Raw genomic sequence first — 57671 nt, forward strand, 5'->3', positions numbered from 1 at the left:
TCGCTTTCGCACAGATAAAACCCTTGTTGCTGTCGCTTCGCTTTCGCACAGATAAAACATTTGTTGCTGTCGCTTCGCTTTCGCACAGATAAAACCCTTGTTGCTGTCGCTTCGCTTTCGCACAAAGCAAAGCTTCCTCTGGGGGCGTCCGATGAGCCGCTTGGGCAAACACGATGTTGGTCACGAAGGCGTTATCACAGGACGTGATGGTTTTAAGCCTTCGTTCCCCTATGTCCTCGCTCAAGGGTCTGATGCTGATCCCCAAGTAGTCGCCAAGTCTTCACTTCAATCAACTTAAATACATGGCATATGTTTTAACAAATGTCATCCACAACTTTTGGTGATGAGCCAAAATAATGTAAGTAATAAAGCTTTTACGGATTTTAACTTCTGACAAAAAATCGCTCCATTTCTATCAGCGAATCTCAAGCATATCAATTATGCCTCGGCAAATTGCGTTCGGAGGCTTTAACTTCTTGCTTGGACTCTCTAATAAGAATGGAGCGAGCATATAATTTTATCCTTAAAAATTGGAAGTGGCTTTAGCTTTCTTCATTAGCAGGAGCTTCTTCATAACTGGTGTATTGGTCTTTCCCAGCATTTTTCGATTGATACAACGCCTTATCTGCACGCTCAAATAAGCTTCTTTCTGACTCATCTGGATGAATGCAAATAGCACCGCCCATACTGACTGAAAGTACAGACCATCTATCAATAGAAACTTTATCCTCATACTTCAAGTGATGAATTTTCTCCAAAATAGAATTTGCTAATCTTCCCATACATTCATCCTTCGTATCATATAAAACAATTGCAAATTCATCTCCACCAAATCTTACAACAAAGCCATTCTTCCCCACTTCTTGTTTTAAAGTTCTCGCTGTTTCAATCAGAATTTTATCACCTTCAACATGTCCAAACCGATCATTTACTTGTTTAAAATTATCTAAATCTAACAGCAATAAACCCGGTTGATTCGTCTTCCTATGTCTTAATAATTTATCCATTTTACTAATATAGGTAGCACGATTATAAACATTTGTTAAAGGATCATATGTTGCAAGATGAATCGTTTTGGAAAGGAGTTTGTTGATGACTAATAGCATGATGAAAGAAGTTACTAAGGCAATACAAAGCAATACTCGAAACTGCTTTGTATTTTTAGTTAGTGCTCTCATTTCTGTGAAATTACCATATTTCACATATACAACTCTTTTCGAGGATTCTCCCCGAACCGCTTCAGCTTCGTATGGTATAAAACGGTACTTTTCAATATAACCATTATTAAACCCCTTTTGATATTCCGTTGGCTTCATCGTTTTTTTGGCTAGCTCAAAATGCTCTTGAAACATTTTCGATTGATCTTTTACAGTTATTTCATGAGATTTAGAATCATCAAAGAAAACCCCACCCGCATTTATCGTTTGTACTTCTAACAAATCTGCATATTTATCTATTAGATAGTCAGCAGTCTTTCCGAAGTTAAAAGTTTGGAATACAGGATCATCAAGTAAGTCTATACCTACCTCGAATAAATATTTCTTGTCAGGTGTTGCTAAATAGCCAAATTTTCGATATCCCCCAGTAGTTGTTGAAATATCAATACCATCAGTGTAGAATTCTCCGCTTGCTCGACGTTTGTCTAGTAAAGTAGAAAAACGGTGGCAACATTGAGAAAAAGCTAAACCTTTATCTTTTTCAAAAGTTGTATAAATTACGGTATTTGATTGGTCGAGTATGTACACATCCATTCCATTTTCGCTTTTTATTTTCTGTAAATCCCACTTCGCTATATGTGGGTTTTCTTTATAATAAGTAATTAGTTTTCGTAGTACTTCTTCCATTTTGTCAGAGAGATTTTGATCAAAATAAAAATGTGCATTATCTACAGCCTGCATATCTTTAAGAATATGGTTTTCAATTAATGTTCTATTCATGACTTCTTGTTTCTTCATATCCTCAGTAAGTATTTGCCTATTAACGTAAAAAATCACACCCACTAGTATTAATGCAAAGGCAATTAAAGATATTAATAATTTAATTCTTAGGTTTTTCATTAACTTGTCCTCTACTTATTTTCACCATCATATTTTCTGAAACATTTAGAGATTTATTAGTACCATAGACTAAATAGCTTTTCACACAAAAGTTATATCAATTATACAGTTACTGGTATAAGTATGTATATAAAAAATGCCTCGATACTAATCTATATTAGCATCGAGGAATTCTTTAATCCCTAATTTGTAAGCAAGCTAGTTCTTCAGCCGTTAATTCTCGATATTCACCTAATTCTAGACTGTCATCTAGCTTTAGGCTGCCCATCGATAGGCGTTTTAAATACATTACACGTTTACCAACTGACTCAAACATACGCTTCACCTGATGAAACTTACCTTCTTGAATCGTTAACTCAATTTCTGATTGCTGAGCAGATTTTAAAATGATAAGCTCTCCTGGTTTTGTTACATAACCATCGTCTAGCTCAACACCTTGAGCAAATTTCTCGCAGTCTTCCTCTGTCACAATTCCTTCTATTTGTGCATAGTAAACCTTCGGCACATGTTTTTTAGGAGACAATAAATTATGGGCTAATATGCCATCATTTGTTATCAACAATAATCCCTCTGTATCTTTATCTAATCGACCTACAGGGAAAGGCTGGAAATGTTGATGTAAAGGATCTAACAAATCGATGACAGTTTCATCTCGTAAATCCTCAGTTGCAGAAATAACACCAGGAGGTTTATTCATCATAAAGTATACAAATTCTGTATAGTTCACACGTTCACCAAAAACGGAGACATCCTGCTTGTCAGGATCAACATGTAATGCTGCATCCTTCGCATATGCGCCATCTACTGTCACCGCTTTTTGCTTTAGAAGCTGCTTAACTTCCTTGCGTGACCCGTAACCCATATTCGACAGTAATTTATCTAAACGCATTAGTACCCCCTATTTAAACCCCAGTTTGTTTGTAATTCTTGTCAATCGTTCACCGAGAAGCTTTTGTGCTAAGCCTAGGCGTAAAGACAAATAGCCATATACTGCTACACCTACTCCAGCACAAATAACAGAATAAACTAATGCAGAGAATTTACCACTTACCGGTCCCATTAATAACACTAAAAGTTTATGAACGAGTAATACACTTACCGCCATTGCCGCTGTCAAAAGAGAAATGAGCGTGACACGACGAATAACCATTTCTGATTTGTAGTTCAGAGTTTTTCGTAACACAAGCATATTAATAATAATTGAAACACTATAGCCAATAGCTGTAGCAAGGAGTGCGCCATCTGCCTCCATCCAACGAATTAACGGAATGTTAATCGCTAGCTTGACTAAAATTCCAGTTAACAAGCTTAAGACAATCCACTTTTGGAAGTCGATGCCCTGTAAAAGAGCTGCTGTCACTTGGAATAATGCAAATAAAATAGCAACAGGTGCATAATGGGCTAAAATCATAGCACCCATCTCGCTTTCAGTATAGAGCATAAAGTAAATTTCATTCGATAACAATGAAATTCCAACTACCGCAGGCAATGTAATAAAAATTAATATTTGATATGTTTTATCCATTGCATGTCGAAGCGATAAATATTCACCTTGCGTAAAGTACTTTGTAATCGTCGGTACTAGTGCCGACGAAAAACCTGTAGCTAACATTACTGGGATAATGACAACCTTTTGTGTTGTAAAGTTGATCATTGATAAATACTTATCCGTTACTTCCGCTAAGCCTATAGATATCATAGCTCCATTAAATGTCAGCATATCTACTAATTGGAACAACGGATTGGCTACGCCTACAAATACCATTGGAATTGAATACGTAATTACTTCTTTATATATGTTGGACATTGGTAGCTGTGTAGACGTCACACTTTGACTGCGCAGTAAATCAAATTCAGGTTGATACTTCTTCCAATAATAATAAAGTACTAGCAACCCACCAATTGCCCCAATAAATGCAGCAAATACTGCAAAGGAAACAGCTGTTTCTGGTTTCCCTTTGAAAACTACCACAACTAAGAAAGAACCACCCAATAATACAACAATACGAACAATTTGCTCCACTAACTGAGAAACCGCTGTAGGCTCCATTTTGTCATAGCCTTGGAAAAATCCACGCCAGAGGCTCATAAATGGCACGACAATTAACGCAAAACTAACCCAGCGAATAACTGAAGCAATTTGCTCTACCGTAAATGCCTGATCATCACTTTTAATAACAAGCCCCGCTATTGGCGTAGCTAGCACAAAAAGAAAAATAAACGCCGCAAACCCCGTACACATCATTATAAGTATGCCTGATTTCATAAGTTTGCGGCCTGATTGATAATCACCCATTGCATTGTATTTAGAAACAAACTTGGATACAGCAATTGGCGCACCTGAGATGGCTACTGCTAGCATTATCGAATAGGGAATATATGCATATTGATAGAGGGCAACATTTTCCTCACCCACAATCGCATAAAAAGGAAAAATATAAATTAATCCGAGCACCTTCGATAAAAACATTCCCATTGTTAATATCGCGGTACCTTTCATTAAATTGGACATCGTACCCATCCATTCATCGTAAAATCAATATTTTCATTACCGTAACACTTATAAAATATTTGCTACATGCAGAGCAGTCTTTTTTCAAAGCATTAGAGGTTTAACCTGCTTCTAGAGCAGTTCTTTCTGCTACCTGAGAAGTTTCACTGGGTACCCAAGCGGTTTCTTCCGCTACCCGAGCACTTTTACAGGGTTGTTTCAAACGTTCTTTACTGTTCAAATCTTAATACTACGCCAATAAAAAATTCAGCAAAACAACTAGAAAGCACATCATCGCAAAATATTAAATAAGTAAACCAATTGTAATCTTAACATATTTATAGGTATACAGACGCACAAATACATTAAAAAGTTCTAGAAGCTCTATAAAAAAAATAGTGGTTGTGCCCTTCCCATAGAAAGTAGAAGGCTCAAAATAATCGGTGGAGATTAAGAAAATCCCCACCGATTAATGCTACTTCTCTATTACATATCTACGAAAAATTGTTTATACCATACTAAGAACACATAGGCTGTCCAAATATAACGTCCACGATTTGCTTTTTCTTCATAGTGCTCATCTAGGTAGCCTACTAATTGTTTTGTATCAAAGAATTCATTGGCAAAGTCAGTTGTAAACATTTCTTTTACCATCTTATAATACTTTTCTTCACGCAGCCAGTGGCGAATTGGCACTGGGAAGCCAAGCTTTGGCCGTTTTGCCCATTCTTCAGGTAATTCCTGATGTGCAGCTTGACGAAGAACATATTTCGTATCAATGTCATTTACGCGATATTTTGATGGAATGTTTTTCGCTAATTCCATCACTTCTTTATCTAAAAATGGTACACGTAATTCAATAGAATGAGCCATACTCATTTTATCTGCTTTTAATAAAATATCACCTGGCATCCAAAGATTTAAATCAAGATACTGCATTTTAGTAACATCATCATCACCTGGAACCTCATCGTAAATACGTTTTGTAATCGATTTAACAGATGGACCATTTTTATAGTCTGGTTTCAAGACATTTAATGCATCTTCTTCGTCCCATACAACCGCTTCCCCAATGAAGCGTTCTTCTACTGTTTGACCACCTTTAACGAGGAAGTTCGAATATTGATTTTTAGGTAACGCCTCTGCTATACCACGTAACGCTTTACGAATACCAAATGGGATTTTCTCATATTTTTGCATTTTACCAGAGTTTTGGTACCATGAGTAGCCACCAAAAATTTCATCCGCACCTTCACCTGAAAGTACTACTGTTACATCCTTCGATGCTAACTCAGAAAGGAAATAAAGCGGTACAGAAGATGGGTTTGATTGTGGCTCGTCCATATGCCACTGAATTTTTGGTAATGCTTCAAAACACTCATCTGCCGAAATATATTTACGTTCATTTTGAATATTTAATGTATCCGATAAATCTTTTGCTAAATTTGTTTCATTAAACATATCCTCGTAGTCAGAGAAACCAACAGAGAAGGATTTATCAGGGCGTAATAATGAAGTAATATAACTTGAATCAATACCACCTGATAAGAAAGAACCAACCTTTACATCACTTATTTGATGCGCGTCTACTGATTCACTTACAGTCGTACGAATGTCTTCTACATATTTTTCAATTGGAGCTTCTTTTGCATGGAATTTTTTATCCCAATACTGCACAATTTGCTTTTGTCCATTTTGAATAAGCATATAGTGTGCTGGTTGTAATTTGTACACACCTTTAAAGAACGTTTCGTCCATTGAAGAATATTGGAACGTCAGATACGGACGTAGCGCATTTTTATTTAATTCTTTAATAAATGCTGGGTGTGGTAAAAATGATTTAATTTCTGAACCGAAAATAAACGTACCATCTGTTGTGTTTTCTGTATAATACAGTGGCTTAATACCGAAGCCATCACGAGCGATGAATTGTAAATCATTCTTTTTATCCCAAATACAGAATGCGAACATCCCGCGAAGCTTTTTGACAAATTCTACTCCGTATTCAACATAACCATAAATAATAACTTCACTATCGGAGTGTGTTTTAAAGTTGTGACCTTTTTCAACCAAATCAGCACGTAGCTCTTGGAAGTTGAAAATCTCTCCATTAAATACGAGAACGATATTACCATCTGCACTGTACAACGGCTGATTTGCCACGTCTGATAAGTCGATAATACTTAATCGACGGAATCCTAACGTTACTTTATCATCACTGTGAATCCCACCGCTGTCTGGTCCACGGTGAATAATTGTATTCATCATATTTTCGATCGTTTGATGATGATCGATCACATTTGTTCCATTAATATAGCCTATAAATCCGCACATTCTATTTTTCACCTCATAATTTAGTGCTTAACCTTTACCATAATAGCATGAAAAGACATTCATTTCATACAGACAATATAGATAAAGCAAAACTTTCATCAGTGAGGTTATTCTACACTGATTATTCGTTCACCACGAGCACTTTATCTCTCGAAAATACCTCAATTTTCCTTCAAAACTTTACACGCTTAAGCTCCTCACCATAATGTGGAGTTGATTTCCGTTCCGACTGGGCGCTTTGTAGCTGCCGCTTCGCTTTCGCGCAGAGCAAAGCTTCCTTGGGGCGTCCGATGAGCCGCTTAGGCCAACACGATGTTGGTCACGAAGGCGTTATCACAGGATGTGATGGTTTTAGCCTTCGTTCCTCTATTGCTGATCCCCAAGGAGTCGCCCAGTCTCCACTCCAATCAACTGATATACATAGCAAAAGTTTTATCACATGTCATTCCCAACGTTATGGTGACAAGCTACTTAAAGTAGAAGATAAGGAATTATAAAATACTTTTGTTTTATTTTCAATGTGAAAGAAGCCCCTCTATATAGACTTCATGTATAATAGGAAAGATTCCTAATTTGAAAAGAAAGTGAGTTTAAATATATGTACGATGTTATCGTTATCGGTGGTGGCCCATCCGGTTTAATGGCTGCTATCGCTGCTGGAGAGCATAAAAAGAAAGTATTATTACTAGAAAAAGGGACGAAGCTTGGCAAAAAATTGGCCATTTCAGGCGGTGGTCGCTGTAATGTCACAAATCGTTTACCTGTTGAAGAAATAGTTAAGCACATACCCGGGAACGGTCGTTTTCTTTACAGCCCATTCACGGTTTACAATAACGAAGATATTATCACATTTTTTGAAGGACTTGGCGTGGCATTAAAAGAGGAAGATCATGGGCGTATGTTCCCTGTATCTAATCGCGCGCAAGATGTTGTAGATGCACTTATTCGCCAGCTTCAGAGGCTACATGTTGAAGTGCGCTTAAACACACCTGTTAATAAACTTCTAATGGATGAGGAAAAAATTCTTGGGGTACGCCTTACAGATGGCACAGAAATTCGTAGTGAGGCAATAGTCGTTGCAGTTGGCGGAAAAGCTGTTCCACAAACAGGCTCAACAGGAGATGGTTATCCATGGGCAGAGCGTGCTGGCCATACAATTACAACTCTTTTCCCTACTGAGGTTCCTGTTCTATCAAAAGAGGATTTTATTCAAGCTCGTGAGTTACAGGGGCTTGCCCTAAGAGATGTCGCTGTCTCTGTTCTAAACAAAAAGGGCAAGGTGCTCGTCACACATCAAATGGACATGCTCTTTACTCATTTCGGATTAAGCGGTCCTGCTGTTTTACGCTGTAGTCAATTTGTAGTGAAAGAATTAATGAAAACAGGTTACGAGCCTGTGACAATGCGTATTCAAACACTTGTAGATTATAATGAAGAAACGTGTCTGCAATATTTAAACAGACTCATTAAAGAAGATCCAAAAAAAGCGGTGAAAAATGTTTGGAAAGGAATTGCACCTGAAAGCTGGCTTCTATTTTTATGTGAACGTGCAGACATCGATGTACAACTGACAGGTACTGAATTATCACAGGAAAAAATCCGCAATTTAGCTAAACTACTCGTCAACTTCACAATGACAGTTAGTGGTACGCAATCCCTTGAAAAAGCATTCGTCACTGGAGGTGGCGTCTCTATTAAAGAGATTGAACCGAAGACAATGGCTTCAAAGAAAAAAGCTGGTTTATTTTTCTGCGGAGAAATCCTTGATATTCATGGCTACACAGGAGGCTATAATATAACATCTGCACTCGTTACAGGACGTATTGCAGGGATGAATGCAGCACTTTAATATACCCTGTATCTCAGACTTCTATCAGCGATTTTCAGCAGCTTATCAGCGATTCAAGTTACTTCTCATCATAATAAAAAGCGTGTCCCGAAATGGACACGCTTTTTTAGCTATCTTTAGACATATATACTTCCTCAAATGGTTGAATGATGACAAATCCTTCACCTGAAAACGCCATTTGAATGGATTCGCCACTACCACGACCGATAAATGTTCGGAAGCTAATATCTGTTTTAAACTCTGGTGCCAGATTACCTGACCATGCTACTGTGGCATGAGGATCTGTATAGACCGTTTCACCAGGCTTCACTAACAATGTTAACGGTTCGAAATGAGTTGTGATAGCTACCTTCCCTCTTCCTTGTAAGGTTACATTAAACAACCCACCTGACATCACGCCTGCCATTTTACGCATTAAATGAATATCCCAATCAATACTTGGCTCAAAGGCAAGTAAATCATTGCCGTTTACACAAATACTTTCGTCCTTTAAATCGAAGACCGTTATTTTTTTCCCTTGATCGGCTAAATAAAGTCGCCCCTTACCTTTCGCTTTCATAAGTTGTGTACCTTCGCCGGTTAATGCTTTTTTAAACATTTTACCGAGGCCATGTTCCAACACACGCTCACGCTCAAACTTAATATCTCCTATGTAAGAAATCATCGCGCCCATTTTCGACCAAACCTCGCCATTTAGGTTGACCTCCAATACACGTTCAGTTTCTAACTCGAAATATTCATTTTCATTGTCGTCTTGCTGTGTTTTATTAACAAATTCATTTAAAGAAAACTTCCCCATTTCACATAGCCTCCTTGTTTATTTTATATACGTTTCAACTTTTAAAAAGATTCAATCAATACTGTTTACTTTTTTATTAGATGACTCCTCTATCCCTTAATATAATTAAACAAGCTTTATTGAGGAACATAAGGGGTGACAAAAAAACAGTTTGATCGCCCTCTTGAAAATGAACCCCTCAATCGCTTTCCGTTACAAAATTTCTCTTTTGGTAGCGAAATCACTTTATTTCCCGTAATGATATTGACATCAGACACCGACTGTTATACATTAAACAGAGATTAATCAAGTGTTATATAACAACAGCTACAAAAAATGACCATACAAGCGTCATGTGCGAAATGACACTCATATGGCCGATACCTTCAAGTGCGAATTGAAAGTATAATTTATTGTGTAGCGGAGACGTCTCCAACCTTTTGAGAAGCTTCTTTTAATGCTGTTCGTTTACGTACATCTGCACGTAATGTTAATGAAATAATTAATGAAGCAGCTATTAATCCTGTAAACACATAGAATACTGGAATATAACTTCCATAAGAATTTTTAATTGTGCTCACTAAAAGCGGTCCAAAAATACCACCTAATGACCAAGTTGTTAATAAATAACCATGAATAACTCCAAGTTGTTTCGTACCGAATAAATCACTTGCAAATGCAGGTAGATTCGAGAAACCTCCACCATAGCAACTAACAACTAAGAAAATAAGTGCTTGGAAAATAATAACGTTTGTTGTATGCGGTAAGACGATAAATGTAACTAGCTGTGCGATAAAGAAAATTACAAAGACGTTCGAACGACCAATATAGTCAGACACAGCAGCCCATACTAAACGACCACCACCATTAAATAATCCCATTATTCCTACCATTGCTGCGGCTCCCGCAACTGATAATCCTACAATTTCTTGAGCCATTGGAGATGCAACAGAAATCATCATAATACCTGCTGTTACGTTTACTAAATGCATCGACCAAAGCATCCAGAAATGCTTAGTTTTTACAGCTTCACGTGCTGACATGACAGCTAAATCTTTTTTCACTACGTCTTTACCATTATCTGCAGCAGCCTTCATATTCGCTGGCATATAACCAGGTTTAGGCGGTGCTATATATGAAGCCCCTAAAATCATTAACGTGAAATAACTTGCCCCTAAAATAAAGTACGTTGTAGAAATACCTACAGCCTCCATTAAGTTAGCTGCGACCGGCGCTGTAATAAGTGCCCCTGAACCAAATCCAAGTACAGCCATACCTGTTGCTAAACCGCGGCGATCCGGGAACCATTTTACTAATGTCGATACAGGTGCAATATAACCAATACCCATACCCAATCCACTTAGTAAACCATATGTTAACCAGTACAATGTTACGGAATCCATTGAAATTGCTACACCTGCACCAGCTTGTCCTGCCCCAAATAGAACAGCTGCTATCATTGCAGATTTACGTGGCCCCATTTTTTCTACTAAGTTACCGAATAATGCTGCTGAAAAACCAGCAAGCCCCATCATTATTGTGAAGGCAACCGTTACGTTTGTTTCACTCCATCCCATCTCTGTAACAATCGGTAGCTTGTATACACTGTATGCATATGCTCCACCGATCGAAAGATGAATAGCGATTGCGGATAATGCAATTAACCATCTATTTTTATTCATAATTTCTCTTTTCTCCCCTCTTTTGCTACCTGTGAAAGTTTTATGAACGTCCCTGAAAACAATTTAACACTTAGAATTATTCAAATGCAAGATGTTTTTTCAAAAAATATTATTTCTCCAAAAAGTATTTTATTTTTTACCCTAGTAATTTTATAACGAAAACCTTACAGCCTCTAAGTAAATAGATGTTTATTAAACGAAAACCCCAACATTTTTCAGCTAATATTATTTTTCTACTCTATTATCAAGTTACACATAAATTATTTTGATATAATTAATTTTGTGCATATTTTCACATGCAATCTATGTATATTGCATTTTTTCTAACTCTCATTAATCCTGCACATTTCTTTAATAGGACACAAAAAGATAATCAATATGTAGAAATTTTTAGAATAAAAGAGAATTTTAAAGCTTAAATAAACGAATTTCCTCCTCGTAAAAGGATGCTAAAAAACATTATTAAATGATTCATTTAACTTTTAATGGATATCCAATTAAATAAACCCAATACACATTTTGTATATTTCAAAATGAATCATCACTACCCATCCATTTTTATTATTCAAATATATATTTTTTTATTTAAAATGAATCCTGCACATTCTTTTTAACAGTGGATAGTCCTACTTTTTTAAATTATAGATTACTAAACCAATCAGTTATAACAAAAACATTTGCTATGGCACACAAGTAAAAACAGTAATATTTTACCAACATTGTAATCGGAATAAAATTTCGAAATAGGATCATTTATGTAAAAAATAACTAGTTCTTTATATGATTTTAATTTTATTATTTGTTGTTTTTATACCTCAATTATCACTTTGGTTGCTATTATTCAATTAAAGTCCGTCAATTTTAGACGATTATATGTATCAAAAAGAGATGCTCTAAAATAATTCGAGCATCTCTTTTCGTTCGTTTCCTCTTTTATAGAAAATAAATAAAAAATACAATAATTATTGGCAATAGTGCAAGAAATGAAGCAATCGATATATAATGCCTTTTTTCCTCACGCCCATAATAATAGTCAATCACAATAGAATCTACAGTGAAGACTGCTAGAAATGCGCATACTCCAGCTGTATATAAAAACCATCCATATATATTAAATACAATAAAAATCGCCCCTTTTATAAACATAGCAATATACGTTGAACGTTGATGGCCTGTATTTATATATTTCGGCTCCTTTGGAATGTTAAACTTTTTTCGAATTGCTTTTTCTAAAAGCCACTCTAAAAAGAGAACAATGAGTAAAAAAGTAAACATCTCACCGAAACTAAAATCCTTCCCATCTTTTTGCATAAGGGCAATAAATGCTGATGCAATAACGTCGTCTTTCACCTTGTAAAAGATATTTGTATGTCGATCGCTAAAAGCTAGCTGTTCATCGTTTAAGAACATTTTTAGCTGCACAGCCTGCCCATTATCAAACTCCACCCATACATCACTAAATGCATAATAATCTGTGTCCTTCTTCGATATAACCGCCTTCTTTAGTACATCGGCAATGAGCGTTGTTTCCGGATCTGTTTTATAAGCTTGTTGTCCAAAAATCCAGCCAGTTCTTCCTGCCTTAAAGGTATCTTCCTGCCAATTCTGCGCAATGGTAAATTGTTCAATATTTTCATGTTGGGCTAGTTCAACAATGCTAGCATGTTTAGCTATGTCTACTTGTTTCCATGGCCCAACTACAATTAAAAAGAGGATCGTCACGACAGCTCCAATGATAATCGTCGGATATCGCCATCTACTAGGTTGTTTATTTTGCTGAGAAACATTTTGCAAAATTCGCTCCTGCAATTGTTGTGAAAAACGCGGGGCTTCTCCAAGCTCTTTATCCAGTTTATCCTTAAAAGATGTCATCTTCTAGCACCTCCCAATGACTCGAGTCCAGTTTTTCCTGCAATATTTGCCTAGCTCTGCGAAGTCTTGTCTTCACTGTATTTTCTGTACATGCAAGAACCTCTGCTATCTCTCGAACCTTTAATTCTTGATAATAATAAAGAATAATTACTTCTCGATAGGTGATTGGAAGCTCAAACAAAGATGCTGTTAAAATTCTCCGCTCATCCTCCTCAAGCAAATTTGTTTCAGGCGTCCGCTTACTGGCTCCTATGTGCAATTTTTCAAATAAAATATGACGCTTATTTTTCCAGCTCCGTAAATAGTCATGGCTTTTATGTACTGTTATTTTTACTAAATATGTTTTTAGTGAGGATCGTTGTTCAAAGCGCTCTTGTTGCTGGTAATAAGCAAAAAATACATCTTGAACGATTTCTTCAGCAATTGCCCAGTCTTTAACATATAAATAAGCTACTCGAAGACAATATTCACCATGTTCATTCATAATATTTGCTAAATGCTCACTCAAACAAACACCTCCTATTCCCATTCACACTATAGTCGTATCGAAATCTCAGTTGGTTTCAGTAGAAAACAATTTTTTCATAGTAAACGGGGCTAATATTAAAAGATACAAATGTTTCAGCACTAAAACGTGTGGTTAATTCCCGTTCTCGTTCCGGCTGGGGACGTTCGATAAAATGTAAAAAGACAGAATCAAAATTTGATTCTGCCTTTTATCATATATTAATGAAATGATCCAACCATCAAAAGTGCTTCCATTAAGACTCACCTGTTCTGTAACAAGTAATCTTAACTTTTATAGAAGCATATTAAAGTTGTTTCCCTCATTTATTTAACGACGATGTTAACAAGCTTGCCTGGAATGACAATAATCTTCACTAAGTTTTTGCCTTCCATATACTCTTGTACTTTACCATCTGCAAGTGCTACTTTTTCGATTTCCTCTTTTGAAGCATCTTTTGCTACGATGATTTTTGCACGTACTTTGCCGGCAACTTGAACAGCGACTTCCACTTCATCATCAACAAGTTTAGACTCATCATATGTTGGCCATTGCGCATATGAAAGTGTTTCGGCATGACCTAAAATCTGCCATAACTCTTCAGCAACGTGTGGAACCATTGGAGCTAGCATCTTCACAAAACCTTCAGCGTAAGCTGTTGGAATAACATCGGCTTTGTAGCAATCATTGATGAATACCATCATTTGTGAAATAGCTGTATTGAAGCGAATACCTTCGTAATCCTCTGTCACTTTTTTCACAGTTTGATGATATGATTTTTCAAGTGTTTTGTCATCAGAAGCTTGAATTTTCGCAGCGATTGTACCATCTTCATTGACAAATAGACGCCAAATACGATCTAAGAAGCGACGTGCCCCGTCCAAGCCATTTGTTGACCATGCAACAGATGCTTCTAGTGGACCCATGAACATTTCATATAGACGTAAAGTATCCGCACCGTGTGAAGAAATGATTTCATCAGGGTTAACGACATTGCCTTTTGATTTAGACATTTTTTCATTACCTTCACCAAGAATCATCCCTTGGTTAAATAATTTGTGGAATGGCTCTTTCGTGTGTACAACACCTAAATCGTATAATACTTTGTGCCAGAAGCGAGCGTATAGTAAGTGTAATACGGCATGCTCTGCCCCACCGATATAAATATCAACTGGTAACCAGCGTTTCAGTAACTCAGGGTCCGCAACTGCTTCTTTATTAGTTGGGTCAATATAACGTATGAAGTACCAGCTAGAACCTGCCCACTGTGGCATCGTGTTCGTTTCGCGACGACCTTTTTTGCCTGTTTCAGGATCAACAACATTTACCCATTCAGCAATGTTCGCTAACGGAGATTCACCCGTACCTGAAGGACGAATATTATCTGTTTTTGGTAGCACTAATGGTAATTCTGATTCCGGTACTGGCGTCGTTGTACCATCTTCCCAATGAATCATAGGAATTGGCTCTCCCCAGTAACGTTGACGAGAGAATAACCAGTCGCGAAGACGGTAAGAGATTTTCTTCTCCCCTACTCCTTTTTCCTCAAGCCATTGAATTGCCTTAGCAATACCGTCCTCTTTGTTTAAGCCATCAAGGAAGTCAGAGTTAATGTGCTTACCATCTCCTGTAAATGCTTCTTTACTAATGTCTCCACCTTCAAGAACAGGAATAATTTCTAAACCAAATTCTGTTGCAAATTCATAGTCACGCTCATCATGTGCCGGAACCGCCATGATTGCACCTGTACCATATGATACTAACACGTAGTCTGCAATCCAAATCGGCATTTTCTTACCGTTAATTGGATTCACTGCATAGGCACCTGTGAATACGCCTGTTTTTTCTTTCGCTAGATCTGTACGCTCTAGATCAGATTTCATTTTTACTTTATCTAAATAAGCTTCAACAGCTTGACGTTGTTCAGCAGTTGTAATTTGCTCCACTAATTGATGCTCAGGTGCAAGAACACAGTATGTAGCACCAAATAACGTATCAGGACGAGTTGTAAACACTGTGAAGTTTTCATCTGTTCCATCTATACTAAATGTTACTTCTGCACCTTCCGAACGACCAATCCAGTTACGCTGCATATCCTTAATAGACTCTGGCCAATCAACTTCCTCTAAGTCGTCGATTAAACGATCAGCAAAGGCAGTAATTTTAAGCATCCATTGTTTCATCGGACGACGTTCTACAGGGTGACCACCACGCTCTGATTTTCCATCAATTACTTCTTCGTTTGCAAGTACTGTTCCTAGTGCCGGACACCAGTTTACAGCTACTTCATCTATATAAGCCAAACCTTTTTTATAAAGTTGGATAAAGATCCATTGTGTCCACTTATAATATTCTGGATCTGTTGTGTTAATTTCACGATCCCAATCATAGCTAAAGCCTAGCTCTTGGATTTGACGCTTGAATGTCGCAATATTTTTCGCTGTAAATTCTGCTGGGTCATTTCCTGTATCAAGTGCGTATTGTTCTGCTGGTAAACCGAATGCGTCCCAGCCCATAGGATGTAGGACGTTATAGCCTTGCATGCGCTTGAAGCGTGAAAGGATGTCTGTCGCTGTGTAGCCCTCTGGATGTCCTACATGAAGACCTGCACCAGATGGGTACGGGAACATATCTAATGCATAAAATTTTGGTTTTTCAGTTTCATTTTCAGTTTTGAAAGTTTTGTTATCTGCCCAATATTGCTGCCACTTTTTTTCAATTTGTTGATGATTAAAACTCATTATTTTTCCTCCTTTGAATGCGTCATACTTTTCTTGAAGAATTGACAAAATATTTAAAAAATAAAAAAACTCGCCCCTTTCTTTGTCAGAAAGGGACGAGAGAATTCGTATCTCCCGCGGTACCACCCACATTAGTGATCACACTCGGCTTTAGCTTCCTTAACGCGGAAGGAACGGCACGAGCTGTTTCACTCGGGCAGACTCAGAAGGCGAGTTCAATTTGCTTTCCTACTAGCTCCCACCAACCGCTAGCTCTCTAAAAAGAAACACAAATTTACTATTCCTCATCATTGTCTTACATGTATTGCATTTATTCTAATGGAAAGTACTGAAAAGCACAAGACTTTGTTTACATACTACCCATTATTGAACAATTCAAACCCTATTTGTTAGACTGTATCTATTTTAAACTACGAGAAAGCTCCGTAAAAATAACCCCTAGCGCATAAGCACCAGCATCCGGATAACCTAGACTTCTTTCACCAACTGTACCAGCGCGACCCATTCGAGCAACAATTTCTTTTGTATATTCTGCTCCTTTAACAGCTGCCTCTGCCCCTTTTTCAAAGGCAGTTTTAAAATCCGCACCAGCTGCAGCGCTTTCTGTCCAAACATTTACACAAGGTACAAGCGCATCTACAAGCGTTTTATCGCCTACCTCTGCCCCTCTTCCGAAAGAGCGCTCACCGATAGACTGTATGCCTTTAAGCGCAACTTGTAACATTTCAGCAAACTCTCCGACCGTTAATTCCATTTTTCCTTCTACAGCTTTACCCGCAGCTCGGAAAGCCCCTCCCCAAATGGGTCCAGAAGCTCCTCCGCAATGCTCCATAATTACCATAGAACTCGCATCAAGGAAAGTCCCAATATTTAAATGTTCCTGACCTAGAATCGAGCTCCATTCTCGTTTTAATTGCTTAAATCCTTTTGCGACGCTCATTCCGAAATCGCCATCTCCTGCATGTGTATCTAATTCGCAGAAAGGTACTTCGTTCTTGATAATAATTTCACTCATTTTATCTACGAGATAAATTATATTATTTAATGTGATTACCTCACTCTTGATAATAGCGTGTTCTTCCACTGTTTCCGTCTCAAAGACAACTTGTTTCTCTTCCAAGTTGTCATTAATATCTACGTACTCTACATTATCAACCGGTCCCTCTACCTTAAATGCAGGTGTATTACATTCTTTCGATAGTAATGTTTTCAGCTCATTATCTAGTTTCATTACTGTTAGAGAAATCCCAGCCATATCAATACTTGTCATGTAATTGCCGACAAACGTTCTATTGATTCGTATATTTCTTTTACTCAACTCTCTAGTCACTGCATTGTTAAACAGATAAAGTTCTTGAAGCGGTGTACCGCCAAAACCATTTACTAGAACAGCAATTTCAGCATCTTTATCTAATCTTAAATCTTTCACAAGGTCATTTGTCATACGAAAAGCTAATTCATCTGCGGCCATAACTTTTTCACGTTTTCTCCCTGGCTCTCCATGAATACCGACGCCATATTCCATCTCATCTTCATCCAATTTGAAAGTCGGTGATCCACTAGCTGGAACCGTACAGGAAGTTAGTGCTAGACCAATTGTTCGAACATTTGCCGCTGCTTTTTCCGCAGCAGCTTTGACTTGCATCAAATCCAAACCTTCTTCTGCTGCAGCACCAGCGATTTTATGCACTAACACAACCCCAGCAACGCCGCGTCTTCCTACTGTATAAAGACTATCCTCTACTGCAATATCATCATTTACGCGGACGTACTCTACTTGAATGCCATCCTCAGTAGCTAAGTGGGCACCATTTTTAAAGTTCATAATATCTCCGCTGTAATTTTTAATAATAAGCAGTGTACCTTTTTTGCTAGCTGTTGCTTTAATTGCTTGATATACCTGTATTTGCGAAGGAGAAGCAAAGACGTCACCGCATACTGCAGCATCCAGCATTCCTTTCCCTACTAACCCCGCATGTGCCGGTTCATGCCCACTACCGCCACCGCTAATTAAAGTTACCTTATTTTCATTCATTTCTTTTTTCTTAATTATTTTATATTTTTTTAACAACTCAAGTTCCGGATGAGCCATAACCATCCCATTGCACATTTCCATAACGAGTGTTTCAGGTTGATTCATAATTTTCTTCATTTTTATTCCTCCCCTGTAAGCTTGGTTACATTCTTCGCAGCCTATTCATATTCATACTTCTATAATTATTCATAGAAGATTTCTACTATGATATGATTTCTATTATTTGAAAGCATATTCTTATTAATTATAGCAAAATGAAAGCGCTTTATCTCGAAAGGACAAAATGAACGATTTGTCTAAAGACACTCGGCCTTTTTTGTTGTAGAGATGATTATCATAATCTCTCATACAGTTCATCCCCCATCTAACTTCTACATTTTCGTAGAATTCCGAGGTGAGAGACTTTACCTGTTGCTTCACTTTCGGTGAGAATAAACTACTGCCCGTTAGGTTGGGATAAAGTGAAACTTTAAGCAGTGGGGATTTTCTCCATCCCCACTGCTTATTAGTCTTCACCAATCGGGCGTTACGGGCAGTTTTTCTTCAGATAACTACTGCCCGTTAACGCGGGATAAAGTGAAACTTTAAGCAGTGGGGATTTTCTCCATCCCCACTGCTTATTAGTCTTCACCAATCGGGCGTTTACGGGCAGTTTTTCTTCAGATAACTACTGCCCGTTAACGCGGGATAAAGTGAAACTTTAAGCAGTGGGGATTTTCTCCATCCCCACTGCTTATTAGTCTTCACCAATCGGGCGTTTACGGGCAGTTTTTCTTCAGATAACTACTGCCCGTTAACGCGGGATAATTCCTGACATTCACGGAAAGCAAAGTGCTTACATCCAATACATTTATTTGTATCTAAATAACTTAAAGACTTATTAATCGCTTCTCCTGTACGCTGATAGAAATTCTCTTCACCAATTTCAGCATATAAACCATTTTTTTGTAGCGCTAATTTCAATTCATCTTGCACACCTGTAACTAAAATAGTGCCACCCTGAGCTTTAAAATTCCGGATGACATTACCAAAATATGTCTCACCTGTCGTATCCAAAAAGGGCACTTTGCTCATGCGTAATATCAAAACTTTTTGTTGTTGTTGAATGGAACTTACAATTGCCTCCTCAAAAGTTTGAGCTGCGCCAAAGAAAAGAGGACCCTCAATTGTATAAATACTAATTTGTGGACAGTCACGTTTCTGGTGGACAACATGTGATTGTACCTTCCCACTCTCTTTCGAATGATCCGGTAATACTTTTGTTACTACAAGCTTTTCGCTCATACGCTTCGCAAATAATACGACTGCTAACACAAGTCCAACCTCTACAGCTAATGTTAAGCTTGTAAAAACAGTCAGTAAAAACGTAATCATTAAAACGAGGGAATCTCCTGATTTTAATTTAATGATATGCGCAAAATGCTTTTGCTCACTCATATTCCAAGCCACGACCATTAAAACTGGAGCCATACTTGCTAACGGAATATGTGAAGCAAAGGGCGCTAGTAATAATAAAGTAACTAATACAAATACACCGTGAATAATACCTGATATTGGTGATACTGCACCTGTTTTAATATTTGTCGCAGTACGCGCAATAGCCCCTGTTGCAGGGATCCCCCCAAAGAAAGGAGTGACGATATTAGCAATTCCTTGACCAACAAATTCGCGATTACTATTATGTTTTGTATTTGTCATTCCATCCGCTACTACTGCAGATAGAAGTGATTCAATTCCGCCTAGCATAGCAATCACAAAGGCTGGTCCAATAAGTAGCTGAATTCGCTCCCATGTGATATCTGGAATCGCAAAATTCGGTAATGTATTTGGAATTTGACCATAGGCCGTTGCGATTGTGGCAACTTGTCCAGAAAAAAAGAACGTTGCAACTAATGTAGAAACAACAATGCCTGCTAACGCCCCTGGAACTTTGGGTAAAACTTTCGGTGTTATTAAAATAATGATCAGACTAATGATTGCCGTTAAAACACTATAAAAGTTTGTTGTACCAATATGCATAACAATTTCTTTTACATTGTCAATAAAATACTCATGTCTTTTAATATTAGTCAAACCTAAGAAATTAGCAATTTGGCCTGTAAAAATAATAACTGCAATTCCTGCTGTAAAACCTATTGTCACGGGACGTGGGATAAATTTTATTAATGAGCCAAGTTTAAATATCCCCATTAAGCACAAAATAACCCCTGCCATTAATCCAGCGATAAGTAAGTTTTCATAGCCATATGAAATGACTACCCCTAGCAGAATTGGCACAAACGCACCTGTAGGTCCTCCGATTTGAAACTTCGAACCACCCAAAAGAGAAATTAGTATTCCAGCAATAAAAGCTGTATATATTCCATACTCAGGCTTAACACCTGACGCAATGGCAAAGGACATTGCCAGTGGTATTGCTACAATCCCGACAATAGTCCCTGAGATTAAATCTTTCTTCAAATGATGAACAGAATATCCTTCATATCGTCCTGTAAACAGTGACTTCATCTATAAATCTTCCCTTCAAAATAATAAGCAAGGTAAATGTTTCATAAGAACACAGTCTACAAAATTTACATATCTTCTTCATTATTTTCGTTAATAGTCATTTCTTCTAATCTTGAAATTGTATTTATCAAGTGATTGTTGAAAATATCTTTTGTTACACCTAGTAATTCTCCAATCATCGGATCGCTTAAAGAATAGTAAACTTTTTTCCCCTCTTTCGTCCCATGCACAATATTTTTGCCTCGTAATACACTTAATTGCTGAGAAACAGCTGAGCCCTCTTTTTCTAAGCAGCTTTGAATTTCATTGACATTTTTCTTACCGTCTACTAGTAATTCCAATATTCTAATTCGTAATGGATGTGCTAAAGCTTTAAAAAAATCTGCCTTAAATTGCTGCAAGCTCTCTTCCACATAAATCCCTCCACGGAACTTCATTTTCATATATTCAAATATTTGAATATGTATGATTGATTGTACGCTACTATAAGCAAACTTTCAATATCAAACATTAAAAAACGAGCAAAAAACGTGTTTCCCACACAGTTTTTGCTCGTTTTCGGAAATTCTTTGTTAAATTTAACCTATTAATCTATCACTGTTTTATTCTTTCGTAAAGGATAATCATAGATAAGGCATGGAATAATCGCAAACAATACTATAATTACTAGGATTAATACGAGTACAATCATGCCAAACTGATCGACCATAATACCACCAAATAGAGGGCCAATCATACGACCAGTTGTTGCCGCACTATTAATAATCCCTTGATAAAAGCCCTGACGCCCTTTTGGTGCAAGCTGATTGGCGATGGTAGGTAAAGCAGGCGTATAAAACATTTCACCAAAAGTTAGCACTACCATTGCTGCTCCAAACATTTTAAAATCACTTGCAAATGCAATGATTCCAAAGGATATTGCGATAAGGATAACGCCTAATACTAATTGACGCTTTAATTTATTTTCCCAACGTTTCACTAGCGGCGCAATTAGCGGTTGCCCTAAAACGATAAGCAGACCATTAATAGTCCAAAGTAAGCTGTACTGTTTCAATCCTAATCCTAGATCTTGCGTATAGGAAGAAATAGTCGCACTCCATTGTGAATAAGCGAGCCAGCATAGTACAGAGGAAGAACTTATAATTAATAATGCATAAAACGGCGCTTTATTTATAATTCGCTTACTTTCACCCACGACATTCATCGGTGCAATGCTCCCCGCTTCTAATCGTTTAAAAGTAAAAAACGCTATAAAAAAGAACAAAATATACATAGCTAAGTTGACCTTAAAGACGTAGTCAAATTTATAATCAGCAACAACGCCGGCAAGTGCAGGACCAATTGCTACTCCTAAATTTTGAGCTAAATAAATTGCGTTAAAGGCCTTTCGTCCACCCTCAGGCCACGCAGTTCCAGCTAAAGCAAACATTCCTGGGAATACAATACCTCCACTAAAGCCGAGTATCGTTAAAATCCACACATAATGTGGCCAGCCGTGCCAAATCGTTAAAGCTATTAATGAGGCAATCGTTAACAGAATGCCTAGCATTGTTGATTTATAGCCACCTATTCTATCAAATAAATAACCACCTAAGAGATTTCCTATTACGCCAGCAGCAGAATTCAGCATCAACACAAAGCCAGCCATCGCAAGGGACTTCCCTAAATAATCGTGCATATAAATGGCATTTAAAGGCCATAAAAATGAATTGCCCGTCGTGTTCACAAGCATTCCGATAATTAAAAACCAAACGCTTTTTGGCATAAAATATCCTCCATTATTTCGCTACTCTAAATAGTTAGTTTATGTTGAAAAATACAAAAGTACAAGAAAAATAAATTTACTCTTTTCACATAGGATTTAGAATATTTACTGTGTAGTTTTTTCGGCCATCCTCATATGATTTACTCCTGTCGATGTACTTTTCGTTTGGCTTCCCTCATCAATCGCTCAGGTCATTCACATAATATTAAATTCTTCCCTCATGACGGAAGCACTAGCACGTGATAAAATATAGTGTTAGAGGAGTGAAATAAATGACAGAAACAAACTTTCCTTTTCCTTCAGATGGAAAAAGGTATTATACATGGAATCGCTATTTACGTGAGCAATTTGGTCATAAAGTTTTTAAAGTAGCACTAGACGCGGGCTTTGACTGCCCAAATCGTGATGGTACGGTTGCCTTCGGAGGTTGTACGTTTTGTAGTGCAGCAGGTTCAGGTGATTTTGCGGGCAACAAAGTTGATCCTATCGAGGTGCAATTTGCTGAAATACGTGACAAAATGCATCAAAAATGGAAGGACGGCAAATATATGGCTTACTTCCAAGCATATACAAATACACATGCACCACTTCCTGTATTAAAGGAAAAATTTGAAGCAGCATTGGCTCAAGAGGGTGTTGTTGGATTATCCATTGCAACACGCCCAGACTGTCTACCAGATGATGTAGTCGAATATTTAGCTGAATTAAACGAGCGTACTTATTTGTGGATTGAACTTGGGCTTCAAACTGTGCATGAAAAAACTGCAAATCTTATCAACCGTGCCCACGACTATGCAACATATGTGGAAGGTGTTGAAAAGCTACGAAAGCATGGTATTCGTGTATGCTCTCACATTATTAATGGCCTTCCTCTTGAAGACTATGACATGATGATGGAAACTGCTCGTGAAGTCGCAAAACTTGACGTACAAGGCATTAAAATTCATTTACTCCACCTTTTAAAAGGTACTCCAATGGTTAAGCAATATGAAAAGGGCATGTTAGAATTTTTAGATCAGGACATTTACACAAAACTAGTGGCAGATCAACTTGAAATTCTACCACCAGATATGGTTATTCACCGTATTACAGGTGATGGACCAATTGATTTAATGATTGGCCCAATGTGGAGTGTTAATAAATGGGAAGTATTAAATGGTATTGATGCAGAGCTAGAACGCCGTGGAAGCTGGCAAGGGAAATTTTATCAAGCTGAGGTTGCCAAATGAAGCTACAACGCGTTTTACAATATGCACAACAGCTGATAAAAGATACAGTTGAAGAGGGCGATACTGTAGTAGACGCCACAGCAGGAAACGGCCACGACACATTATTTTTAGCACAACTTGTCGGCGATGAAGGTCAAGTATACGCCTTTGATGTTCAAAAGAGCGCTGTTGATGCAACTCTCCACCGCCTTTTAGACAATGGCTTAGAGCATCGTGCACTTGTTTTAAATAGAGGGCATGAAGAAGTAGCCAACTATGTCCACAAGCCTGTAGCTGCTGCAATCTTTAATCTCGGTTATTTGCCTGGTAGTAATCACGACATCATTACACAGCCAAATACTACGATACAAGCAATTGGAGATTTGCTAAAGATGCTAAAAATCGGTGGTCTTATTGTCCTTGTCATTTATCATGGTCATCCGGGTGGTAAGGAAGAACGAGATGCTGTAATAGATTATGTCAGTCAACTTCCCCAAAAATATGTACATGTATTAAAATACGAGTTTCTAAATCAACAAAATGATCCTCCCTTTGTGATTGCTTTGGAGAAAATGAAAGATTACTCGTTAAGTTAGTTAGAACGTTTCAATATGAGGCATGATTCCGATAAAGCATTGGAATCATGCTTTTTTAACTTCTTTCAGCAATTTTTTTCTGTAGCGAAAGCAAAGCGTCAGCTACAATTATGCCGAAGCATAATTGATTTTAGAAAAGAAAATATCCCCCGATGGCGCGGGGGATAGGGAGGAGTACTTAATTTTTACTTTCATGTCAAATTACCTTAATTAACTTAGTTAGATTTTAAAAGTGTTTGTCGTTTCATTGCATCCACATATCGCTGATTGACTTTATCCCAATCGATAGTATTCCACCAATTCGTAACAAATTCAGGTCGACGATTTTGATATTTCAAATAATACGCATGCTCCCATACATCAATAATGAGTAGAGGAATTTTCCCCTCTTTTAAAGGCGTTTCTTGGTTAGCTGTACTCATAATGGTTAATTGTTCGCCATCCAGCACTAGCCATCCATACCCACTTCCAAAGCGGGTAATCGCTGCATTAGATAGCTGATCCTGAAAATTATCAAACGTTTTAAAATAATAATCAATCGCCTTTCCAATATCAGCATTTGCCTCACCACCGCCATTGGGACTCATCAAATCCCAAAATAAACTATGGCAATAGTGTCCTCCACCATTATTTTGTACAGCTGTTTGAATATCTGCTGGTAGCACATCAAGATTGCTTAATAAATCTTCCAACGACTGATTTTGTAAATCCTTTTGACCTTCTAAGGCCGCATTTAAATTATTTACATACGTAGCGTGATGCTTAGAATGATGAATCTCTAACGTTCTAGCATCAATATAGGGCTCCAACTGATCATAATCATATGATAGTTTCGGTAAATGGAACACAGTCAATTTTTCACCTCCTCCCCAAAAAAAGTTTCTCAAAGGAAAGATAATTTCCTTAAGACAAAATATACCTTCTTTTTCTATTGCCGTCAATAGAAATTTTTTATAAAACAAAAAAGCTATCTAATAGAATGTTAAATTCTATTAGATAGCTTTCTCTTTATTGTCTATTTATTTTTACGTTTTTCATTATAATCTATCCAGAAATCTGCACCTTTAATTCCTAGTTTACGAGGATCAAAAACAGGATCTTTTCCTTCTTTTTTCTGTTTCTCATAGTCCTTTAATGCTACTATAGCAGGCTTCATAATAATTAAAATCGCTAAAACGTTAATCCAAACCATTAGACCTAATCCAACATCCCCCATCGCCCAAGCAAGATCGGATGTGCGGACTGTACCGTAAAACGCAGAAATTAAAATTGCAAATTTAGCCAGCCATATGACGACTTTCTCTGTAGCTCCTGAGAATAAATAAGCCACATTTGTTTCGGCTATGTAGTAGTATGCCATAATTGTCGTAAAAGCAAAGAAGAATAAGGCAATCGCTACGAATGGTCCACCAAAACCTGGTAGTGAAGAGTCTACTGCATATTGTGTGTATGCTGCGCCTTCTTTAATACTTTTCGCAAATGTGATTTGTTCTTCTCCAGTTAATCCGCCTTTATTGAAATCGCCAACATAAACAAATGAATCAGTACCCGCTTTTTCATCGTGTACATTATACATACCAGTAAATAAAATCATAAATGCTGTAGCTGTACAGATTAATAAAGTATCAATATACACAGAAGCTGCTTGAACGATACCTTGTTTAGCAGGATGCGATACCTCTGCAGCTGCTGCTGGATGCGCCCCTGTCCCCTGACCTGCCTCATTTGAATAAATACCACGTTTAACCCCCCATGCAATAGCGGAGCCAATAATACCACCAAAGATTTCTTGTGCACCAAATGCGCTAGAAAAAATTAATGAAAATACAGCTGGTACTTCTTTAATATTCATTGCAATAATGATGATGGCCATCAGAATATATGCTAATGCCATAAACGGTACAATGATCTGCGCAGCATTGGCAATCCATTTAATACCACCGATAATAATAGTACCTAATAATACGACAATAATAAGTCCTGTAATCCAAGTCTTAATATCGAAAGCGTTTTCAACAGCTGTAGCAATTGCATTCGATTGAACACCCGGCATCAAAATTAACATGGCAGCTAATGCGGCAACAGCAAATATAACTGCAAACCACTTTTGCCCCATTCCTTTTTCTATGTAAAAAGCTGGCCCACCACGATATTCTGTATCTTTCTCTTCTTTATAAATTTGAGCCAATGTCGACTCAACGTAAGCAGTTGCCGCACCGATAAATGCGATTGCCCACATCCAAAAAACAGCACCAGGTCCCCCCATCCCGATTGCTGTAGCTGTACCGGCAATGTTACCTGTACCTACTCGACCAGACAATGCGATAGACATCGCTTGGAAAGATGAAATCCCCTTATCCGATTTTTCGCCTTTAAACATTAAAACAAACATATCTTTAATGTGTCTTACTTGTAGGAACCGTGTGATAATTGAAAAAAAGAGCCCAATTAACAAAATGCCATAAATAAACCACGGTCCCCATAAAATCTCATTAATTTTCCCAACGATTGTTTCCATTTTCCCCCTCCAATGTGAAAAAATATTACTTTAAGTCATTATAGTATTACACTTTTCTGAAAATTACAACATTATATTCAAGTAACAAAAAGTTAGTAATTTTCTAGTTAATTGGAGAGGTAATTCACTATTCAATTATATAGCCAATTCTTCGAAGAGCATTATTAATAAAATCACGTATATAAACAAAAATCTCGTCACGCTCTACTTCATGAAATAGATTATGATAACAGTTTGCCCATTCTTTGAATTGAAACTCTGTAAATTCCATCTGATAAAGCCAATTCCGTGTTTGTTTGGTTTCAGTAATATTATCTTTTTCAGCTGTCATAACTAACATAGGCATATTAGGGAATTCAGCCTTCGGCAATAACACTAAATTGCGCATCATTTGTTGTAGCTCGCGATACCATTTCACTGAAACAACGGATGAAAAAGGAACCTCATCCTTCATCTCATCTCTACCTTCTATACTGCGCGTTAGTGATTCTAATGTAATTTCATGGGTCAGCTTCACATTGGCAGTCAGGGCACTTAAACTAGTTAAAGCATTTGATAGTTTACCTGGCAATAGATTTAAATGAAGCCAAGGTGAAGTTAAAATAATTCCTGCACATTCATATTTTCTTTTTTGCATGGTATGTAGTAATAGAGTCGCACCAAGTCCATGTCCTATTAAAAAGACAGGTAAATTATACGAAAAAGCATTCTCGATTAAATGCCTTGTATATTTGTTGTATTCTTTAAAATCCTCATCGTGAACACTTGAATATCCTACATTTACTCCATGATTAGGTAAATCCCCCATGACTATGTGGAAGCCTTCCAATCTAAGTTTTTCTATAAGCCATGCATACCAACGGTGATTTTCATATGCACCATGAAGAATAGCAACCACAGCCTTTGCTTGTCCATCAGCTTCCCATTTCCACATTTCACATAGTCCTCCTAAAAAAATAATTACACAATGATTATATCGTAATATCTTGATCATTTTAATTTTATATTTCCATCAAGTTGCGTATTTGATACGATAATATTACATCAAAGAAAGAAAAGAGGCGATCCTCATGATCTATCTATTTAAAGGTAAAAAACCCAATATTGACCCTTCTGTTTTTATTGCTGATTATGCAACCGTTACCGGCGACGTTACAATAGGTGCTGAAACAACAATTTGGTTTAACACAGTTATTCGAGGAGATGTATCACCAACAATTATAGGAAAAAGAGTTAGTATTCAAGACCTCTGTTGCTTACATCAAAGCCCCAAATATCCACTAATTATTGAAGATGAAGTAACAGTTGGACATCAAGTAACTTTACATAGTTGTACGATTCGAAAAAAAGCCTTAATAGGTATGGGCTCTATAGTATTAGACGGAGCGGAGATTGGAGAGGGTGCATTCATTGGGGCGGGTAGTCTAGTACCTCCAGGCAAAGTCATTCCTCCAAATAGTTTAGCACTAGGCCGTCCTGCAAAGGTTGTAAGAGAATTAAACGATGAAGATAAAGAAGATATGGAACGCATCATACGTGAATATGTAGAAAAGGGTCAATACTATAAATCTCTTCAACCAAAAAATTAATGTAAAGCAGCTCCACGATTGCTTGGGCAACCGAGCAATATAGGAGCTTATTTTTTTCGTTAAAAAACAGCGAAAGGGGCTAAATTAATGTTAAGCCCCTTTCTGTAATAGTATTTTAAAATATTTCCCCAGCTACTTCATTGCTTTAGCTGAATAGTTTATAAACCTGCTTTTTCTTTTAATGCGTCAGCTTTGTCTGTTTGTTCCCAAGGTACATTTAAATCTGTACGACCGAAGTGGCCATATGCGGCAGTTTGCTTATAAATAGGACGACGAAGGTTTAGCATTTTAATAATCCCCGCTGGGCGTAGATCGAATAGCTCGCGTACCCATTTTACAATTTCACTTTCCGTAACTTTTCCTGTTCCAAATGTATCAACTGCAATAGATACAGGTTGAGCAACACCAATCGCATAAGCTAGTTGTACTTCAGCTCGATCAGCTAAACCAGCTGCTACGATATTTTTTGCCACATAGCGTGCTGCATATGCCGCTGAACGGTCTACCTTAGTTGCGTCCTTACCTGAGAAAGCACCTCCACCATGACGTGCATAGCCACCGTATGTATCAACGATGATTTTACGTCCAGTTAGACCAGCATCCCCTTTAGGACCACCAATTACGAATCGGCCAGTTGGGTTGATGAAATATTTAGTATCGGCATCTAGTAATTCACTTGGAACAACTGGAGCAATAACGAATTCTTTTAAGTCTGCTTGAATTTGCTCAAGTGTAGCTTCTTCATCATGCTGTGTTGAAATTACAATCGTATCAACGCGTACTGGTACATTGTTTTCATCATATTCAACCGTTACTTGCGTTTTTCCATCTGGACGTAAATATGCTAGTTCACCAGATTTACGTACTTCCGTTAAACGACGAGCTAATTTATGCGCTAAACTAATTGGTAATGGCATAAGCTCTGGCGTTTCGTTACATGCATAACCGAACATTAAACCTTGGTCACCTGCGCCAATTGCTTCAATGTCAGCGTCTGTCATAGAGCCTTCACGCGCCTCTAATGCTTGGTCAACACCTTGAGCAATATCAGGTGATTGCTCGCCAATAGCAACAAGAACTGCTAGGTTTTCAGCATCAAAGCCGTATTTCCCACGTGTATAACCGATTTCTGCTACAGTATCACGAACGATACCTTTAATATCTACATAAGTAGAAGTAGTAATTTCTCCTGCTACTAATGCTAAGCCTGTTGTTACTGTTGTTTCACACGCTACACGCGCGTTTGGATCTTCTGCTAAAATAGCATCTAAAATGGCATCCGAGATTTGGTCACAAATTTTGTCTGGATGTCCTTCTGTTACACTTTCTGATGTAAACAGTCGACGGTTTGTCATTTGATTTTCCTCCTATTACTTTTACAAATAATATTTGCGAATTAATACGGTACTCATTACCCATGTCAAGTTCGCCCCTAAGGATTGAACTCTCAAGCCGTTGTTGCTGTCGTTGCACTTTCGCACAGTAAACATTTGTTGCTGTCATTGCACTTTCGCACAGTAAAACAGTTGTTGCTGTCACTACGCTTCCGCACAAATAAACAGCTGCTGCTTTTAACACGAGGATTTTTGAAAGATCCGTCATTATAATAAGGAAAGGACTGTATACTTACCTTTAATTCGTTTTTAACAATAAAAAAATCCTTTTCTCACGCTTACTTAACATGAGGAAAGGAATAATGACTTCGTAACCTTTCACTCTTATCGTTCAAGGGAGTTTCCCCTTGCATCAGATTGGCACCAGCGCATGTCGTGAAATAGTTCATGCAGGTTGCCGGGTTTCACAGGGCCTGACCCTCCACCAGCTCGGGATAAGAGTATCCGTTCAATATCTCATAATACGTAAAAGGTCGAACATTGTCAAATATTTTTAACTTCTTTCAGCGGGTGTCCAACATCGTGCTGTTGCTGTTGCTGTCGCTTCGCTTTCGCACAGACTAAAACCCTTTGCTGACGCTACACTTTCGCGCAAAAAACATTGTCAGGCCCAAGCACAAAGCAGATTCCGGACGCATTGTTTATCTGTAGCGAAAGTAAAGCGACAGTTACAATTATGCCAAGACATAATTGATTGTATTCTTATAAAGAAAGTATGGGATTTATATAGAAACAAATTTGGATTATACTGTAATTTAAAACAAAATAATCCCTACTCTCCACCTTACATCATGTGTTAACATATGTGTAACCCTTTACAGCACATTTTGTAGCAAAAGCAAAGCGTTAGCTACAGAACATGTGGTGGATGAATATGATTGTAGCCCCTTTTCAGTCGAAGACAAGCTCCAACTAATAAAAAGCAAGCTAAAACTTCACATCCTGTGCGAACCCCATGTTAGCCCAAAGCTTCCAAACACAATTTTTGCTGTGTCGAAAGTGAATGTGTGATCACTTATTATAAATAGGGTAAAAAGCATTATCAAAACAAATCAATTTACTTTTTGTCGTTTTCTTGAAAAGTAATAAAATCTGAAAAATAATTTCTGAATTAGTATAGATTATTTAAGCAATTGTGTTATACTATTTTTGAAATTAAGAAAATCTCCCTCAAACTCTAGGGAATACTATAAAAAAGGATGGTATTTAATCGATGAATTCAGTAGAAATTGCAAACGAACTGAAGGAATTATTAAGCGGCGGTAACATTAATGTTCAACTTTCAGTACCACAATTAGCTGAAAAGGCTACTTCTCGTGGTGAAGCTATGTTAACAGTAGATGGCGCAGTTCGTGCAGAAACTGGCAAATACACTGGTCGTTCACCTAAAGATAAATATACGGTAGAAGAAGATAGCACAAAGGATAAAATTGACTGGGGCAAAGTTAACCGACCAATTTCTTCTGAAGTGTTCGATAACTTATATGTAAAAGTAGTAAAATATTTAAAAGAACGTGACGAATTATTCGTATTCAAAGGCTTTGCTGGTGCTGACAAAGATTCGCAATTAAGCATCCAAGTAATCAATGAATATGCTTGGCACAATCTTTTCGCCCATCAATTATTTATCCGTCCAACTAAAGAAGAATTAGCTTCTCATGTTGCTGACTTCACAGTTATTTCAGCTCCTAACTTTAAAGCAGATCCTGCTATTGATGGCACTGCTTCTGAAACATTCATCATTGTATCACTTGAAAAGAAAATTATCCTAATCGGTGGTACTGAATACGCTGGTGAAATCAAAAAATCTATTTTTGGTATTATGAACTACTTGTTACCACAACAAGGCATCCTTTCAATGCATTGCTCAGCAAACGTTGGTGAAGCTGGTGATGTTGCATTATTCTTCGGTTTATCTGGTACTGGTAAAACAACTTTATCAGCTGATCCTGATCGTAAGCTTATCGGTGACGATGAACATGGTTGGTCTGATAACGGTGTATTCAACATTGAGGGCGGTTGCTATGCAAAAACAATTAACCTTTCTGCTGAAAAAGAACCAGAAATCTACAACGCAATCCGCTTCGGTTCTGTACTAGAAAACGTAGCTGTTGATCCAGAAACTCGAGTTTGTGACTATGATGATGGTTCATTAACAGAAAATACGCGTGTAGCTTATCCAATTCAATACATTGAAAATATTGTTGATCCATCTGTTGCAGGTCACCCAAAAACAATCATCTTCTTAACAGCTGATGCATTTGGTGTATTACCTCCAATCAGTAAATTAACAAAAGAGCAAGCAATGTACCACTTCCTAAGCGGTTTCACATCTAAACTTGCTGGTACAGAACGTGGTGTAACGGAGCCAGAACCAGTATTCTCAACTTGCTTCGGTTCTCCATTCCTTCCACTTCCAGCAACAGTTTATGCTGAAATGTTAGGTCAAAAAATTGACGAGCACGGTGCACAAGTATACTTAGTGAACACTGGTTGGACTGGTGGCGAATACGGAACTGGTAGCCGTATGAAGCTTTCTTACACTCGTACAATGGTACGTGCTGCAATTGACGGCAAATTAGCTAATGTTGAAACAATTCAAGATTCAGTATTCGGTTTAAACATTCCAACTTCTATTGAAGGTGTACCAACTGAAGTGCTTAATCCTCGTGATGCATGGGCAGATAAAGCTGCTTATGATAAAAAAGCTTCTGAACTTGCTGGTTTATTCAACGAAAACTTCAAGAAATTCTCAAATGTTTCTGAAGCTATCACTAAACTTGGCGGTCCATTAAAATAATTCATTAAGCAAAGGGAACGATTTCAGTCGTTCCCTTTTTTGTGTTGAAAGAGAAAATATTTGTGAATATACTAGCCCTTTAAATGAGGGTGATTTCCATTCTAGGTTACTCGCACACAGAACAGTATCGTTTTATCACCATAAATTAAAGTGGCACGCCAGAAGATACATGCCGAGTGGAGTGATTGATTGGAGTGGAGACTGGGCGACTCCTTGGGAATCAGTATTAGAGGAACGAAGGCTAAAATCATCACGTCCTGTGATAACGCCTTCGTGACCAACCTCGTGTTGGCCCGAGACCCTGGAGCGAGCAGCGGCTCATCGGACGCCCCCAGGAAGCTCTGCTCTGCGCGAAAGCGAAGCGTCAGCGGCAAATGTTTTATTTCTGTGCGAAAGCGAAGCGTCAGCGGCAAAGCGCTCAGTCGGAACGGAAATCAACTCCCTCGTTTTGCCGAAGAGCCATACTTTAAGACACCTTAATTTCATGTATTTTAACAACATGCAAAGGGAACGATTAGAGTCGTTCCCTTTTTTATCTCCCCTATTTTATAGAATTCTATTTTTCATATTAGTAACTTTGTGTATAATTCATAATAGTAGTTTTAGGGGGATATATATGAAAAGAAAATATAAAGTGATTATTACCATTGTCAGTCTGCTATTAGTATTGTTTGTTGTGGCTGGATTTTTTGCAGGGAATTATTTTTATAACTTCGCCTTAAATCCTAATACTGATAAATCAGATGTGTTTAATGCTCCACAAAATTCTATTGTTGTCAGTCCTAAGGATATTAAAGAAAAAGAAGAGAGCGAAAAGTGGTTTAAAGAAAATTACAAGGACTCTTATATACAGTCTTTCGATGATTTAAAATTACATGCCTATACACTTAAAAATACAAACAACACAAATAAATGGGCAATTGTTTTCCATGGATATTCATCTGATGGCTCACAAATGACAAAGTATGCTAAGCATTTTTATGATACAGGCTACAATGTTATCGTACCTGATGCAAGGGCTCATGGAAAAAGTGAGGGTGACTATATCGGTATGGGTTGGCATGATCGACTTGATGTAGTCTCTTGGATTAATAATGTTATCAGTTCTGATAAAAACGCTGAAATTGTTTTGTATGGTGTTTCCATGGGAGGTGCTACAGTGATGATGGCCTCAGGAGAGGATCTACCTGGCAATGTTAAGGCTATTATTGAGGATTGTGGTTATTCCTCAGTTTGGGATGAATTCTCCTATCAATTGCAAGCAATCTTTAATTTACCTGAATTTCCCATTATGCAGTTTTCTTCAATTGTAACGAAGTTAAAAGCTGACTATACGCTTGGTGAAGCTAATAGCGTCAAGCAAGTAGCGAAATCGAAAACACCGATGCTATTCATTCACGGAAGTAATGATACATTTGTTCCATCTGATATGCTAGATGAAGTATATGAGGCTGCCAATGTACCGAAGGAGAAATTTATAGTTGAAGGTGCCGGACATAGCGGTGCAGAAAGCGTTGCTGGAGACGCTTATTGGAAAACTATTAATAACTTTTTAGCAAAATATATAGACTAAATGTCTTTTTTCTACCGTTCAGGTGCCAGCCATAAAGCACCTGAACGTTTTTTGTCTACCTGAGCAGTTTTCACCTGGCCCGAGCGATTCTTCAGTCTACCTGAACAGTCTTCGAATAAAAAAACTCCTTTTTGAAAAAGTGTTAATCAAAACGGAGTAAACTCTCTAAATCTGAAATTTGTATCCATTCCCCTGCAACTTTTAGAAATAAATGCTTTGGAAACCTTGAAGTATTTGTAAATCAATTTTATCTGCTTTTGTCCTCTGAATGATAAAATCAAATCCTTTTTTGGTGTTATCTGCAAATTTAGGCAATGCTTCCAGAGTATCTGTTAAAGGTTTGTTGAAATTGTCCCAATGTATTGGAATAATAAGTTTAGGTTGTACTTTCCGCACGGTTTGCTCATAATACATGTTTTGAAAATCTTGATCCTGAGCCCCTAATACTCCAATTCCTAAAAATAATACATCAGCTCGAATGTCATCTAATGCCCCATCTATATAGTTAGCACTTGGCTTAACAAAGAACGTTTTATTATGATGCGTAATTACGAAATCGTATGAAGAATCTTCATGATAATCTAGAGCTTTTGCTGGTTGTTTAAGTGGTTCTTTAATTTTTTCTCCTTCGTCAAAGGTTGGTGAATGTTTTGATCGAAGGACAGTGACACTAAAATCACCAAACTGCATAGCCTTATTTACTTCATATACAGACATCTGTTTCATATTTATACCATTACCAAGTCCTATATTAATTGCTGATTCTGAACCATATACATGTGTACCAGTTTGTTTAGCGATATAAGCTAAATCTAACGCATGATCATAATGTGTGTGAGCAATAAATAATCCCTGAAGCTTATTATTATCAATTCCTATTTTTTCTAAGGCTTTATTTACAGCATCTGCATCAGTTTTTACAGTACTGAAAGGCAATATTTTTAATAAGGGCGGTCTAGAAATAAAACCATCAATCAATAATTGTGTGTTGCCATCATCAAATAATAAAGATGATGTTCCTAAAAACGTGACCTTTATCTGACCTTGTTTTAATGCTTTTTGCTTTGTTTTCGAAGCGTAATATTCCTTGTATTGTTGAACATCTGCTGAAGGTGTTAAAAACTTATAATAAACAAAAGTAGAAGCGATTATCTTAAATACTAATCCTACAATAATCTTGCGTCTTTTACTTATTATGTATTTCAAACAATACTCTCCTCTCAAAACATAATGTTTTATTGACGTTTCATCCACTCGCAAAGTGCATGTACTGTTTCTCTATTTTTGGCCGGTGGATACTGATGAGCATAACGAAGATCATACCATGTATCATATCTTTTATTAGCATCCTTTAAATAAAATTCTAATTGTCTCGCATGTTCAATATCTACATTTTCATCACGATAGCCATGAATAATAAGTACTGGAGCCGTAATGTGCTCTATCTCGAAAAGTGGTGTTCGAGCATCATAAGCATCTGGTACACGATTAGGCGTCCCTCCAATAACCCGCTTCATCATCCTGCGCATATCTGTCCGCTCCCAATATGTAGCTGTTGCATCAGATACTCCTGCCCATGTCACAACAGATGTAATATCTCTACGTAAGATAGCAGTCCAAAGCGCCATAATACCACCACGTGAAAAACCAAAGACATGAATATTATCATTACAAAACTGTTTTAGCACGTCTACTGCGTATACAGCATCATAACGATCCGCTCCTGCAAACTCATCTCGTCCTTCTCCACCTCGATTGCCACGGTAATATGGAGCAAAAACGATAAAGCCTTGAGCTGCAAACTGTGCGACACGCGAAGGTCTAACCATGCCAATGCTTTGCATGCCTCCCCGTAAATATAAAAAGCCATCATATGTACCTTCTGCCTTAGGCTCCGCTAGTAATCCCTTCACACATAGACCCTGTGACATATACGTGATTTCCGTTAAACGAATAGCTGGATTAGGCGAAGGATAAGGACGTTTTCTAACGATCTTACCATTGGTCATAATGCTTCAACTCCTCCAGCATTTTCTGCATTCCTGCATCCTTCATATGAAAGCTTAAATTTGGATGATGAGCAAATTCTTCATCCGTAAGCCAAGTCATCCCTGAAGTTTCTAAATCAAATTCAATGTCCTCCTGCCCCGCAAACTGCGCAGTAAAGACCGTTTTACAAAATAAGATGTCATCATGAACGGCGTATTCTGCAAACCATCTAAGGTTTTTTACATGAACACCAGTCTCCTCGAATACTTCCCTAATTGCTGCCTGCTCCAATGTTTCCCCAGGTTCTTGCTTTCCACCTGGAACCTCGACACCACGTCGTTTATGAATCGTACATAACCATTTATTTTCATGTTTTAATAAAACAAGTACATGCTTAGGCTCAGTGTCCAATTCGCCTCTTTTAAAACTTAAATCCACTTGAAAACCATTTAAATCTGTAAATGTAAACATGCTCTTCAACTCCTTTTTCTATATTTCATACACTGAGTCGAATCAGCGTTACGGTGATGATCTTTTATTTCACTATAGAGTATTCATGTATCTATAATCAACAGATAAAATCACTAATATAAACTTCTATTAAGCGGTGCGATAGGTGTTTTTTTACAAGAAGTAATACCACATCCAATACTCTGTTCATTCGATTGCGAACAATAATAGCGTCCTGAATTGGATTTTTTTACTGTCTACTAATAAACACGAGCTCTTCTCTTAAGACCCATGAGAAATTAGCTTTCATTCATATAAAAAAGAGTCACTGATGTTTTTCAGTGACCCTCTACCTTTAGACACGTTTATTGAAATATGGAAGTTGTTCAACAAATGCCTTCGTATCCGCATCCCCATACTCATGAACTAATGCATAGATTTTTTTTAAGCGCAAATCAATTTCATCATTTTCTCTATCAAGATGATACTGTATATATGGCAATTGCGCACGCCACGCATTCGCGATTTCCAACATTTGCATTTGCTGAAAAATCTTTTCAAAGACATCTAATGCTTGGCGATCTACGTTGAGTTCAAAGTTCCACTGTCCTGCATATGGATTTGTATAATACGTTCTATTGGCTAGTGAAAAATATACACGCTGACGCTCCATCACAAAACACTCCTTTTACCATAGTATGGTGGTAAAAGGACTGTTTTATTCGCTGGAATGTCAAACTTCCTTCACAACTAAGTAGGATTATCTAATTTATAATAGGAAGTATGAATAAGGAACGGAGTGAATGCCATGAGTTTAATCACACTCTTAGTTGTAGCAGCAATCATCGTAGTATTAGTAACGATTGCGACTATTTTAAGTGTCAATCGTGCGTATGCTTTTAAACATACAGTCGATGAAAAACCACAGCAAAGCTTTCATAAAGATGATGACTAGTTCAATTTGTACATTTTTTTAAGACATTCTTTTATAATATTATTAAAAATAGAATTTGGAGTGAACACAATGGGAGTACCATTACCAATAATCATTATGATCGCAATGATGATGCTTATGTTTGGCGTTTCTGTCATTGTCTTGTTGAAGAAAAAAGGCAATTTCTTTACACAAACTATCGATGCTAAGCCTAAGCAAATTAACGCTCAACAAGAGGACAAGAAAATATGAAATATCCCTTTATATGGCTCATTAAGTTTTACAGAAAATTTATATCACCCATGACACCGCCATCCTGTCGCTTCCATCCTACATGCTCCTCCTATGGACTTGAAGCTTTTCAAAAACACGGTGCCATTAAAGGATTCTATTTAACGATTAAACGTATATCAAAATGCCAGCCATTCCATCCAGGTGGCTTTGATCCAGTACCTGAAAAATGGCCTTCGAAAAAGAATTAATTTTCGAGGGTCATTTTTTTCTTGTGCTTTTATCAGATGTGCGTTATTATAGAAACTGTTCTAAAAAATAAATCGTAATGATTACTATTTGAAAGAGGTATGCTATAAGATGAAAAAAGTATTTTTGTTATTTTTAGTTACAGTCCTTGCCCTATTCACTGCTGCCTGTGGGAATAAATCAGCTACATCCAAACAGTCAGAGACAAAGGATAAATTAACAATTTACACAACTGTCTATCCATTAAGTTATTTTGCACAACGAATTGGTGGCGATTTTGTAGAGGTTTCTTCTATTTATCCTGCTGGCGCCAATGAGCACACATTTGAGCCAACACAAAAAGATATGATGAAATTAGCAGATGCCGATATATTTTTCTATATAGGCTTAGGACTCGAAGGCTTTGTTGAAAATGCCAAAAAGACTCTAGCTAATGAAGATGTAACAATGGTAGCAACTGCAGATCAGGTTACAGATGAAAAATTAGCTATGAGTACAGGTCACTCACATGATGATGAAGAGGAAGCACATCATGATCACGAAGATGAAGACGGACACGGACATGATGACCATGATCACGGTAATGTAGATCCACATGTTTGGCTATCTCCAACTATCAGTCAAGACTTAGCACTTTCCATAAAAAACACTCTAGTTGAAAAAATGCCAGAACAAGAATCTACATTTACAGCTAACTACGAGGCATTGGTAAAAGAACTACAAGATTTAGACAATGAATTTAAAGCTATGGCTGATAAAGCGCAAGAGAAAACGTTCTTCGTATCTCATGCAGCATTTGGCTATATCGCAGGACAATACGGCTTAAAGCAAGTTCCAATAGCCGGTTTAAACTCACAAAATGAGCCTTCTCAAAAAGAACTTACGGCGATTGTTGATAAAGCAAATAAATTGCATATTCACTACATTTTATTCGAGCAAAATGTCTCTTCTAAATTAGCTGAAGTTATCCAAAAAGAGGTTGGAGCAGAGTCTCTCGTCTTGCATAATTTAAGTGTTTTAACAGCAGATGATGTAAAGAATAATGAAACATACTTCACCCTTATGAAGAGAAATATTAAAACTTTAAATACTGCAATCAATTATTCCTCGGAATAATTGCGTCCGGAATCGGCTTTGTGCTTGCACAAAGAGCTCCTTTCCGATTCCGTGACATCCGCCGGAGGCTTTAACTTCTTTCAGTGGGTGTTTGGACACCCGCTGAAAGAAGTTAAACGAACACAAATAAATGAGTAAGGAGGTGCCCCGAACATAGTATGGGGCACCTCCTTTATTATGACGTACTTTTCTTGTGGCATTCGTTTTCCCGCTCTATAAATACTAATTAGCCCTTTTTTCTTATGGATAGCGTTTTGTTTTATCTTTCCATTATCCTTTATTTGGGCTATTATACTTTCTAAAATAATTGGTTCCCATTCATTTAAATACACCTGAACAGAATTATCGCTTTTATTACCTTTTAAAAGCAATCTAGGCTGTTCTATTAATTGTTTTACTGTTTGTTTATTTTTACTTAAAATGGAAAGCCCTTTATCAAAGGTAAATTGACCATCCAGTATTGGTTTTGTAAGAACTTCAACCTTATCCGTTTTTTGCAAATCAAAATAGGCTTCACTTGTAGCGGCTGGGAAACTCGTGTAGTCCCAAGAGTGATCCTGAGCTAATTGGCGATCAGACACTAAAAAATAATTATAACGGACCTCACCCTTACGATCAGGCAATGGATCATCCCATGTAACATCGATATGATACCATTCATCATCAAGCTTCACTAAGACCCAGGCGTGTAGTTGTTCCCCTACTTTTCCTGGTACATATTGTACCTCAAAGCCTAGCTTCTCTAGCATTCGATAAAGCACTAGAGCATATGCCTGACAAACTCCCTTGTTCTCAGTAAGCAATGTGTAGGGAGAATACTGACTTCCTTTCGTTTCCTTCGAATATTCAGCAGTTAGAACGATAAAATCATGTGCAGCCTGTATTTTCTGCAATTCACTTAATCCATGCATAGGTGTAATAATATTCGTCAAAGTCTGTTCTACAAATGCCTCCTCTTCCTGTGAAATATGATAGGTAAACTCAAAACTAATGACAATATTATTGGCATAGCCATCATATTTCCATTTAAAACTAGAAATATTGGCGTAAATATATGGATCTTGAATAGCATGTTTAATAAGCTCTGATAGTTCATCTTTTATTTCCGACGTATTACCAGTATAACGAATATCAAATTCAGTAGATAATTGCATGACTTGTTTTTGAATTAGATGTTGTAGTGTTTCTATTGTATTGGCCGTTGCGATATTCTTTTGTTCATAGTTTGCGAATACTTGCACATGACTCATTTGTAGAACAAATAATATAATGACAACATTATATATATATTTTCTCATATGAGTCTTTCTCCTTTATTAACTAGTTTATGCCTGTCATTTCTTATTATGTTAATGAATGATTAATTTAATCCTAAAAGTTTACTCTTAAAACGAATAAAGAAGGCTTCTTTGAAACGAAATATATAAGGACAATTAGAAAGCCTGTATCGTTGATTACAAAGTAATCATTGATACAGGCTTTTTATAATACTTATTCAATTAATGCCCTGTTAGTTTAAGTGAATTTTCTCACAAATTGTATGATATTATACAGTTGAATAGAAAGACAAATTAGAATTTGGAGGTTCAATATGAAAAGTGAAGATAAACAATATGCTTTAACTGTTATTACTAATATATTAAAAGTAATGCACAGTAAAGAATATGAAAACATTTTAAATTATGTGGATGAATCTGAAGTGGATGATATTGGTGAGTTATTCTATTATGTCCAAGAAACATTAAACTTAAATAGATTTGATTCATTTGATGAATTTGGCGCTCCATGTAATTTCCACCCAAAATACGAATATTCACAAATCAACTTCTATGAATTCAATGATAACAGTGGATTTGCTGTTGATTATGATTTAACTTCAAATTCAAAATTGGCAGATATGTGTTTACAAATGGAGTTTTTATATACGGATGATGGATTAAAAAGTGTTTTTATCACAGTTGACCCACAGTAAAACAAGATTCAGAAGTTCGACTTTTGGTTGAATTAGCGAATAAAATCAAGAATTAACAACTTATAAATCTAAATATGAAAAGGAGAACATATGGAAATATACAACATTAATTTGAATATTCATTATTCTGCCCCACAAGAAGTTTGGGATAAGTTGGAGTGTTTATATAGAGAAATGCCTAACTGGAACAACTTTGTAAACGGCTTTCCACAGTGGTATGGTTCAGATGGTAAATTGATAGAAGTAAGTATTGAATCAAGTGGATTACAATTCTATGCTAAATTACCATCAGAAGAATGGAATGAATGGATTGCATTATTTAAGAATAGAGCTACAAAATTATTGGGATATGAAATTGGCGAACCAGAAGACGGTTTTGAATTTCACTATTATGATTAACCCTTCAAATTCCAAGTTGTCCATAAGCTTAATTTGAAAATACATAAGACACTTCGGTGTCTTTTTTATATCATCGACAATTCTTCCAATCACACCTAATTGCTATTCAACTAACCTGCACCGTTAGTTGAATAAGAACAAGGTGAAACCTCTGTGGAATCCCATCTTATCTTGAAGTAAAGCACCCGTTCGCCATCCATGTAGCGCAAAAACCAGCGCTACACCACAGAAAATGAAAGATGATTAAATTCTTTCATGGGAGTTTAAAAAGAACTTTAGTTTCTAAATAAAGCGATATTTACGTGAAAATTGCGTGATGACCAAAATAATCGTTAACCCAACAACGAGATACCACATTATATGAAAAGGAACTATGAACATTAATACACCAAATAACATAGCTGTTAAAGTGCTAACTGTAATTAATTGTATACTCGTAAATTTATCTTTAATAAAATAATATAAAGTGAGTGGTATCGCTAAAGTAAATATCGGAATATAAATTGTTATAATAGATATTTTAATAAGGGATATTGAAAGTACTGCTATTACGAAGCCTATTGACGTAGCAAGAGTTCTTCCTACAAATGCTTTACCTGAAAAATAGCCGTATAGCAGAATAAACATAATCGTTAAACTGGCACAAATTCCCGTTATTAAAACAAATGAATGGCCTATGACGAAAGCAGCCATTGAGAAACAAACTAAAGAAACGAATGGCAACAGCAATATTGAAGGATTTTGCACTTTTTCTATATTCATTACATTTGTAAAACCTACAAGACATAATAACGTAAACGGAATCGTCAAATATCCTAATTCAAAGTGATTACCTAGATTAATATCACTAACCTCAAGTTTGCCGACCATTATTATTACAAGTGATGCACAAATTTGACCAATCATCCCCCAAATGCTTGATAATTTAAAAGCTTGCGTAAGCTTATCTGTAATTACAATTGAAACGATGCCAATTAATAAAGCTAAATATAACAAGTTTTACCTCCCGAAATAATTTATTAAAAATACTAAAAGTTAAATATTACTACCCAAATTATACAACATATGGAAAAATAACTAAATACAATAGTGATGCTTATTGAACTAAACTGCTTCGTTAGTTCAATAAAGAAAAAAAGAGCTGCATATGCAACTCAATGATCTTCAAGTAAAACCCCCGTTACTTTAAGTGCAAACTTTCACAATCATATTTAATAAAACAACAGTTGTTAAGCCAACTCTTGTTTACTTAAATTTCCAAAGCAGGTTTTAATGCTTCCCATTCTTCTCTTAAAATGCCCATACGAATAGAATCATAATAATTGTCTTCATAAAAGCGTACTTTTCTGATACGAGCTTCCATTTGCATACCTAATTTCTCTCCAACCCGGATCATTCTATCATTCCCTGACCAAGTAGTTAAACCTACTCTGACAAGTGGTAATGAATTAAATATATGATTAAGCCAAAGTTTTAGAGAACGAGTCCCTATTCCTTTATTCCAATTTTGACCTTCGTGTATAACAATACCTAATTCCAACCAGACACCTTGTTCATCTTCAAAATAATAAGAAACAATCCCACATACGACTTCATCTACTGTGATAACCCACATATTCTCTTTACCAACCCATGTTGGTGCAGTTTCCATGAATTTTCCAAACGTAATGGATTTATGCGGAAAGTAAGGTGCATCCCATTTCTTCCATTCTGGTGCATCTTCTTTATAAATTAACTCCCATAGTTTCGATAAGTCTTGCTTCTCAATTGGACGGATTATTAATTCGTTATCTTTATACATACAATTCCTCTTTTCAATAATTTTTAAATTCATTGATTGAAAAGAAGATTCCCTCTACTTTTCAATCACCTTGTTGAAATGAATGTGTTTCATCTTTATCACACCTTTCCTTGTAATGTTATTATTGTATCATTTAACCAATTTCGATTAAATAAATTTTGTTAACCTGATCAAAATTCAATAAAAGAGAGCATTAATCTTTCTTGGTCAACGCCCTTGCTAGTTAGAAATATAGAAGCAAACTAAAAGAGCAAACGCAGATTCAAGGAAAGTTATTATTGCACTCATTCTTGGATTTACTTTTAATTCAGAAATACCTATCACTAACCCCATTGACGCTACTCGCTATTCTGCGTTGGAGAGCATCAAGCAACTTCCTCCATTTATATTGCCTGCTGCTACGTTAGCACTACGCTTCCGAGCAAAAAACATCTGTTGGCCCAAGTAGCTCATCTGACATCCCCAGGAAGCTTTGCTCTGCGCAAATACGAAGCGTCAGCAACAAATGGTTTATCTGTGCGAAAGCGAAGCGTCAGCAACAAATGGTTTATCTGTGCGAAAGCGAAGCGTCAGCAACAAAGCGCTCAATCGGTACGGAAATCACCCACTCGTTTTGCCGAAGATCCATACTTGATAATTGTTTTTCACCAACACGAAAAGAAGCCATCTTATCAACGAAGGCTTCTTTTTGTTATTAGTTCATTAATTTTCTACGAAGTAATTTGTTGGCACCGTTTCGAGGGAGCTCGTCCGTAACAATAATTTCTTTTGGTATTTTATATTTCGCAAGCTTCTTTTGACAAAATGCTTGTATTTGCTCTACCTGTACTTCTTCTTTTAATACAACAAAGGCGATTGGTACTTGCCCCCACGCATCATCATCGATTCCACATACTCCCGCTTCCTTAACAGCAGGGTGTGTAAGTAGTACATTTTCGATTTCAGCAGGATAAATATTTTCGCCACCTGAAATAATTAAATCAGCCCGACGATCAATGACAAATAAATAACCATCTTCATCTATATAACCAATATCCCCCGTATGGAGCCAGCCATCAATCGTTGCATCTTTTTGAGCAAAACGACCAATGTACCCTGGTGTAACATGTGGGCCACGTATGCAAATTTCTCCTTCACCGTTGTCATTTGGCTCAGCAATGCGAATTTGATTAAAAAATAATGGTTTTCCCGCAGAACCAATTTTTTGCATCGCATCTTCATTTGCTAATGTTGCAGTTTGTGACGAGGTTTCAGTCATACCATACGTTTGAGCTACAGCTAAATTTAATGCATGCGCTCTCTTTAAATAATCTTCTGGCACTGGTCCACCACCTGCTAGCATCATTTTAAATTTCGGTGAGGCTTGTGCGTTTTTCTGTTCAAGGGTATGTAAAATCCTTTCCAATGTGACAGCGACTACCGACATATGTGTAACCTCGCCATCCATTATATTTTGGGAAATGACTTCTGCATCAAATTGATCATATAAATGCACTTTATTGCCGTACAATAGTGAGCGCACTAAAATAGAAAAGCCACTAATATGAAAAAGTGGTACCGCACATAACCATGTATCCTCTGCATGCAAACCTATATTTAAAACGGAGGCCGTTGCACTTGCCTGGTGATTTCCGACTGTTTGACAAACGCCCTTTGGAAAACCAGTCGTACCAGATGTATACATAATCGATGTTGTTTGGTTTAAAGACCATTCTTTCGTAATATCAATAGCCGCTTCTGTACTTTTTTCTATAGTAGAAAATAAATAATAAGACGTATGTGATGGTAATTTTTCTATATCCTCATCGGCAATTAATACCGCCATAGCCTCTGAATCCTCTAGCTGATAGGCAATTTCATTCTGTGTTAGCCTACGATTTAGCATAACCATTTCGCATTGTAAATGCATACACGCGTACATCATAATGACAAGGGAAGGCTTACTCGGACCCATTATTGCAATACGGTCCCCTTGTTTTATATCCAGTGCTGTAAGTTGACGAGCACGTTTCAACGATAAATCATTTAATTCTTGAAACGTCCAAGTCTGCCCATTATATGTTAAACCGTTTCGTAAAGGTGTTAAATACGCTCGCTGTAAAATCCAATTTAAATACATCTCATTATTCCTCCAATCAGCCTTAATCTTACCGCTTTATCGCATCATCCGTCTATTCGGTGCTCTGACATAGGGTTTTTGCCGCTTTGGCGTGCGGTTCCACTGCAAAGCATGGTGTTCCGACTCTAATGCATGGGTTCCGTCGCTTATGCATGGGTTCCGCTGCTAATGCACGGGGTTCCGCCGCTAACGCACCCTCTTCCGCCGCTAACGCACCCTCTTCCGCCGCTAACGCACGCCTTTCCGCCGATAACGCACGCCTTTCCGCCGATAACGCACCCTCTTCCGCCGCTAACGCACGCCTTTCCGCCGATAACGCACCTTGTGCCGTCGCTCTAGCAAGTCTATCCGTCTCGGCCCTTTAGATATACAAAAAGCTCGTATCTCATTAAGATACGAGCCGTTTAAACGTTTCAGGTAATCAAGGGAATCTTGGGAATTGACCGAAATCTGGTTGACGTTTTTCTTTGAATGCGTCACGACCTTCTTTAGCTTCATCTGTTGTGTAGTAAAGAAGAGTAGCGTCGCCAGCCATTTGTTGAAGACCAGCTAAACCGTCTGTATCTGCATTCATTGCTGCTTTTAAGAAGCGTAGAGCAGTTGGAGACATTTGTAGCATTTCTTCACACCATTGTACAGTTTCATCTTCTAATTGCTCATAAGGAACAACTGTGTTAACTAATCCCATATCAAGTGCTTGTTGTGCATCGTATTGACGGCAAAGGAACCAGATTTCACGCGCCTTTTTATGACCGATAATACGTGCAAGATAGCCTGAGCCATAACCAGCATCGAATGAACCAACTTTTGGTCCAGTTTGTCCAAAGCGAGCGTTATCAGCAGCAATTGTTAAGTCACAGACAACGTGTAATACGTGTCCTCCACCGATTGCATAACCTGCAACCATCGCTACTACAGGTTTTGGAATAACACGGATTAAACGTTGTAAATCAAGAACGTTTAGACGTGGGATCTCATCTTCACCAACGTAGCCGCCATGACCGCGTACTTTTTGGTCTCCACCTGAACAGAAGGCATGCTCACCTTCACCAGTTAAAATGATAGCTCCAACATTTTTATCATCACGTGCACGTGAAAAAGCATCGATCATTTCCATTACCGTTTTTGGTCGGAATGCGTTGCGCACTTCTGGACGGTTAATCGTAATTTTTGCGATACCGTTATAGAACTCATACTTAATGTCTTCATAAGTATGTAAACTTGTCCATTGACGTGTCATTGAATTGCCTCCTAATAATTAAATTCGTCTCGTTCAAAATCGAGACGATAACGTAAAAATTATATTACGTTAAATACTCCTCTACTATTGTAGCAAACTCAGCGGGATTTTCCACATGAATTGCATGTCCAGCGTCATTTACTGTCGTATGTTTGGCATTTTTTAATAATGCTTTCATTTCTAGTGCAATTTTACAAAATTTATCATCTAGTGAGCCTGTCATTAAAAGTACAGGAAATTCAAGCTTCTCCAATGCCATCCAATTTGATGGTTGACTTCCTGTACCAATGCCTCGTAAACTACCTGCCAAGCCTTCTTCCTTCTGAGAAAGTCGTTCGAACCTAATCGCTTCTTGCACATTGTGTGATAAACACTTTTGAGATTCAAACAAAGGAATGTTTTCCCATGCATTGACAAATGATAACAATCCATTACTAATTATTTTTTCAGCAAGAGCGTTATCCCTCTCACAACGTTCAGAACGTTCCTTTGCAGTTCGTAAACCTGGTGAAGCACTTTCTAAAATCAGCTTTTCAATTCGTTCAGGATAGGAGATTGCATACGATAATGCAACTCTCCCTCCCATTGAATAGCCTAGCAGCATAAATTTTTTGAGCTGTAGCTGGCCAAAAACTTCCTCTAAATCTTGGATTTGTTCTTGCATAGAGAAACGACTAATTTGTTGAGGTATAACGGTTTGGCCATGCCCAATTAAATCGATGGCAATAACTCGTACACGAGGTAGAGCCTTCGCTAAATTTCGCCATGTAGCCGTACTACCTGTAAAACCATGCAATGCCACGAGCGTTTGCTCCGCTTCTTCATTCCAGATTTCTACGTATGTTTCAAGCCCTCGAATCATTAGCTTTGCCATGCTTTTAACCCTACGTTAATGCGATTCCATAGTGCTCGATGCGCATACACATTTTCCTCTCGATTCGTGAAAATTTCAATTAAGCGCATTGGTCGTTTTTTCATCGTAGTGAACTTTACTGATAGCTCTGAAATATCATCTACTCGTATATAATCCATATCGTACATATTGGCAATATCATGGAATTTAAGGGCAGTTGGCGTACCAAATAAATCTTCATAATGTGCCTCAACTGTAGATTGTGGTAAATAAGAGAAAATACCGCCGCCATCATTATTCATAACGATCATTGTCAAATTGCATTCCTGGTATCTTGAAGCAATGAGACCGTTGACATCATGTAAAAAGGCTAAATCGCCAATAAGCAAGTAGGTTTCACGGTTATTTCCTTGACTAAAGCCCATTGCAGTTGATACGACACCATCAATACCATTCGTTCCACGATTCGCAACAATTCGAATATCCTTCTGTGTCGCCATTAAAAACGTATCAATATCACGCACTGGCATACTGCTACTAACAAAAATATCACTGCCATTAGGAATCATTTTTAGTAATCGACTTACCATTGCTCCCTCATCAATCGCACCGTCAGCATAATGTTCAATATACTCAAGTGCAATATCATTAGCATCTTGCCACTCAGCTAAATACTCTGTCTCAAGTGCTGTTTCAGAGATTTCTAATTGCGTGAGCCACTCACCAATACTTGCATGAACAAAATGAGTAGACACACCTGTAGAATCACGGAACATCGGATCTTCATCGACAACAATATACGTATTAGGCTGAGATTTAGTAATAAATTGCATAATAAATTTAGAAACAGGCTGTGCTCCTAAACGTAGCACCGTATCTGGTTCAACTAATGCTTTAAAATCTTCACTTTTCATAATGGCATCATACGTCGTGATCATATAAGGCAGACAATCTTCTGGTACAGATGACCGCATATTAGATAAACTCTCTACAATGACCGGCCATTTTAATCGGCGAACAAACTCCCACATAATTGTTAAATCTGTACCAAGCGGTAGCTCACCAATAATAACAAAACCTCTTTTAGTTGCACTTAAAATCTCCGATAGCTCTTGTTGAGTCTCCTTTGAAGGTACTAACTGACCCATACTGCTATGCTTAAATGTCACTTCTGGAAGTTCCTCTCGAAAATCAATCAACAACGGTTCTCTGAACGGTACATTAATATGCACTGGTCCAAATGGTGCGCTCATCGCCACCGCTACCGCACGTGCAATATGACGCTCAATAAACGGCAATGTTGGTGCAGCACCATCTGCCAAAGGGAAATCCACGCTCCATTTGACATTTGTACCATATAAATTCGGCTGATGAATAGCCTGTGGTGCACCCACCTCTCGCAATTCATGTGGACGATCAGCTGTAATGACGATTAACGGTACACGAGCATAGCTTGCTTCAACAATGGCAGGAAAATAGTTTGCCGCAGCTGTTCCCGATGTACATAAAAGAACAACAGGTTTTGCTGTAGCCTTTGCAATTCCTAGCGCAAAAAAGGCAGCCGATCGTTCATCAACTTGACGATACATTTGGAGCTGTTTGGTTGAAGCAAATGCATAAGCTAAAGGTGTCGAACGTGAACCAGGGCTGACAACAACGTTCTCAACACCAGCTTGCACTAGTGATGCTACCATTTTATAAACATAATCCGTTAAAATTTTCCGTTCACTCATGTAATTGTCCTCCTAGCGCACGAAGCATTGGACGGAATTTCACTAATGTTTCCTCATATTCAGATTGTGGCTCTGAATCTGCTACAATACCGCCACCAGCATATAAATAAGCTTTGTCCTTAAGTAAAGCAGCCGAACGAATGGCCACTGCAAATTCCCCATTGCCATCAGCATCTACCCAACCAATTGGAGCAGCGTAAAGCCCACGATTCATAGGCTCATACTTACGTATAGCTGCCATTGCCTCTTTCCTTGGCACACCGCCTAAAGCTGGCGTTGGATGTAAAGATTTTGTCAGTTGTAATATTGTTGCTTCATTATTTAACTGACCTTCAACAGGTGTATATAAATGTTGTATATCTCTAATTTTTAGTAAGCGTGGGCCATCCGGTATTGTCATCTCTACACAATTTTTACGGAATGTTTCCGCAATCATATCGACAACATATTGATGTTCGCCACCATTTTTCGAATCATTTAATAAGCTTTGTCCATAGGCTTCATCTTCCTCTGCTGTCTTACCACGTTTAATAGAACCTGCAACACAAGATGAAAAGGCTCGGCCCTCTTCTACTTTTACAAGACGTTCAGGGGACGCACCAAAGAACAATAATTCTTGACGTTCTAAACCAAATAAATAGCTTTCTGGCTGCTCATGAATAATTTGTGAGAGTACCTGTGGTGAAGAAACTTGTTCTTTAAATTGCAATGCTAGTGAGCGTGCAATAACGACTTTATCTGCCTTCTTCTGCTTAATCAATGCAGTTACTTGGTCAATCGAAGCTAAATACGGCTCCTTATATGGCTCAAAGTAACTTGTGATTTCAGGCTTTGCATACGTTTTCACTTCTTTTACTTGAGCAGCATGAATTAAATGATCTCGCTCTTTACGTAGCGCTTCGAGTTGGGACTCTGCCTGCTCATTTTTTGAAATAAGGTGAATACTTACAAACGCTTTGTCATCTCGGATAACAAGCTGGTATGTTGCGAGTGCAAAATAAGCCTCTGGAAAGTCTGTCCACTCCCCAGTTACTTCATTTTGTGGATCGAATGTAAATCCACCAAACAAAATTGGTTGTAGCTCGCTTTGTCCCTTCACACAGTTTTTCGTTAAATTTTTCCACTCTGCTTCTACTGCATCGAAGCGATTATTTTTGGCGTTATTTTGAATCGTATAGGCATGCCCTAGCCCTACTAATGTCATTGTTTTTTCTCTATTTTGCCAATAAAATCGTTCACCTTTATAATGCTCCTCGCCTGCTGCATAAAATGCGAGCGCCGATAAGCGACTAACTTCAATTGTTTCCATATAAAAATGAAGGCTTTGGCCCAAAGAGTCCACTTCTACTTCTGTGGCTTGGTACCACTTCTGTTGCATGAAAATTACCTCCGTTGTTGCAATGTACATAATGAATGACACACGGTATATTTTGTACTCGTTCTACACTTTCAGTCATAAATACTGCTTTGGCTTTTCTTTAGCACAATTGACCAAAACTTTGCATCATGAAATGAACGTTTGTACTTTTACCACATCATATTTTTCTGTTAAAATAGGGGTCATTTTTTATTTGCTAGCCTATTCTTCGTACTGTTGCTATTATCTTAATTATTGTTTTCAGTTCATAAATGCATGTTCTATTGTATCATTTTTTTTAACTTCTTTCAGCAGAAGACTCCCTCCTCTATAGGTGGTGAAATGAATGCGGATTTAAGCTACTTTTCAGCGGGTGTCCAAACAGCCGCTGAAAGAAGTTAAAAGCCTCCGGCGGATGTCACGTAATCGGAAAGGAGTTCAATATAGGATGTTAGCCTAAAATCATCGCATCCATGCGATAACGGCTAACTGACCTGCATCACGCAGGCCTAAGCACAAAGCCGATTCCGGACGCAATTATGCCAAGGCATAATTGATCTGAACTGTATATAATAAGCTGTGAACCTATCCATTTTCTCATTCTTCGTATAAAATAAGAATAGTCTACAACATTTGAAGGAGAGAAAGACCTTATGACCAAAGTCATTGAAGCTGATAGGGGTATTAAAGTTTGGTGGCATTTAACACGTCCTCACACTTTAACCGCTTCATTCGTTCCAGTATTTTTAGGAACAGCTATTGCTTTAGCAATTGAAAAACAAACAATTGATTTTGGACTATTTTTTGCTATGCTCATTGCAAGTATGCTTATACAAGCAGCAACAAATATGTTCAATGAATATTACGATTACAAACTAGGATTAGACAATGAAAATTCTGTCGGCATCGGCGGAACGATTGTGCGTCACGGTGTTCAACCAAAAACAATTATGATGATTGCCTTAAGCTTCTATGCAATCGCTATGTTGCTTGGCATTTACATATGTGCCTCAACTTCTTGGTGGCTTGCTGCTGTCGGGCTTGTTTGTATGCTTATTGGTTTTTTATACACTGGCGGACCTTATCCAATAGCCTATTCACCATTTGGAGAAATTGTATCTGGCGCTGTTATGGGAATGGGGATTGTCTTAATCGCCTTTTATATTCAAACGCTTACTGTGACATTAGACGCTGTTTTGCTTTCAGTACCAAGTATGATTTTAGTTGGAGCTATCATGCTGTCCAACAATATCCGTGATATCGTAGGAGATACAGAGGGTGGTCGACGAACGCTTGCTATTTTAGTAGGTCGAGATAATGCCATTTCTGTGCTATCTGGCTTTTTTATCGTTTCGTATTTATGGGTAATTGCTCTTGTAGCCATTGATGGTATTACTTTTTGGGCTCTAATCATTTTCTTAAGCGTTCCAAAGCCACTTCGTGCGACTCAAATTTTCCGCGATAAAAAAGAAGCGAAAGAAGTTATGCCTGCGATGAAATTTACAGCGCAAACAAATACATTCTTCGGCTTCCTCTTAGGAATCGGTTTATTAATTCAATATTTCTTTTATTAAAAATGTAGCAGCCTTAACGGGCTGCTACATTTTTTACATAGCATCTAAAATTCTCACTTGCAATACCACGAATTTCTTCGGTTGAAAAATGTTCACGTAACGCCTCTAACAAATTTTGTGCCTCTCCTGCGTGTGCTAATCCTTTTACAGTAGCATCTATTCCATCGAAATCTGAACCTAGTCCAAGGTGCTCTACCCCTACTATATTCGCTAGATGCTTCACATGCGCTACTAAATCCTCCATCGTAGCATTGTCATGGATAAAAGGCGGATAGTAAACGACATGAATATGCCCTCCATGCTCGATAAGTGCTTTTGCCTGAGCGTCCGTTAAATTTCTTGGATGATCGCAAAGTGCACGTGCATTACTATGGCTCGCAATGATATGCTTCGCTAGTGGTAAGACATCCCAGAAACTCTGTTCATTTAAATGCGAGACATCGATAATAATATCTCGCTTATTTAGCAAGTCTATAACCTCTTTACCAAATGGTTTTAAACCAAGGTTTGCATCCTGTTCAGCACCGTGGGCCACAGCATTTTCCTCATTCCACGTTAAGCCAACTAACTTCACACCTGCATCTAATATTGCAGCAAGCTTTGCTAAATCTTCGCCGATTGGACCACAGCCCTCTAAGCTTAAAATTGCACCAATTTCATGCGGAGCTAAAGTATCTAATTGCGACCAATCCGTAATATGCACCATGCCCTCAGTTTGTAATACATGTGTATGGAAGGCTTCAATTTGCCGCACTGCCTCTAAAAATCGCATGCTTTGCGGAATTTTAGGATTAATAAAAATAGCAAATACTTGTGCCTTAACCTGCCCTAATTGTAATCTCTGTCGATTGGCTTGCAAACGTACATCATCTTCAAATTTTGCCGCTTCTAAAGTTGTTAATTTCGATAGAGCATCGCAATGTAAATCAATTATGTCCATATCCTCACCCCATACAGCTATTATAATACCTGTGAGTGAAAATGCTTACTAACTTTTATCTTGAGGAGTGTCAGAAGAGCCGAATTCCTCAAGTTCTATGAAATCATCCGATCTTGGCGTAGAAGACAACACATCTTCCTCTACTGGTCTTAAATTTTCTTCTTTGTGCTCAGCATGTTCAACACATGTCAATGCTTTCGGCATAGCTTCTAAGCGACCTATAGGAATCTCTTCACCACATACAGCGCATTTACCATACGTACCATCCTCCATCGCTTTTAGTGCAGCCTTTATTTCCTCAGCATCATCACCCCTGTGCTCATCAATCGCCATTTCCGTTAGCTGATCCGTTAAGTCACTCGCATTGTCAGCTGGATGATTATCATAATTAGACAGCTCTGTAGCTTGTGGACGCTCTGATTCCTCAAGTTGCTGTTCTATTTCCTGTAGTTCCTGCTCTAATTGCTTTCTTAATTTTTCCATTACTTGTGGGTTCAAAAAAATCTCCTCCTCATGCCTTCATTTTTTCCTAAATTAATATTTCTAAAACACTAAAGCATAAAGAGGAGTTATTTATTTTGTTTAATTAAAAATCGTCACTTCCTGCGACAACAGCTAACTAACCTGCATCATGCAGACCTAAGCACAATTCAAAATCCTGACGCATTGTTTTCTGTAGCGAAAGCACAGCGACAGCTACAAAATGTTTTCTGTAGCGAAAGCAAAGTGTCAGCTACAATTACGCCAAGGTGAAACTGATGATGGCATCATGTAAAAATTGTGCCGCTCCTTTAGAAACGCGCTCATCGTAATATGCAGAAAAGCGTTCATCCGCTATATACATCTGAGCTATATCTGCATGTGCCTCTTTAGAATATTGTGACCATGTAAAACTAAGCCAGCGCTTATGAAGCTCTGCAACCTCCATTGCCACATCATTGTTTGTATCGCCGATTTCCATCGCTTCTTTTAAACGATTAAATAATTGCTGTTCTAGCTGTTGCATTGCTTCATACTGTTCCTCTGTCATATTCATTACCTTTGCATTCGATGTATCAACCGTTTTGTCACCATATTTTGCACGAATTTCTTGACCATATTGCTTTTCATTTTCCGCGATTAGCTTCTCTTTTAGTCCATTAAATTTTTCTTCATTTGCCATTGGTTGTTCCTCCTCAATAGATTGAATGGTTTTTTCTACTGTTTGTAATATCTTTTCCAGCTGCTCCTTGCGTTTCAGTAAAGCAGTACGATGGGTTTTCAGTGCCTCTGTATGTTGAAAATCAGGCGCTTGAATAATTTCCTTAATTGTTGCTAGCTTCATATCTAATGCTCTATAAAATAAAATTTGCTGGAGCATATCAACTTCAAACTGTTCGTAAAATCGATAGCCCGCCTCATTCGTTCTTGCAGGCTTTAGTAATCCAATTTCATCATAATAACGCAGTGTTCTTGTGCTAACCCCAGATAATTGAGCAAGCTCTTGAATTGTATATTCCACATTTTTCACCTCCACTAATGCTACTGTAAATGTTTACGCAACGTTAAGGTCAAGAAAAAAATCAAGAAAAATTGGCTCATTACCATAACGTCGGGTTGATTTCCGTTCCGACTAGGCGCGTCGTAAATGAAAAAAGCAAACTAGAACATTTTATTATCACTAGTTTGCTACTTTCATTAAATTTCGGAATACTTACCATGCCACACAATATTTCTGTAGTTTTCTACATCTGTGTCACCTTCAGTGTTAATAAACAATACCCGAGAATCTTCATCTAATTGTAATGTTTCCTTCAGTTCTGTATATTGCTTATTCGTCATCAACTCATAAAAACATCCAACCGGGGCAGCTCCCGATTCTCCAGCAATAATTCGTGCATCTGTCGCTAGCGGATTCCCTAGAATGCGCATACCTGTTGCAGCAACTTCCTCATCACAGCAAATACTTACTTTCGTATAAGTCTTTAACAGGCCCCAAGCAAGCGGATTCGGCTCACCACAAGCAAGACCTGCCATAATTGTTTGCATCTCTCCACCAACCGTTACAAACTGTTCATCTCCTGCTTTAAAGCTTTCATAATAGCAATTCGCTACAAAAGGCTCCACTAAGACAAATGTAATCTTTTGCTCATAATATTGTTGTAAGAAAGCTACAACTGCCCCTGCAAAAGATCCAACCCCAGCTTGTAAAAATACATGGGTAGGTGCTTTTTCCAACTGCTCAACGGCTTCTTTTATTAGTGTTGTATAGCCTTGCATAATCCATAACGGAATTTCCTCATAGCCTTCCCACATCGTATCTTGAATAACGATCCATCCATTTTCTATTGCTAGTTGTGACGTATAACGAACGGTATCATCATAATTCATTGTCGTTATTTCAGCATATGCACCTTCATTTTTAATATTTTGGAGACGTTCCTCTGCACTACCAGCTGGCATGTAAATACGGGCTTTCAAACCTAGTTCTCTAGCAGCCCATGCCACTCCACGACCATGATTGCCATCTGTCGTTGAAATAAACGTTAAATCCCCAAGCTGCTCCTTTACTTCAGGTGATTTAAGTTGCTCAAACGATAGCTCATCAATATTTCTATCTAACTTTTTGGCAACGTACTGCCCAATTGCATACACGCCACCTAATACTTTAAATGCATTTAAGCCAAATCGATAAGATTCATCTTTTACAACAATTTTTTGTACCCCAACGAATGATGCAAAAGCATTTAAACAACGCAATGGCGTGCTTTCAAACTTCTCATATGTACGCTGAAATTTACCAACACGATTTACTTGTTCCGATGAAAAATGACGTAGAAAAGGTTCTACTTGTTCTACATTCTTCTGTAACAAATATTGTTGGTTGTTAGTCCACAATAATTTCCTCATTCATATCCCCCTAGTGCTTGTTCTATTTTCATCTTAGCTTATAGATTCGCAAAACAAAACCATATTACATACTTTATTAAAAAAAGAAAAATTTGAATCCTTTTGATAAGGTTTATCGTATATCTACTAATATATTCAACAGGAGGGATATAATGGGTAATGTTTATAAGATAGCGATAATTGGGGGAACAGGGAAAGTAGGAAGGCATATAGCAACTCAAGCAATACAAAAAGGATATCATGTTCGGATGCTTGTTAGAAATCCTGAAAAGTTACAGTATAAAAATGATGCTATTGAAATAGTAAAAGGGCAGGTACAGGATATAGAAAACATCCGAGAACTTCTTAAAGATTGTCAAGTTGTTATTAATACATTTGGTCAACCAACTAAAGAGGAACCTATATATAGCGAAGTTACAAATAATATTTTTAATGTGATGAAAGAATTAAACATTAGTCGTTATATAGGTGTTTCAGGTGGTTCTCTAACGATTAAAGAGGATAAAAAAAGCATGATGAATCGTTTAGGAGCAAAGATATTTGAAGTATTCCTTTCAAAAATGATGCAAGATAAAAAATTAGAATGGAAATTTTTATCAAATAATAAACAGATCAAATGGACACTAATTAGATTACCGTTTGTAAAAGATAGTTTAACATCCAATCAGATAAAGGAAAACCTGACGGATATGCCTGGTACAAAAATTACGAATCAAGATATAGCCACTTTTATCATTGATCATATTGATAATACAAAATACGTACATAAAGCACCGTTTATCTCCCATTAGATATAAGAAAATAGCATGCTGAGTATATATCCAGCATGCTATTCTTTATAGTTAAAGACAAATATTATTTCATAGGAAATTCTTGCTTAATCCCTTTTTATTTATCTTTGTACTGTAATTGTTTGGGAAGTGAAATCTAATTTATTCCCATTAAAATCCATAATTTCATTACGCGGTGAAGTTTGAATCGTAACACTTCTGCCGTTTTCAAATAAATAGCCATTCTGAGGTATTGTAATTAATACTCTATCATTACCTTGTGAATAGGTAGTTGCTGCTACCGAAGAACCATTCACTGTAATATTAAAATCCAAATTATTAACGTTTGTTACTGGTTCACTGAAAACAAGCTCTAATGTTTGTGAATTGCTGACATTAACATTCACAACCTTTGGTGCAATATTTTCTTTAAGGTTAATGGATGTTCGCACCTCGTCAAATGATTCCATAGAGTTTGCTGCTCTTAAGCCTTTAATCGTAAAGTTTCGTGCGCCATTAAAATAATTTGAATCCTTTTTTAATGTGAGCTTAATACGATTTAAATTGGATCCTTCTACAACAGCACTTTCTATCTGAGCATTATCAATACTATAATTTTGAACATTTTGAGCAAGTGCAGGATCAACAGGATAATTGAAATTTAAATAAACAATATTATTATCTTTAATAGAATAATCTGTTGCAGATGTTTGAATTGCATTGTATTGTGATAAAGCTAATTTATTGCCATTTATATTTA

51 protein-coding genes, 1 riboswitch and 1 other annotated feature (1 of these 53 running past the window's edge) are annotated in these 57671 nt (G+C 37.4%); of the genes, 16 read left to right on the top strand and 35 right to left on the bottom strand.

All coding sequences use genetic code 11. The features are described 5' to 3' along the window. The first annotated feature begins 151 nt into the window (after nt 1–151). Complete coding sequence (locus ABH966_RS21400; protein WP_370081944.1) at nt 152–298, top strand: hypothetical protein; 147 nt, start codon at nt 152–154, stop codon at nt 296–298. Between the two features lie 244 nt (nt 299–542). Here ABH966_RS21400 and ABH966_RS21405 read toward each other — a convergent pair whose 3' ends face one another. The 4 genes from ABH966_RS21405 to asnB form a co-directional block, all read right to left on the bottom strand. After that, nucleotides 543–2057 carry a GGDEF domain-containing protein gene (locus ABH966_RS21405; protein WP_370081946.1) on the bottom strand — a complete coding sequence of 505 codons (1515 nt, stop codon included), beginning with the start codon at nt 2055–2057 and terminating at the stop codon, nt 543–545. 175 nt (nt 2058–2232) lie between these two features. Beyond that, the gene (locus tag ABH966_RS21410) at nt 2233–2946 is read right to left on the bottom strand and encodes a pseudouridine synthase (protein WP_370081948.1); all 714 of its coding nucleotides are present in this window, start codon (nt 2944–2946) and stop codon (nt 2233–2235) included. 9 nt (nt 2947–2955) lie between these two features. Then, entirely contained in the window at nt 2956–4569 is a 1614-nt protein-coding gene (locus ABH966_RS21415; RefSeq protein ID WP_370081950.1) for a putative polysaccharide biosynthesis protein, read from the bottom strand. A 465-nt stretch (nt 4570–5034) separates the two neighbouring features. Next, nucleotides 5035–6882 (bottom strand): asparagine synthase (glutamine-hydrolyzing), encoded by a 1848-nt coding sequence (gene asnB / locus ABH966_RS21420; protein WP_370081952.1) that lies wholly within the window; start codon nt 6880–6882, stop codon nt 5035–5037. 290 nt (nt 6883–7172) lie between these two features. On the opposite strand from asnB, the gene ABH966_RS21425 reads away from it, so the two are divergent. Both ABH966_RS21425 and ABH966_RS21430 read left to right on the top strand, forming a co-directional pair. Next, entirely contained in the window at nt 7173–7379 is a 207-nt protein-coding gene (locus ABH966_RS21425; protein ID WP_370081954.1) for a hypothetical protein, read from the top strand. A gap of 101 nt (nt 7380–7480) precedes the next feature. Then, nucleotides 7481–8731, top strand: coding sequence for a BaiN/RdsA family NAD(P)/FAD-dependent oxidoreductase (locus ABH966_RS21430; RefSeq protein ID WP_370081956.1), 1251 nt, complete (start codon nt 7481–7483; stop codon nt 8729–8731). Between the two features lie 106 nt (nt 8732–8837). Here ABH966_RS21430 and ABH966_RS21435 read toward each other — a convergent pair whose 3' ends face one another. The 9 genes from ABH966_RS21435 to ABH966_RS21475 all read right to left on the bottom strand — a co-directional run bounded on the left by ABH966_RS21435 (nt 8838) and on the right by ABH966_RS21475 (nt 22617). Beyond that, nucleotides 8838–9530 (bottom strand): AIM24 family protein, encoded by a 693-nt coding sequence (locus ABH966_RS21435; protein WP_370081958.1) that lies wholly within the window; start codon nt 9528–9530, stop codon nt 8838–8840. Nucleotides 9531–9919: 389 nt separating this feature from the next. Continuing rightward, nucleotides 9920–11191, bottom strand: coding sequence for an L-lactate MFS transporter (locus tag ABH966_RS21440; RefSeq protein ID WP_370081960.1), 1272 nt, complete (start codon nt 11189–11191; stop codon nt 9920–9922). 933 nt (nt 11192–12124) lie between these two features. Next, entirely contained in the window at nt 12125–13063 is a 939-nt protein-coding gene (locus ABH966_RS21445) for a hypothetical protein (protein WP_370081962.1), read from the bottom strand. Next, nucleotides 13050–13571: a sigma-70 family RNA polymerase sigma factor gene (locus ABH966_RS21450; RefSeq protein WP_370081964.1), complete on the bottom strand. Its 522-nt coding sequence runs from the start codon at nt 13569–13571 to the stop codon at nt 13050–13052. The genes ABH966_RS21445 and ABH966_RS21450 overlap by 14 nt, the downstream gene beginning before the upstream one ends. Before the next feature lie 323 nt (nt 13572–13894). Next, nucleotides 13895–16309 carry a leucine--tRNA ligase gene (gene leuS, locus ABH966_RS21455; RefSeq protein WP_370081966.1) on the bottom strand — a complete coding sequence of 805 codons (2415 nt, stop codon included), beginning with the start codon at nt 16307–16309 and terminating at the stop codon, nt 13895–13897. 88 nt (nt 16310–16397) lie between these two features. Then, nucleotides 16398–16609, bottom strand: a binding site (T-box leader). Between the two features lie 100 nt (nt 16610–16709). Next, the gene (gene dhaK, locus ABH966_RS21460) at nt 16710–18461 is read right to left on the bottom strand and encodes a dihydroxyacetone kinase subunit DhaK (protein WP_370081968.1); all 1752 of its coding nucleotides are present in this window, start codon (nt 18459–18461) and stop codon (nt 16710–16712) included. Nucleotides 18462–19127: 666 nt separating this feature from the next. Continuing rightward, on the bottom strand, nt 19128–20852 hold the full coding sequence (locus tag ABH966_RS21465) for a SulP family inorganic anion transporter (protein ID WP_370081970.1): 1725 nt from the start codon (nt 20850–20852) through the stop codon (nt 19128–19130). A 65-nt stretch (nt 20853–20917) separates the two neighbouring features. Further along, on the bottom strand, nt 20918–21265 hold the full coding sequence (locus tag ABH966_RS21470; protein ID WP_370081972.1) for an ArsR/SmtB family transcription factor: 348 nt from the start codon (nt 21263–21265) through the stop codon (nt 20918–20920). A 173-nt stretch (nt 21266–21438) separates the two neighbouring features. Next, the gene (locus ABH966_RS21475; RefSeq protein WP_370081974.1) at nt 21439–22617 is read right to left on the bottom strand and encodes an MDR family MFS transporter; all 1179 of its coding nucleotides are present in this window, start codon (nt 22615–22617) and stop codon (nt 21439–21441) included. A 272-nt stretch (nt 22618–22889) separates the two neighbouring features. On the opposite strand from ABH966_RS21475, the gene mnmL reads away from it, so the two are divergent. Then, the gene (gene mnmL, locus ABH966_RS21480; RefSeq protein WP_370081976.1) at nt 22890–23846 is read left to right on the top strand and encodes a tRNA modification radical SAM protein MnmL/YtqA; all 957 of its coding nucleotides are present in this window, start codon (nt 22890–22892) and stop codon (nt 23844–23846) included. Next, nucleotides 23843–24421: a tRNA 5-(aminomethyl)-2-thiouridylate-methyltransferase MnmM gene (gene mnmM, locus ABH966_RS21485; RefSeq protein ID WP_370081978.1), complete on the top strand. Its 579-nt coding sequence runs from the start codon at nt 23843–23845 to the stop codon at nt 24419–24421. The genes mnmL and mnmM overlap by 4 nt, the downstream gene beginning before the upstream one ends. Before the next feature lie 215 nt (nt 24422–24636). Here the strand turns inward: mnmM and ABH966_RS21490 are convergent, their stop codons facing one another. The 3 genes from ABH966_RS21490 to ABH966_RS21500 all read right to left on the bottom strand — a co-directional run bounded on the left by ABH966_RS21490 (nt 24637) and on the right by ABH966_RS21500 (nt 27873). Continuing rightward, nucleotides 24637–25275 carry a superoxide dismutase gene (locus tag ABH966_RS21490; RefSeq protein ID WP_370081980.1) on the bottom strand — a complete coding sequence of 213 codons (639 nt, stop codon included), beginning with the start codon at nt 25273–25275 and terminating at the stop codon, nt 24637–24639. A 161-nt stretch (nt 25276–25436) separates the two neighbouring features. After that, on the bottom strand, nt 25437–26939 hold the full coding sequence (locus ABH966_RS21495; protein ID WP_370081982.1) for an alanine/glycine:cation symporter family protein: 1503 nt from the start codon (nt 26937–26939) through the stop codon (nt 25437–25439). 127 nt (nt 26940–27066) lie between these two features. Then, nucleotides 27067–27873 carry an alpha/beta hydrolase gene (locus ABH966_RS21500; protein ID WP_370081984.1) on the bottom strand — a complete coding sequence of 269 codons (807 nt, stop codon included), beginning with the start codon at nt 27871–27873 and terminating at the stop codon, nt 27067–27069. Between the two features lie 136 nt (nt 27874–28009). Here ABH966_RS21500 and ABH966_RS21505 point away from each other — a divergent pair, with 136 nt between their 5' ends. After that, on the top strand, nt 28010–28528 hold the full coding sequence (locus tag ABH966_RS21505; protein WP_370081986.1) for a gamma carbonic anhydrase: 519 nt from the start codon (nt 28010–28012) through the stop codon (nt 28526–28528). 158 nt (nt 28529–28686) lie between these two features. Here ABH966_RS21505 and metK read toward each other — a convergent pair whose 3' ends face one another. Further along, nucleotides 28687–29883, bottom strand: coding sequence for a methionine adenosyltransferase (metK, locus tag ABH966_RS21510; RefSeq protein ID WP_132364592.1), 1197 nt, complete (start codon nt 29881–29883; stop codon nt 28687–28689). Nucleotides 29884–30243: 360 nt separating this feature from the next. After that, nucleotides 30244–30363: riboswitch (SAM riboswitch) on the bottom strand. A gap of 772 nt (nt 30364–31135) precedes the next feature. Here metK and pckA point away from each other — a divergent pair. Next, a complete protein-coding gene (gene pckA, locus ABH966_RS21515) occupies nt 31136–32722 on the top strand; it encodes a phosphoenolpyruvate carboxykinase (ATP) (RefSeq protein WP_370081988.1) in 1587 nt (528 codons plus the stop codon). A gap of 616 nt (nt 32723–33338) precedes the next feature. After that, nucleotides 33339–34295, top strand: coding sequence for an alpha/beta hydrolase (locus tag ABH966_RS21520; protein ID WP_370081990.1), 957 nt, complete (start codon nt 33339–33341; stop codon nt 34293–34295). Between the two features lie 201 nt (nt 34296–34496). Here ABH966_RS21520 and ABH966_RS21525 read toward each other — a convergent pair whose 3' ends face one another. From ABH966_RS21525 to ABH966_RS21540, 4 genes are all read right to left on the bottom strand, one after another. After that, the gene (locus ABH966_RS21525; RefSeq protein ID WP_370081992.1) at nt 34497–35501 is read right to left on the bottom strand and encodes an MBL fold metallo-hydrolase; all 1005 of its coding nucleotides are present in this window, start codon (nt 35499–35501) and stop codon (nt 34497–34499) included. A gap of 29 nt (nt 35502–35530) precedes the next feature. After that, nucleotides 35531–36307, bottom strand: coding sequence for an alpha/beta hydrolase family protein (locus ABH966_RS21530; RefSeq protein ID WP_370082037.1), 777 nt, complete (start codon nt 36305–36307; stop codon nt 35531–35533). After that, a complete protein-coding gene (locus ABH966_RS21535; protein WP_370081994.1) occupies nt 36291–36755 on the bottom strand; it encodes an NUDIX domain-containing protein in 465 nt (154 codons plus the stop codon). The genes ABH966_RS21530 and ABH966_RS21535 overlap by 17 nt, the downstream gene beginning before the upstream one ends. A 334-nt stretch (nt 36756–37089) precedes the next feature. Next, nucleotides 37090–37407: a transposase gene (locus ABH966_RS21540; protein ID WP_370081996.1), complete on the bottom strand. Its 318-nt coding sequence runs from the start codon at nt 37405–37407 to the stop codon at nt 37090–37092. A gap of 135 nt (nt 37408–37542) precedes the next feature. Between ABH966_RS21540 and ytzI the strand changes: the two genes are divergently transcribed. The 4 genes from ytzI to ABH966_RS21560 all read left to right on the top strand — a co-directional run bounded on the left by ytzI (nt 37543) and on the right by ABH966_RS21560 (nt 39264). Then, nucleotides 37543–37689: a YtzI protein gene (gene ytzI / locus ABH966_RS21545; protein ID WP_370081997.1), complete on the top strand. Its 147-nt coding sequence runs from the start codon at nt 37543–37545 to the stop codon at nt 37687–37689. A gap of 69 nt (nt 37690–37758) precedes the next feature. Continuing rightward, the gene (locus ABH966_RS21550; protein WP_370081999.1) at nt 37759–37920 is read left to right on the top strand and encodes a hypothetical protein; all 162 of its coding nucleotides are present in this window, start codon (nt 37759–37761) and stop codon (nt 37918–37920) included. Continuing rightward, nucleotides 37917–38150, top strand: a complete 234-nt coding sequence (yidD, locus tag ABH966_RS21555) for a membrane protein insertion efficiency factor YidD (RefSeq protein ID WP_053485074.1) — start codon at nt 37917–37919, stop codon at nt 38148–38150. Before ABH966_RS21550 ends, yidD begins: the two co-directional genes overlap by 4 nt. Before the next feature lie 109 nt (nt 38151–38259). Next, complete coding sequence (locus ABH966_RS21560) at nt 38260–39264, top strand: metal ABC transporter solute-binding protein, Zn/Mn family (protein WP_370082001.1); 1005 nt, start codon at nt 38260–38262, stop codon at nt 39262–39264. A gap of 80 nt (nt 39265–39344) precedes the next feature. Here ABH966_RS21560 and ABH966_RS21565 read toward each other — a convergent pair whose 3' ends face one another. After that, complete coding sequence (locus tag ABH966_RS21565) at nt 39345–40562, bottom strand: transglutaminase domain-containing protein (protein ID WP_370082003.1); 1218 nt, start codon at nt 40560–40562, stop codon at nt 39345–39347. A 293-nt stretch (nt 40563–40855) separates the two neighbouring features. On the opposite strand from ABH966_RS21565, the gene ABH966_RS21570 reads away from it, so the two are divergent. Together ABH966_RS21570 and ABH966_RS21575 are read left to right on the top strand one after the other, a co-directional pair. Then, nucleotides 40856–41236: a DUF7668 domain-containing protein gene (locus ABH966_RS21570; RefSeq protein WP_370082005.1), complete on the top strand. Its 381-nt coding sequence runs from the start codon at nt 40856–40858 to the stop codon at nt 41234–41236. Between the two features lie 90 nt (nt 41237–41326). Then, nucleotides 41327–41635, top strand: coding sequence for a hypothetical protein (locus ABH966_RS21575; protein ID WP_370082007.1), 309 nt, complete (start codon nt 41327–41329; stop codon nt 41633–41635). A 282-nt stretch (nt 41636–41917) separates the two neighbouring features. On the opposite strand, the gene ABH966_RS21580 is transcribed toward ABH966_RS21575, so the two are convergent. The 8 genes from ABH966_RS21580 to ABH966_RS21615 all read right to left on the bottom strand — a co-directional run bounded on the left by ABH966_RS21580 (nt 41918) and on the right by ABH966_RS21615 (nt 50759). After that, a complete protein-coding gene (locus tag ABH966_RS21580; protein WP_370082009.1) occupies nt 41918–42631 on the bottom strand; it encodes an MraY family glycosyltransferase in 714 nt (237 codons plus the stop codon). 253 nt (nt 42632–42884) lie between these two features. Further along, entirely contained in the window at nt 42885–43436 is a 552-nt protein-coding gene (locus tag ABH966_RS21585; protein WP_370082011.1) for a GNAT family N-acetyltransferase, read from the bottom strand. A 219-nt stretch (nt 43437–43655) separates the two neighbouring features. Beyond that, on the bottom strand, nt 43656–43769 hold the full coding sequence (locus ABH966_RS21590) for a DUF3953 domain-containing protein (RefSeq protein ID WP_370082013.1): 114 nt from the start codon (nt 43767–43769) through the stop codon (nt 43656–43658). 361 nt (nt 43770–44130) lie between these two features. Beyond that, entirely contained in the window at nt 44131–45555 is a 1425-nt protein-coding gene (locus ABH966_RS21595; RefSeq protein ID WP_370082015.1) for an o-succinylbenzoate--CoA ligase, read from the bottom strand. A gap of 421 nt (nt 45556–45976) precedes the next feature. Continuing rightward, nucleotides 45977–46795, bottom strand: a complete 819-nt coding sequence (gene menB, locus ABH966_RS21600) for a 1,4-dihydroxy-2-naphthoyl-CoA synthase (protein ID WP_049667407.1) — start codon at nt 46793–46795, stop codon at nt 45977–45979. A 64-nt stretch (nt 46796–46859) separates the two neighbouring features. Next, nucleotides 46860–47669, bottom strand: coding sequence for a 2-succinyl-6-hydroxy-2,4-cyclohexadiene-1-carboxylate synthase (gene menH / locus ABH966_RS21605; protein WP_370082017.1), 810 nt, complete (start codon nt 47667–47669; stop codon nt 46860–46862). After that, nucleotides 47657–49381, bottom strand: a complete 1725-nt coding sequence (gene menD / locus ABH966_RS21610; RefSeq protein WP_370082019.1) for a 2-succinyl-5-enolpyruvyl-6-hydroxy-3-cyclohexene-1-carboxylic-acid synthase — start codon at nt 49379–49381, stop codon at nt 47657–47659. Before menD ends, menH begins: the two co-directional genes overlap by 13 nt. Next, nucleotides 49374–50759, bottom strand: a complete 1386-nt coding sequence (locus tag ABH966_RS21615; RefSeq protein ID WP_370082021.1) for an isochorismate synthase — start codon at nt 50757–50759, stop codon at nt 49374–49376. The genes menD and ABH966_RS21615 overlap by 8 nt, the downstream gene beginning before the upstream one ends. Nucleotides 50760–51391: 632 nt before the next feature. Between ABH966_RS21615 and ABH966_RS21620 the strand changes: the two genes are divergently transcribed. Further along, nucleotides 51392–52312 (top strand): 1,4-dihydroxy-2-naphthoate polyprenyltransferase, encoded by a 921-nt coding sequence (locus ABH966_RS21620; protein ID WP_370082023.1) that lies wholly within the window; start codon nt 51392–51394, stop codon nt 52310–52312. A 13-nt stretch (nt 52313–52325) separates the two neighbouring features. On the opposite strand, the gene ABH966_RS21625 is transcribed toward ABH966_RS21620, so the two are convergent. The 4 genes from ABH966_RS21625 to dpaL form a co-directional block, all read right to left on the bottom strand. After that, nucleotides 52326–53252: a dipeptidase gene (locus tag ABH966_RS21625; protein ID WP_370082025.1), complete on the bottom strand. Its 927-nt coding sequence runs from the start codon at nt 53250–53252 to the stop codon at nt 52326–52328. 48 nt (nt 53253–53300) lie between these two features. After that, complete coding sequence (locus tag ABH966_RS21630; protein WP_370082027.1) at nt 53301–53750, bottom strand: TraR/DksA C4-type zinc finger protein; 450 nt, start codon at nt 53748–53750, stop codon at nt 53301–53303. A 241-nt stretch (nt 53751–53991) separates the two neighbouring features. Then, nucleotides 53992–54753 carry a MerR family transcriptional regulator gene (locus ABH966_RS21635; protein WP_370082029.1) on the bottom strand — a complete coding sequence of 254 codons (762 nt, stop codon included), beginning with the start codon at nt 54751–54753 and terminating at the stop codon, nt 53992–53994. Between the two features lie 176 nt (nt 54754–54929). Then, nucleotides 54930–56141, bottom strand: coding sequence for a diaminopropionate ammonia-lyase (gene dpaL / locus ABH966_RS21640; RefSeq protein WP_370082031.1), 1212 nt, complete (start codon nt 56139–56141; stop codon nt 54930–54932). Between the two features lie 152 nt (nt 56142–56293). Here dpaL and ABH966_RS21645 point away from each other — a divergent pair, with 152 nt between their 5' ends. Further along, entirely contained in the window at nt 56294–56932 is a 639-nt protein-coding gene (locus ABH966_RS21645) for an NAD(P)H-binding protein (RefSeq protein WP_370082033.1), read from the top strand. A 101-nt stretch (nt 56933–57033) separates the two neighbouring features. Here ABH966_RS21645 and ABH966_RS21650 read toward each other — a convergent pair whose 3' ends face one another. Beyond that, a protein-coding gene (locus ABH966_RS21650; RefSeq protein ID WP_370082035.1) for an S-layer homology domain-containing protein crosses the window boundary here: on the bottom strand, nt 57034–57671 show its final stretch. The gene runs 2140 nt beyond the window's last position; the window shows 638 of its 2778 coding nt (coding positions 2141–2778); its start codon lies off the right edge, out of view; the stop codon is at nt 57034–57036.

It is taken from the genome of Lysinibacillus sp. RC46 (assembly GCF_041262385.1).
Taxonomy (GTDB): Bacteria; Bacillota; Bacilli; order Bacillales_A; family Planococcaceae; genus Lysinibacillus.

Coding starts and splice junctions, on each gene's coding strand:
- dpaL (WP_370082031.1), bottom strand. CDS start 56,141: ATGAGGAAATTATTGTGGACTAACAACCAACAATATTTGTTACAGAAG.
- menB (WP_049667407.1), bottom strand. CDS start 46,795: ATGACACGTCAATGGACAAGTTTACATACTTATGAAGACATTAAGTAT.
- ABH966_RS21445 (WP_370081962.1), bottom strand. CDS start 13,063: ATGACATCTTTTAAGGATAAACTGGATAAAGAGCTTGGAGAAGCCCCG.
- ABH966_RS21435 (WP_370081958.1), bottom strand. CDS start 9,530: ATGGGGAAGTTTTCTTTAAATGAATTTGTTAATAAAACACAGCAAGAC.
- ABH966_RS21615 (WP_370082021.1), bottom strand. CDS start 50,759: ATGCAACAGAAGTGGTACCAAGCCACAGAAGTAGAAGTGGACTCTTTG.
- ABH966_RS21475 (WP_370081974.1), bottom strand. CDS start 22,617: ATGCCAAAAAGCGTTTGGTTTTTAATTATCGGAATGCTTGTGAACACG.
- asnB (WP_370081952.1), bottom strand. CDS start 6,882: ATGTGCGGATTTATAGGCTATATTAATGGAACAAATGTGATCGATCAT.
- pckA (WP_370081988.1), top strand. CDS start 31,136: ATGAATTCAGTAGAAATTGCAAACGAACTGAAGGAATTATTAAGCGGC.
- ABH966_RS21620 (WP_370082023.1), top strand. CDS start 51,392: ATGACCAAAGTCATTGAAGCTGATAGGGGTATTAAAGTTTGGTGGCAT.
- ABH966_RS21550 (WP_370081999.1), top strand. CDS start 37,759: ATGGGAGTACCATTACCAATAATCATTATGATCGCAATGATGATGCTT.
- ABH966_RS21430 (WP_370081956.1), top strand. CDS start 7,481: ATGTACGATGTTATCGTTATCGGTGGTGGCCCATCCGGTTTAATGGCT.
- ABH966_RS21505 (WP_370081986.1), top strand. CDS start 28,010: ATGATCTATCTATTTAAAGGTAAAAAACCCAATATTGACCCTTCTGTT.
- ABH966_RS21645 (WP_370082033.1), top strand. CDS start 56,294: ATGGGTAATGTTTATAAGATAGCGATAATTGGGGGAACAGGGAAAGTA.
- ABH966_RS21520 (WP_370081990.1), top strand. CDS start 33,339: ATGAAAAGAAAATATAAAGTGATTATTACCATTGTCAGTCTGCTATTA.
- ABH966_RS21570 (WP_370082005.1), top strand. CDS start 40,856: ATGAAAAGTGAAGATAAACAATATGCTTTAACTGTTATTACTAATATA.
- ABH966_RS21575 (WP_370082007.1), top strand. CDS start 41,327: ATGGAAATATACAACATTAATTTGAATATTCATTATTCTGCCCCACAA.
- ABH966_RS21465 (WP_370081970.1), bottom strand. CDS start 20,852: ATGAAGTCACTGTTTACAGGACGATATGAAGGATATTCTGTTCATCAT.
- leuS (WP_370081966.1), bottom strand. CDS start 16,309: ATGAGTTTTAATCATCAACAAATTGAAAAAAAGTGGCAGCAATATTGG.
- yidD (WP_053485074.1), top strand. CDS start 37,917: ATGAAATATCCCTTTATATGGCTCATTAAGTTTTACAGAAAATTTATA.
- ABH966_RS21415 (WP_370081950.1), bottom strand. CDS start 4,569: ATGTCCAATTTAATGAAAGGTACCGCGATATTAACAATGGGAATGTTT.
- ytzI (WP_370081997.1), top strand. CDS start 37,543: ATGAGTTTAATCACACTCTTAGTTGTAGCAGCAATCATCGTAGTATTA.
- ABH966_RS21400 (WP_370081944.1), top strand. CDS start 152: ATGAGCCGCTTGGGCAAACACGATGTTGGTCACGAAGGCGTTATCACA.
- ABH966_RS21595 (WP_370082015.1), bottom strand. CDS start 45,555: ATGTATTTAAATTGGATTTTACAGCGAGCGTATTTAACACCTTTACGA.
- ABH966_RS21565 (WP_370082003.1), bottom strand. CDS start 40,562: ATGAGAAAATATATATATAATGTTGTCATTATATTATTTGTTCTACAA.
- ABH966_RS21585 (WP_370082011.1), bottom strand. CDS start 43,436: ATGTATAAAGATAACGAATTAATAATCCGTCCAATTGAGAAGCAAGAC.
- dhaK (WP_370081968.1), bottom strand. CDS start 18,461: ATGAAGAAAATTATGAATCAACCTGAAACACTCGTTATGGAAATGTGC.
- ABH966_RS21440 (WP_370081960.1), bottom strand. CDS start 11,191: ATGAATAAAAATAGATGGTTAATTGCATTATCCGCAATCGCTATTCAT.
- ABH966_RS21625 (WP_370082025.1), bottom strand. CDS start 53,252: ATGGACATAATTGATTTACATTGCGATGCTCTATCGAAATTAACAACT.
- ABH966_RS21495 (WP_370081982.1), bottom strand. CDS start 26,939: ATGGAAACAATCGTTGGGAAAATTAATGAGATTTTATGGGGACCGTGG.
- menD (WP_370082019.1), bottom strand. CDS start 49,381: ATGAGTGAACGGAAAATTTTAACGGATTATGTTTATAAAATGGTAGCA.
- ABH966_RS21410 (WP_370081948.1), bottom strand. CDS start 2,946: ATGCGTTTAGATAAATTACTGTCGAATATGGGTTACGGGTCACGCAAG.
- ABH966_RS21425 (WP_370081954.1), top strand. CDS start 7,173: ATGAGCCGCTTAGGCCAACACGATGTTGGTCACGAAGGCGTTATCACA.
- metK (WP_132364592.1), bottom strand. CDS start 29,883: ATGACAAACCGTCGACTGTTTACATCAGAAAGTGTAACAGAAGGACAT.
- mnmL (WP_370081976.1), top strand. CDS start 22,890: ATGACAGAAACAAACTTTCCTTTTCCTTCAGATGGAAAAAGGTATTAT.
- mnmM (WP_370081978.1), top strand. CDS start 23,843: ATGAAGCTACAACGCGTTTTACAATATGCACAACAGCTGATAAAAGAT.
- menH (WP_370082017.1), bottom strand. CDS start 47,669: ATGGCAAAGCTAATGATTCGAGGGCTTGAAACATACGTAGAAATCTGG.
- ABH966_RS21535 (WP_370081994.1), bottom strand. CDS start 36,755: ATGTTTACATTTACAGATTTAAATGGTTTTCAAGTGGATTTAAGTTTT.
- ABH966_RS21405 (WP_370081946.1), bottom strand. CDS start 2,057: ATGAAAAACCTAAGAATTAAATTATTAATATCTTTAATTGCCTTTGCA.
- ABH966_RS21560 (WP_370082001.1), top strand. CDS start 38,260: ATGAAAAAAGTATTTTTGTTATTTTTAGTTACAGTCCTTGCCCTATTC.
- ABH966_RS21590 (WP_370082013.1), bottom strand. CDS start 43,769: ATGGGGTTAGTGATAGGTATTTCTGAATTAAAAGTAAATCCAAGAATG.
- ABH966_RS21500 (WP_370081984.1), bottom strand. CDS start 27,873: ATGTGGAAATGGGAAGCTGATGGACAAGCAAAGGCTGTGGTTGCTATT.
- ABH966_RS21540 (WP_370081996.1), bottom strand. CDS start 37,407: ATGGAGCGTCAGCGTGTATATTTTTCACTAGCCAATAGAACGTATTAT.